Source organism: Methylobacterium sp. ME121, from assembly GCF_000974725.1.
GTDB lineage: Bacteria > Pseudomonadota > Alphaproteobacteria > Rhizobiales > Beijerinckiaceae > Methylobacterium > Methylobacterium radiotolerans.
Genome location: NZ_BBUX01000036.1, coordinates 1 through 54,649, shown reverse-complemented (window position 1 = coordinate 54,649; position 54,649 = coordinate 1). Strand labels below are relative to the sequence as shown.

At 73.0% G+C, this 54,649-nt stretch carries 56 protein-coding genes and 1 riboswitch (1 of these 57 cut by a window edge); of the genes, 23 read left to right on the top strand and 33 right to left on the bottom strand.

Going from position 1 to position 54,649, the window contains the following annotated elements:
• Positions 1-558 carry the 3' portion of a cysteine hydrolase family protein gene (locus ME121_RS20480; protein WP_059409516.1) on the top strand. Its footprint begins 42 nt before the window's first position, so 558 of the gene's 600 nt are visible here — the last part of the coding sequence; the start codon falls outside the window, past its left edge; the stop codon is at positions 556-558.
• Positions 559-606: 48 nt separating this feature from the next.
• Here the strand turns inward: ME121_RS20480 and ME121_RS20475 are convergent, their stop codons facing one another.
• From ME121_RS20475 to fliL, 8 genes are all read right to left on the bottom strand, one after another.
• Positions 607-1,905, bottom strand: a complete 1,299-nt coding sequence (locus tag ME121_RS20475; protein WP_059409515.1) for a leucine-rich repeat-containing protein kinase family protein — start codon at positions 1,903-1,905, stop codon at positions 607-609.
• 3 nt (positions 1,906-1,908) lie between these two features.
• On the bottom strand, positions 1,909-2,100 hold the full coding sequence (locus ME121_RS20470; RefSeq protein WP_059409514.1) for a DUF1192 domain-containing protein: 192 nt from the start codon (positions 2,098-2,100) through the stop codon (positions 1,909-1,911).
• Between the two features lie 12 nt (positions 2,101-2,112).
• Complete coding sequence (locus ME121_RS20465) at positions 2,113-3,333, bottom strand: phosphopentomutase (RefSeq protein ID WP_059409513.1); 1,221 nt, start codon at positions 3,331-3,333, stop codon at positions 2,113-2,115.
• A 2-nt stretch (positions 3,334-3,335) separates the two neighbouring features.
• Entirely contained in the window at positions 3,336-4,973 is a 1,638-nt protein-coding gene (locus ME121_RS20460) for an ABC transporter ATP-binding protein (RefSeq protein WP_053620735.1), read from the bottom strand.
• 148 nt (positions 4,974-5,121) lie between these two features.
• A complete protein-coding gene (locus tag ME121_RS20455) occupies positions 5,122-5,982 on the bottom strand; it encodes a MotE family protein (protein ID WP_245337916.1) in 861 nt (286 codons plus the stop codon).
• Positions 5,979-6,509: a DUF6468 domain-containing protein gene (locus ME121_RS20450; protein ID WP_012317822.1), complete on the bottom strand. Its 531-nt coding sequence runs from the start codon at positions 6,507-6,509 to the stop codon at positions 5,979-5,981. Before ME121_RS20450 ends, ME121_RS20455 begins: the two co-directional genes overlap by 4 nt.
• A gap of 19 nt (positions 6,510-6,528) precedes the next feature.
• Complete coding sequence (gene fliM, locus ME121_RS20445; RefSeq protein ID WP_085985309.1) at positions 6,529-7,746, bottom strand: flagellar motor switch protein FliM; 1,218 nt, start codon at positions 7,744-7,746, stop codon at positions 6,529-6,531.
• A gap of 64 nt (positions 7,747-7,810) precedes the next feature.
• The gene (gene fliL / locus ME121_RS20440; protein WP_012317824.1) at positions 7,811-8,365 is read right to left on the bottom strand and encodes a flagellar basal body-associated protein FliL; all 555 of its coding nucleotides are present in this window, start codon (positions 8,363-8,365) and stop codon (positions 7,811-7,813) included.
• 255 nt (positions 8,366-8,620) lie between these two features.
• On the opposite strand from fliL, the gene flgF reads away from it, so the two are divergent.
• Genes flgF through flgH form a run of 4 tightly spaced genes read left to right on the top strand, consistent with a single transcriptional unit; the run spans position 8,621 to position 12,127 of the window.
• A complete protein-coding gene (gene flgF / locus ME121_RS20435; RefSeq protein ID WP_012317825.1) occupies positions 8,621-9,361 on the top strand; it encodes a flagellar basal-body rod protein FlgF in 741 nt (246 codons plus the stop codon).
• A 13-nt stretch (positions 9,362-9,374) separates the two neighbouring features.
• Complete coding sequence (flgG, locus tag ME121_RS20430; RefSeq protein ID WP_024830946.1) at positions 9,375-10,166, top strand: flagellar basal-body rod protein FlgG; 792 nt, start codon at positions 9,375-9,377, stop codon at positions 10,164-10,166.
• 35 nt (positions 10,167-10,201) lie between these two features.
• Positions 10,202-11,341 (top strand): flagellar basal body P-ring formation chaperone FlgA, encoded by a 1,140-nt coding sequence (flgA, locus tag ME121_RS20425; protein ID WP_206406919.1) that lies wholly within the window; start codon positions 10,202-10,204, stop codon positions 11,339-11,341.
• A gap of 36 nt (positions 11,342-11,377) precedes the next feature.
• Complete coding sequence (gene flgH, locus ME121_RS20420) at positions 11,378-12,127, top strand: flagellar basal body L-ring protein FlgH (protein WP_012317828.1); 750 nt, start codon at positions 11,378-11,380, stop codon at positions 12,125-12,127.
• Between the two features lie 6 nt (positions 12,128-12,133).
• Here flgH and ME121_RS20415 read toward each other — a convergent pair whose 3' ends face one another.
• The 5 genes from ME121_RS20415 to ME121_RS20395 form a co-directional block, all read right to left on the bottom strand.
• On the bottom strand, positions 12,134-13,432 hold the full coding sequence (locus tag ME121_RS20415) for a Gfo/Idh/MocA family protein (protein ID WP_012317829.1): 1,299 nt from the start codon (positions 13,430-13,432) through the stop codon (positions 12,134-12,136).
• Positions 13,433-13,516: 84 nt separating this feature from the next.
• Positions 13,517-13,885, bottom strand: a complete 369-nt coding sequence (locus ME121_RS20410) for a PilZ domain-containing protein (protein WP_024830944.1) — start codon at positions 13,883-13,885, stop codon at positions 13,517-13,519.
• 102 nt (positions 13,886-13,987) lie between these two features.
• A complete protein-coding gene (locus ME121_RS20405; RefSeq protein WP_012317831.1) occupies positions 13,988-14,746 on the bottom strand; it encodes a phosphatase PAP2 family protein in 759 nt (252 codons plus the stop codon).
• Positions 14,747-14,777: 31 nt separating this feature from the next.
• Entirely contained in the window at positions 14,778-15,296 is a 519-nt protein-coding gene (locus ME121_RS20400) for a 2'-5' RNA ligase family protein (RefSeq protein ID WP_012317832.1), read from the bottom strand.
• A gap of 25 nt (positions 15,297-15,321) precedes the next feature.
• A complete protein-coding gene (locus ME121_RS20395) occupies positions 15,322-16,344 on the bottom strand; it encodes an SPL family radical SAM protein (RefSeq protein ID WP_085985332.1) in 1,023 nt (340 codons plus the stop codon).
• A gap of 180 nt (positions 16,345-16,524) precedes the next feature.
• Here ME121_RS20395 and ME121_RS20390 point away from each other — a divergent pair, with 180 nt between their 5' ends.
• Positions 16,525-17,493, top strand: a complete 969-nt coding sequence (locus ME121_RS20390; protein ID WP_024830942.1) for an alginate O-acetyltransferase AlgX-related protein — start codon at positions 16,525-16,527, stop codon at positions 17,491-17,493.
• Here the strand turns inward: ME121_RS20390 and ME121_RS20385 are convergent.
• Positions 17,487-17,711 (bottom strand): hypothetical protein, encoded by a 225-nt coding sequence (locus ME121_RS20385; RefSeq protein ID WP_012317835.1) that lies wholly within the window; start codon positions 17,709-17,711, stop codon positions 17,487-17,489. The two genes, ME121_RS20390 and ME121_RS20385, sit on opposite strands and share 7 nt — an antisense overlap.
• Positions 17,712-17,983: 272 nt before the next feature.
• Between ME121_RS20385 and ME121_RS20380 the strand changes: the two genes are divergently transcribed.
• The 6 genes from ME121_RS20380 to ME121_RS20355 all read left to right on the top strand — a co-directional run bounded on the left by ME121_RS20380 (position 17,984) and on the right by ME121_RS20355 (position 22,472).
• Entirely contained in the window at positions 17,984-18,961 is a 978-nt protein-coding gene (locus tag ME121_RS20380) for a glutathione S-transferase family protein (protein WP_029360915.1), read from the top strand.
• A gap of 220 nt (positions 18,962-19,181) precedes the next feature.
• On the top strand, positions 19,182-19,649 hold the full coding sequence (locus ME121_RS20375; protein ID WP_059409512.1) for a hypothetical protein: 468 nt from the start codon (positions 19,182-19,184) through the stop codon (positions 19,647-19,649).
• 82 nt (positions 19,650-19,731) lie between these two features.
• On the top strand, positions 19,732-20,646 hold the full coding sequence (gene trxA, locus ME121_RS20370; RefSeq protein WP_012317838.1) for a thioredoxin: 915 nt from the start codon (positions 19,732-19,734) through the stop codon (positions 20,644-20,646).
• Between the two features lie 49 nt (positions 20,647-20,695).
• Positions 20,696-21,361 carry an LON peptidase substrate-binding domain-containing protein gene (locus tag ME121_RS20365; protein WP_012317839.1) on the top strand — a complete coding sequence of 222 codons (666 nt, stop codon included), beginning with the start codon at positions 20,696-20,698 and terminating at the stop codon, positions 21,359-21,361.
• A gap of 12 nt (positions 21,362-21,373) precedes the next feature.
• A complete protein-coding gene (locus ME121_RS20360; RefSeq protein ID WP_024830940.1) occupies positions 21,374-21,580 on the top strand; it encodes a Trm112 family protein in 207 nt (68 codons plus the stop codon).
• A 502-nt stretch (positions 21,581-22,082) separates the two neighbouring features.
• The gene (locus ME121_RS20355; protein ID WP_012317841.1) at positions 22,083-22,472 is read left to right on the top strand and encodes a hypothetical protein; all 390 of its coding nucleotides are present in this window, start codon (positions 22,083-22,085) and stop codon (positions 22,470-22,472) included.
• Between the two features lie 6 nt (positions 22,473-22,478).
• Here ME121_RS20355 and ME121_RS20350 read toward each other — a convergent pair whose 3' ends face one another.
• From ME121_RS20350 to ME121_RS20320, 7 genes are all read right to left on the bottom strand, one after another.
• Positions 22,479-22,841, bottom strand: a complete 363-nt coding sequence (locus ME121_RS20350) for a SpoIIAA family protein (protein ID WP_012317842.1) — start codon at positions 22,839-22,841, stop codon at positions 22,479-22,481.
• Between the two features lie 178 nt (positions 22,842-23,019).
• A complete protein-coding gene (locus ME121_RS20345) occupies positions 23,020-25,209 on the bottom strand; it encodes a primosomal protein N' (protein WP_059409511.1) in 2,190 nt (729 codons plus the stop codon).
• A gap of 65 nt (positions 25,210-25,274) precedes the next feature.
• Complete coding sequence (locus ME121_RS20340; protein ID WP_059409510.1) at positions 25,275-26,441, bottom strand: MFS transporter; 1,167 nt, start codon at positions 26,439-26,441, stop codon at positions 25,275-25,277.
• A 180-nt stretch (positions 26,442-26,621) separates the two neighbouring features.
• Positions 26,622-26,879, bottom strand: a complete 258-nt coding sequence (locus tag ME121_RS20335) for a hypothetical protein (protein WP_012317845.1) — start codon at positions 26,877-26,879, stop codon at positions 26,622-26,624.
• 150 nt (positions 26,880-27,029) lie between these two features.
• Positions 27,030-28,142 (bottom strand): alpha/beta hydrolase, encoded by a 1,113-nt coding sequence (locus ME121_RS20330; RefSeq protein WP_029360919.1) that lies wholly within the window; start codon positions 28,140-28,142, stop codon positions 27,030-27,032.
• 125 nt (positions 28,143-28,267) lie between these two features.
• Entirely contained in the window at positions 28,268-29,557 is a 1,290-nt protein-coding gene (locus ME121_RS20325) for an App1 family protein phosphatidate phosphatase (RefSeq protein ID WP_012317847.1), read from the bottom strand.
• Between the two features lie 23 nt (positions 29,558-29,580).
• Positions 29,581-29,979 carry a DUF3775 domain-containing protein gene (locus ME121_RS20320; protein ID WP_012317848.1) on the bottom strand — a complete coding sequence of 133 codons (399 nt, stop codon included), beginning with the start codon at positions 29,977-29,979 and terminating at the stop codon, positions 29,581-29,583.
• Positions 29,980-30,171: 192 nt separating this feature from the next.
• Here ME121_RS20320 and ME121_RS20315 point away from each other — a divergent pair, with 192 nt between their 5' ends.
• Both ME121_RS20315 and ME121_RS20310 read left to right on the top strand, forming a co-directional pair.
• A complete protein-coding gene (locus ME121_RS20315; protein WP_029360921.1) occupies positions 30,172-31,758 on the top strand; it encodes a hypothetical protein in 1,587 nt (528 codons plus the stop codon).
• A 60-nt stretch (positions 31,759-31,818) separates the two neighbouring features.
• Positions 31,819-33,141, top strand: coding sequence for an HlyC/CorC family transporter (locus tag ME121_RS20310; protein ID WP_024830934.1), 1,323 nt, complete (start codon positions 31,819-31,821; stop codon positions 33,139-33,141).
• Between the two features lie 61 nt (positions 33,142-33,202).
• Here ME121_RS20310 and ME121_RS20305 read toward each other — a convergent pair whose 3' ends face one another.
• Positions 33,203-34,591 (bottom strand): aminotransferase, encoded by a 1,389-nt coding sequence (locus tag ME121_RS20305; RefSeq protein ID WP_012317851.1) that lies wholly within the window; start codon positions 34,589-34,591, stop codon positions 33,203-33,205.
• A gap of 146 nt (positions 34,592-34,737) precedes the next feature.
• On the opposite strand from ME121_RS20305, the gene ME121_RS20300 reads away from it, so the two are divergent.
• Positions 34,738-35,271, top strand: coding sequence for a hypothetical protein (locus ME121_RS20300; RefSeq protein WP_012317852.1), 534 nt, complete (start codon positions 34,738-34,740; stop codon positions 35,269-35,271).
• A gap of 44 nt (positions 35,272-35,315) precedes the next feature.
• Here ME121_RS20300 and ME121_RS20295 read toward each other — a convergent pair whose 3' ends face one another.
• Positions 35,316-35,576: a DUF6894 family protein gene (locus tag ME121_RS20295; RefSeq protein WP_012317853.1), complete on the bottom strand. Its 261-nt coding sequence runs from the start codon at positions 35,574-35,576 to the stop codon at positions 35,316-35,318.
• Between the two features lie 198 nt (positions 35,577-35,774).
• On the opposite strand from ME121_RS20295, the gene ME121_RS20290 reads away from it, so the two are divergent.
• Positions 35,775-36,260 (top strand): glutathione peroxidase, encoded by a 486-nt coding sequence (locus ME121_RS20290; protein WP_024830932.1) that lies wholly within the window; start codon positions 35,775-35,777, stop codon positions 36,258-36,260.
• A gap of 12 nt (positions 36,261-36,272) precedes the next feature.
• On the opposite strand, the gene ME121_RS33885 is transcribed toward ME121_RS20290, so the two are convergent.
• The 4 genes from ME121_RS33885 to ME121_RS20275 all read right to left on the bottom strand — a co-directional run bounded on the left by ME121_RS33885 (position 36,273) and on the right by ME121_RS20275 (position 38,673).
• Positions 36,273-36,608: a hypothetical protein gene (locus ME121_RS33885; RefSeq protein WP_143739301.1), complete on the bottom strand. Its 336-nt coding sequence runs from the start codon at positions 36,606-36,608 to the stop codon at positions 36,273-36,275.
• Positions 36,609-36,730: 122 nt separating this feature from the next.
• Positions 36,731-37,522 (bottom strand): ATP12 family chaperone protein, encoded by a 792-nt coding sequence (locus ME121_RS20285; RefSeq protein ID WP_059409509.1) that lies wholly within the window; start codon positions 37,520-37,522, stop codon positions 36,731-36,733.
• 46 nt (positions 37,523-37,568) lie between these two features.
• Complete coding sequence (locus ME121_RS20280; protein ID WP_024830931.1) at positions 37,569-38,234, bottom strand: HAD-IA family hydrolase; 666 nt, start codon at positions 38,232-38,234, stop codon at positions 37,569-37,571.
• A 58-nt stretch (positions 38,235-38,292) separates the two neighbouring features.
• A complete protein-coding gene (locus tag ME121_RS20275; protein ID WP_012317858.1) occupies positions 38,293-38,673 on the bottom strand; it encodes a hypothetical protein in 381 nt (126 codons plus the stop codon).
• 198 nt (positions 38,674-38,871) lie between these two features.
• Between ME121_RS20275 and ME121_RS20270 the strand changes: the two genes are divergently transcribed.
• Positions 38,872-39,585, top strand: coding sequence for an alpha/beta fold hydrolase (locus ME121_RS20270; RefSeq protein WP_053620726.1), 714 nt, complete (start codon positions 38,872-38,874; stop codon positions 39,583-39,585).
• Here ME121_RS20270 and ME121_RS20265 read toward each other — a convergent pair.
• Together ME121_RS20265 and ME121_RS20260 are read right to left on the bottom strand one after the other, a co-directional pair.
• On the bottom strand, positions 39,552-40,967 hold the full coding sequence (locus ME121_RS20265; protein ID WP_012317860.1) for an RluA family pseudouridine synthase: 1,416 nt from the start codon (positions 40,965-40,967) through the stop codon (positions 39,552-39,554). The two genes, ME121_RS20270 and ME121_RS20265, sit on opposite strands and share 34 nt — an antisense overlap.
• A 142-nt stretch (positions 40,968-41,109) precedes the next feature.
• Complete coding sequence (locus tag ME121_RS20260; RefSeq protein WP_012317861.1) at positions 41,110-41,544, bottom strand: NUDIX hydrolase; 435 nt, start codon at positions 41,542-41,544, stop codon at positions 41,110-41,112.
• A 137-nt stretch (positions 41,545-41,681) separates the two neighbouring features.
• Positions 41,682-41,874, top strand: a riboswitch (cobalamin riboswitch).
• Positions 41,875-42,159: 285 nt separating this feature from the next.
• Here ME121_RS20260 and ME121_RS20255 point away from each other — a divergent pair.
• Positions 42,160-44,343 (top strand): TonB-dependent receptor, encoded by a 2,184-nt coding sequence (locus ME121_RS20255; protein ID WP_029360178.1) that lies wholly within the window; start codon positions 42,160-42,162, stop codon positions 44,341-44,343.
• Positions 44,337-45,806, top strand: a complete 1,470-nt coding sequence (locus ME121_RS20250; protein ID WP_059409508.1) for a peptidase — start codon at positions 44,337-44,339, stop codon at positions 45,804-45,806. The genes ME121_RS20255 and ME121_RS20250 overlap by 7 nt, the downstream gene beginning before the upstream one ends.
• Before the next feature lie 24 nt (positions 45,807-45,830).
• Here the strand turns inward: ME121_RS20250 and ME121_RS20245 are convergent, their stop codons facing one another.
• Positions 45,831-47,975 carry a TonB-dependent receptor gene (locus ME121_RS20245; protein ID WP_029360176.1) on the bottom strand — a complete coding sequence of 715 codons (2,145 nt, stop codon included), beginning with the start codon at positions 47,973-47,975 and terminating at the stop codon, positions 45,831-45,833.
• 185 nt (positions 47,976-48,160) lie between these two features.
• Here ME121_RS20245 and zigA point away from each other — a divergent pair, with 185 nt between their 5' ends.
• Positions 48,161-49,381 (top strand): zinc metallochaperone GTPase ZigA, encoded by a 1,221-nt coding sequence (gene zigA / locus ME121_RS20240; RefSeq protein WP_024830925.1) that lies wholly within the window; start codon positions 48,161-48,163, stop codon positions 49,379-49,381.
• Positions 49,382-49,390: 9 nt separating this feature from the next.
• Here the strand turns inward: zigA and ME121_RS20235 are convergent, their stop codons facing one another.
• From ME121_RS20235 to ME121_RS20225, 3 genes are all read right to left on the bottom strand, one after another.
• Positions 49,391-50,017 carry a MarR family winged helix-turn-helix transcriptional regulator gene (locus ME121_RS20235; RefSeq protein WP_012317866.1) on the bottom strand — a complete coding sequence of 209 codons (627 nt, stop codon included), beginning with the start codon at positions 50,015-50,017 and terminating at the stop codon, positions 49,391-49,393.
• Between the two features lie 84 nt (positions 50,018-50,101).
• Positions 50,102-50,491, bottom strand: a complete 390-nt coding sequence (locus ME121_RS20230) for a response regulator (RefSeq protein WP_012317867.1) — start codon at positions 50,489-50,491, stop codon at positions 50,102-50,104.
• Between the two features lie 134 nt (positions 50,492-50,625).
• The gene (locus tag ME121_RS20225; RefSeq protein ID WP_059409507.1) at positions 50,626-51,891 is read right to left on the bottom strand and encodes an adenosylmethionine--8-amino-7-oxononanoate transaminase; all 1,266 of its coding nucleotides are present in this window, start codon (positions 51,889-51,891) and stop codon (positions 50,626-50,628) included.
• 91 nt (positions 51,892-51,982) lie between these two features.
• On the opposite strand from ME121_RS20225, the gene ME121_RS20220 reads away from it, so the two are divergent.
• From ME121_RS20220 to ME121_RS20210, 3 genes are all read left to right on the top strand, one after another.
• Positions 51,983-53,107, top strand: coding sequence for an aminotransferase class I/II-fold pyridoxal phosphate-dependent enzyme (locus ME121_RS20220; RefSeq protein WP_059409506.1), 1,125 nt, complete (start codon positions 51,983-51,985; stop codon positions 53,105-53,107).
• Between the two features lie 116 nt (positions 53,108-53,223).
• Positions 53,224-53,733 (top strand): OsmC family protein, encoded by a 510-nt coding sequence (locus ME121_RS20215; protein ID WP_012317870.1) that lies wholly within the window; start codon positions 53,224-53,226, stop codon positions 53,731-53,733.
• 11 nt (positions 53,734-53,744) lie between these two features.
• A complete protein-coding gene (locus ME121_RS20210; protein ID WP_059409505.1) occupies positions 53,745-54,602 on the top strand; it encodes a class I SAM-dependent methyltransferase in 858 nt (285 codons plus the stop codon).
• The last annotated feature ends 47 nt before the right edge of the window (positions 54,603-54,649 follow it).

Genomic DNA, 54,649 nt, shown 5'->3' with positions numbered 1-54,649 from the left:
CCCGCGCCGGCCCCGCTCAAGGGCTCGGCGCTCGTGATGATCGACCTGCAGCAGACCTACCGGGAGGGCGTGATGCGGCTCGACGGGGTCGAGCCCGCGCTCCGGGAGGCGGCCGCGCTCCTGCGACGGGCCCGCGACGCGGGGATCCCGGTGATCCACGTCCGCCACGATGCCGGGCCGGGCACGCCCTACGACGTGACCGCCCCGATCGGCCAGATCAGCCCGGAAGTGGCGCCGCAGGGCGACGAGCCGGTGATCACCAAGGCCTATCCGAGCTCCTTCGTGGGCACGAACCTCCAGGCGCGGCTCGAGCAGGCCGGCGTGAAGGACGTCGTCCTGGCGGGCTTCATGACGCACATGTGCGTCAACTCCACGGCCCGGAGCGCCTTCAACCTCGGGTTCCGCCCCACCGTCGTGGCCGCCGCCACGGCGACGCGGGACCTGCCCGGACCGGACGGCGGCGTGGTGCCGGCGGCCCAGCTCCAGGCGGCGAGCCTCGCGGCCCTCGGCGACCTGTTCGCGGTGGTCGCGCGCGGGCAGGGCGACATCCCGGACTGAGCCGCGGCGAGGGCGGCGGAAGGGTCCCGGGACCGGTCGACGCCGCGTTCAGGCCTGGAGCCGCCCGATCTCGGCGATCACCGCCCCGAGGTCCGGCCGCCCGTCGACATCCGGCCCCGTGCACGCCTGCGCCAGGGCGCGCAGGGTTTCCGGCGGCGCCGCGCAGCGGTCGAGCAGCTCGCCGATCAGGATGCCGACGGCGCGGACCTCGACCCGCGCCCAAGCCGCGCCGAGCGGCCCGTCCGGCAGGGCCGAGGCCGCCCCGAAATCGCTGAGCACGGCCGCGCCGGTTCCGGCGTCCCAGAGCGTGTTGTGGGCGTAGACGTCGCCGTGCAGCAGGCCCCGCCCATGCAGGTGCGCCACCGCCTCGGCCACGGCGCGGGCGATCCGCAGGGCCGCGTCGCCGTCGAGGCGCAGGTCCGGGTCGTAGACGTCGCGGCTGCAGCTCGCGAGGCTCGGCGGCCCGGCGAGCGGGCGCCAGTGCGCCGGCAGGAGCCGGAGCAGCAGTCCCGTCGCGCCGTCGGGATGGCCGTCGAGCCGGCCGAGCGCGCCCGTGAGGGCCGGGTGCATCCCGGCGGCGAGGCAGGCCTCCATCTCCCGCTCGGGCAGGCCGTCGCTGGTCATCGCGCCCTTGAACAGCTTCAGGGCCACGTCCTCCCCGCCGGCCGGCCCCCGCCAGCGGGCCCGGTGGACCCGCCCCGAGGCGCCCTCGCCGAGCAGCTCGCCGAGGGCGAGGTCGGCCCACGGCACCGCGGGCGCCGCCACCGGCGCCGTCGGCGGCTCGGTGGGGTTGCCGGCGTAGGCGATCCAGGCGAGGCGGGGCAGGCGCGCGAGCCACGGCGGGAGCGCCGCGAGACGGTTGCAGGCGACTCGGATCAGCTCGAGTTCGTCCGCCCCCGACAGGCTGTCGGGCAGCGCGGTGAGCCGGTTGCCCGCCAGCATCAGCTTCCGCAGGCGCGGCCGCTCGCCGAGGGCGGCGGGCAGCTCGGCGATCGCGTTGTCGGTCAGCGTCAGCCAGCGCAGCTCGCGCGGCAGCGACTCCGCCGGAACCTCGCGGATGCCGCAGCCGCGGAAGCCCAGCTGGCTCAGCGCCGGGCAGGCGCCGAGCACCGGCGGCAGGCGCGGGAACGGGTTGCCGGAGCAGAACAGGACGCGCAGGCGGTGGAGGCGGCCGAGATCGTCCGGCAGGTCGACGAGGCTGCCCCGGCCGAGATCCAGCACCTCCAGCGTGTCGGCGAGGGCGAAGACCTCGCGCGGCACCGCCGTCAGCCCGTCGGGCAGCCGCAGCTCCCGCGCGCCGCCGAGTTCGCCGCGCCGCAGGGCGGCGAGGGTTTCGCTCCGGTCCAAGCCTCAGCCCCGCTTGAAGAAGGCGTCGGCCGCGCCCTGCGCCGCCTGCTTGGCGGCCCGCGCCGCCTCGAGCCGGACGATCTCGGCGCGCAGGAGCGCGACGCGCTCGTCGAGATCCCCGAGCGAGAGCGTGTCGAGGGGCTGCCCGATCTCGTGGGCAACGGCCTTGCGCGGCCGGTCGTCGTCGTCCCGCACGTCGTGTCCTCCCTACAGGAACGGTGTTCCGGCCCCGTCCCAGGCGAGGCCGAGATGGGCCGCCACGGTGGCGCCGATATCCGCGAAGGTCTCGCGCCGCCCGATCGGTCGGGCGGCCACGCCGGGGCCGAAGGCCAAGACCGGGACCTGTTCGCGGGTGTGATCGGTCCCGGTCCAGGTCGGGTCGTTGCCGTGGTCGGCCGTGATGACCGCGAGGTCGCCCGGTGCCAGCGCCGCCAGGATCTCGGGGATCCGGGCGTCGAACGCCTCCAGCTCCGCGGCGTAGCCCGGCACGTCGCGGCGGTGGCCGTGCTCCGTGTCGAAATCGACGAGGTTGACGAAGATCAGGCCTCCCTCCGGCAGCGTCGCCAGCGCGTCGAGCCCCGCCGTCACGCAGGCCGCGTTCGGGCCCGGCTTGATCTCGCGGCCTGTGGCGCGGTGGGCGAAGATGTCGCCGATCTTGCCGACGCTCACGACCGCGCGACCGGCCGCCTCGGCGCGGTCGAGCAGCGTGCGCCCGGGCGGGGCGACGGCGAGATCCTTGCGGTTGCCGGTCCGGCGAAAGCCCGCCTCCGGCGAGCCCACGAAGGGCCGGGCGATCACCCGGCAGACGCGGTAGGGGTCGCACAGGCGGCGCGCCACGCGGCACAGGTCGTAGAGCCGCTCCAGCCCGAACGCCTCCTCGTGGGCGGCGATCTGGAACACGCTGTCGGCCGAGGTGTAGCAGATCGGCCGGCCGGTCCGGAGGTGCTCGGCGCCCAGCGCGTCGATGATCGCGACGCCCGGCGCGTGGCAATCGCCGAGGATGCCCGGGAGGTCGCCCTCGGCGACGAGCGCGCGGGTCAGCTCCGGCGGGAAGGCCGGCCGCGTATCGGGAAAATGCCCCCAGGGCTCGGTCAGGGGCAGGCCGGCGATCTCCCAGTGACCGGAGGGCGTGTCCTTGCCGGCGGCCGTCTCCACCGCGTGGCCGTAGACGCCGCGCGGCGGGCCGACCGGGGTGAGGTTCGGCGGGATGCGGCCCGAGGCCCCGGCGGCCGCCAGGCCGAGCCCGAGTTCGGCGAGGTGGGGCAGGCGCAGGGGACCCGCGCGCAGCCCCGCCCGGTCGCCGCGGCCCTTCGCGCAGCGCTCGGCGATGTGCCCCAGCGTGTCGGACCCGGTATCGCCGTAGCGGTCCGCGTCCGGGGCCCCGCCGACGCCCACGGAATCGAGGACGATGATGAGGGCGCGCGCCACGGTCAGGCGGACTCCAGCTCGGCGGCCGCGTCGCTCTCGAGGGCGAAGGCGGCCTTGAACAGGGCGCGGGTGTAGGGGGTCCGGGGATTCGCGAAGATCGTCTCCGCGGCGCCCTCCTCGACCACGTGGCCGTTCTGCATGACGATCACGTAGTTGGCGAGCGCCCGCACCACCTTCAGGTCGTGGCTGATGAACAGGTAGGCGAGTCCCCGCTCGCGCTGGAGGTCGCGCAGCAGGGTCACGATCTGTGCCTGGACCGAGCGGTCGAGGGCCGAGGTCGGCTCGTCGAGGACGACGAAGCGGGGGTTGAGCACCATAGCCCGGGCGATGGCGATGCGCTGGCGCTGGCCACCGGAGAACTCGTGCGGGTAGCGGTCCATGGCGGCCGGATCGAGCCCGACATCGGTCAGTGCCTTGGCGACCACGGCCCGGCGCTCCGCCCGCGAGCGCGCGGCGCCCTGCACCACCAGCCCCTCGGCCACGATGTCGGCCACCGACATGCGAGGCGACAGCGAGCCGTAGGGATCCTGGAAGACCACCTGCATGTCCTTCCGCAGCGGGCGCATCTGCGCCACGCCGTAGCCGTCGATCGCCTGGCCGAGGAAGACGATCGGCCCCTCCGAGCCCGTGAGCCGCAAGAGGGCGAGGCCGAGGGTCGTCTTGCCCGAGCCGGACTCGCCGACGACGCCGATGGTCTCGCCGGTCCGGACCCGCAGGGAGACGCCGTCCACGGCCCTGACATGGCCGGTGACGCGTCGGAGCAGGCCCGACTTCAGCGGGAACCAGACCTTCAGGGGGCCGGCCTCCAGGAGCGGCGCGGCGTCGGCCGGGACGGGGTTGGCCCGGCCCTTGGGCTCGGACGCGATCAGGCGGCGCGTGTACTCGTGCTGCGGGTCCGCGAAGACGGCCTTGGTGGCGCCGGCCTCCACGATCCTGCCCTTCAGCATCACGCAGACGCGGTCGGCGATGCGCTCGACGATGCCGAGATCGTGGGTGATGAACAGCATCGCCATGCCGAGGCGCTTCTGCAGGTCGGCGAGCAGCGCCAGGATCTGCGCCTGCACGGTCACGTCGAGGGCCGTGGTCGGCTCGTCGGCGACCAGGAGGTCGGGCTCGCAGGCGAGCGCCATGGCGATCATCACGCGCTGGCGCTGGCCGCCGGAGAGCTCGTGCGGGTAGGCGCCCATGCGCCGCTCGGCGTCGCGCAGGCCCACGAGTTCCAGAAGTTCCAGGATCCGCCGGCGGGCCGCCTTGCCGGTGAGGCCGCGGTGCAGGCCGAGCACCTCGCCGATCTGCCGCTCGATCGTGTGGAGCGGGTTCAGCGAGGTCATCGGCTCCTGGAACACCATGGTGATGTCGGCGCCGCGCACGTCCCGCATCGCCCGCTCGGGCAGCCGTGCGAGGTCGCGGCCCGCGAACAGGATCCGCCCGTCCTGACGGGCCGCGGGGTCGAGGAGGCGCAGGATCGCCAGCGCCGTCACCGACTTGCCGGACCCCGATTCGCCCACGAGCGCGACGGTCTCGCCCCGGCGGATGGTGAAGGAGACGCCGTCGACCGCCACGGTCTCGCCCTCCCGCGCGCGGAACGCCACGGAGAGGTCCTCGACGGCGAGGAGCGGCTGGGGATCGGCCTCTGACATGAGCCCCTTATAGCGCGCCCGGCCCCGGACCCTAGTCCGCGCGGACGCCGCACGGGGTCGAGCGGGGAGGGCCGCGCGGACAGAGCCGGCCGGACGGATCCGCCGGCAGCCTCGGAAGATCGGCTCGGCGCCCTGCGGCGCCGCGGAGCTACCGCACGGGCGCCCCGGGATCGATCGCCGGCAGCTCGTTCGCCGGGAGCCCCGTTCCCGCCTGGGCCTGCGGCCCTGCGGCGCCGCGGGCGCGGTTCGCGAGGGCCACGGTCAGGCGCTCGGCGGTCTCGGGCTGCATCACCGCCAGCACCTCGGACATCTTCCGGGAGTTCATGGCCAGCACGATCGGGACCAGCACGTCGAGCCCGAGCCGGTCGAACACCCGGGCGGCGTCCTTGGGCTTCATCGCCTCGTACATCGTGACGATGTTCTTCAGGCCCTGCTTCTCGGCCTCCTCCTTGGCCTTCGCGGCGGCGTCGACCTTGTCCTCGGCCTTCTTGAGGTCGCCGAGGCCGGTCTCGAGCTTGCGCTCGGCCTCGCCCAGCATCTTCTCGCGCAGCTCCAGCTCGTCGCTCTTCTGGCGCAGGGCGTCGCGCCGGGCGCCGAGCTTCTCGAGGAGCAGGCGTTCGGTCGGCGAGGCCGGGCTCCCGGCCGCGGGCGGTCCGGGCCGCGGCGGGGGCGGCTCCGGCGCCTTCTCGGTCGCGGCGGCCGGCGCCTCCTTGGCGCCCACCGATCCGGTCGTCACCGGGTCGAAGGGCTCGTAGCCGGTGCGCGCCCGGGCGACCGCGCGCCCGTACTCCGGCAGCGCGGCGCTCTCCGGCAGGCCGGCCTGCAGCAGGCTGAGCAGCTTGAGCACGAGCAGCCCGCCGGCCGCGAGCGCCACGGCGTCGATGAGGCGCAGCCGAAACTGCCGGACGGGCTTCCGGCGCGCGCGCCGCTCCGGCGTCGCGGCGCGGCGTATCCTCTCCTCGGGATCCGGCTTCGGCGGCGGGATCTTCGGGGCCTTGACCCCGGTCACGCGGCGCGCGCCCGGACGCGGGCGAGGGCGCGCTCGCTCATGGCGAGGGCCGCCGCGGCCGCCACGCCGAGGCGCTCCCCGTTCGGACCGGCGTGCTCCGGCCGGCGCTCGGCCGGGATCTCCGGCGCGCGCGTCGGCTCGGGGACGGCCTGCGGCGCGGGCCTCGGCTCCGGCGCGGGCTCGGGACGGACCGGCACGGCGCGCATCTGCGCCACGATGGCGCCGATGCGGGTGATCACGCCCTCGCCGGCCTCGACCTGCAGCCGCAGCTCGCCGGCGCGGATCGTCGCGGTCTCCAGGCTCGCGTTCAGGGTGCGGTCGCCCTCGTCGATCGCCGCCCGCAGGCCCGCGATCGCCCGCTCGGCCGTTCCGGTCGCGACCATCAGGTCCCCGATGGTCTGGCGGAGCGCGGCCTCGTCGCCCTTCATCTGACCGATGCGGCGCGAGAGCCGGAGGGACGTGACGATGGTCGCCGCCAGGAGGACGGCGACCAGGATGTCGGCCGCGAGGGTGACGAAGAGACTCATGACCGGACCCTCATCGGCACTAGCTGTCCGAGCGGTTGTTCATCGAGGCCTCGTAGGCCTGGATCGTCGTGCGGGAGCGGCGCAGCGGCCGGGTGACCTGGACGGCGATATGCCCGTCGACCCGGCCGATCCGCCCCTGGGTGAGCGCCCAGTCGCCGCAGCGCACGGTGATGAGGTCCGAGGGCTTGGCGTCGAACATCAGCGTCTCGCCGACCTTCAGGCTCATGACCTGCTTCAGCGGCAGCATCATCTCGTGCAGCACCGCGTCCATGGTCACGTCGGCCTGCCAGATCTCGGTGGCGAGGTGACCCTCCCAGACGTGGTCGCGGCCGAGCTTCTCGCCCATGAAGCTCTGGGTCAGGAGCTCCCGGATCGGCTCGATCGTCGCGTAGGGGAACAGGATCTGCAGCATGCCGCCGCGCCCGTCGACGTCGAGGCGCAGGCTGATCAGGATCGCGGCGTTGCCCGGCCGCGTGATGGTGGCGAAGCGCGGGTTGGTCTCGATCCGGTCGATGCCGAAGCTCACGGGCGAGAGCGGCTGGAACGACATCTCCAGGTCGCCCAGCACGATCTCCACGAGGCGGCGCACCAGCGTCATCTCGATGGCGGTGAAGGGCCGCCCGTCGAGGCGGCTCGACGAGCCGCCGCGCTTGCCGCCGAGCAGCAGGTCGAAGGTCGCGTAGGCGAGGTTCGAGTCGACCGTGACGAGGCCCGAGTTCTCCCACTGCTCGGCCCGGAACACGCCGAGCAGCGTCGGCAGCGGGATCGCGTTCAGGTAGTCGCCGAAGCGCACCGAGGTGATGTTGTCGAGGGTCACCTCGACGTTGTCCTGGAACAGGTTGCGCAAGGAGGTCGACAGCAACCGGATCATCCGGTCGAAGACGATCTCCAGCATCGGCAGGCGTTCGTACTGGACGACGCCCGAATCGACGATGGCCTGCACGCCCCCGGCCCCGGAGGCCGAGAGCTCGCGCATGGAGAAGCCGAGGACGCCGTCGATCTCGTCCTGGTTCAGCACCCGGTCGTTGCCGGCGAGTTCGGGGAGGTTGTCGCTCTCCCCGTCCTCGATCATCGTCGCCCATTCGGCGGCGACGTCGCCCGCGTTGCGCGTGGTGCCCTGCTCGGCGAGCGCCGCGCCCCATTCCTCGGCCAGCGACGTGTCGCCGCCCTCGGCACCCTGCTCCAGGAGTGCTGCCGACCAGTCGTCCTCGGGGAGTTCGTCCTCGGGTTCCATCAGGCGTGCTCGATCGGGGCCCGGCGCGGCGCGGCGCTCGAGGAGAGGACCGGAATCGCGGGCGCGCTCACTGGACGATCACGTCCTTGAACAGCACCGCGTCGACCTTGGCGGGGTACAGGGCGATGTTGACCCGGCGCAGCAGCTCCTCGCGCAGCCGGAACAGGCCCACCGAGTTCGTGATGTCGCTGGCGCGCAGCTCGCGCATGTAGACCTGCAGCGCGTCCTCGACCCGGGGCATCAGAGGCCGCACCTCCTCTTCGACCTTGGCGTCCTTCAGCTCCAGGGAGATCCGGACCTTCGCGAACCGGCCCTTGTCCTGCGGCAGCTCGGGCGAGAGGTTGAGGAGCATCTCGCGCACGTCGACGAAGACCACGGGCTTCTTGCCCTCCGGGCCGGCGCCCTTGGCGTCGCCGCCGCCGTGCCCCCCGCCGTGGTCGCCGCCCTGCGCGGCTTGCTTGCTGTCGCCGCGGCCCATCATCACGAACGCGCCAGCGCCGGCGCCGCCCACGACCAGGACCGCGACGGCCACCATGATCATGAGCTTCTTCTTGCCCTTCGGGGCGCCCTCGGCTCCGGTCTCGCCTTCCTCGGCGGAGGCCTTCTTCGGCTTCTTGGCCATGGAATAATGCTCTCTCGCGGGAGACTGCGCGCCAGGTACACCTGGATATCGGAGCATCACGGTTAACGTGCCGTTAAGGAGGCAATTCCTGCCGGGTCAGGTTTGCCGCGGCGCAGCCCCGGCGCGGCCGGAAGTCCCCGGCAAAGCTAATCAAGTCTCTGTCACAGCGATAGAATTTGCCGCGATTGAGGTTGGCACAGCGGATGCTGAATGGATCGTTGCCGCCTCCGCGGCCCGCGAGTCCCAGAGTCCACGATGCAGAATGCCCTCTTCGTCGGCGTGTCGAGTCAGATGGCGCTCCAGCGCGAGCTGGACGTGATCGCCAACAACATGGCGAACGTCTCGACCACGGGCTTCAAGGCGCGCAACACCCGCTTCGAGGAGTACCTCATGCCGGTGGCCAGCGCGGACTCGTTCGCCCGGCCCGACCGGCGCCTGTCCTACGTCATCGACCAGGGCACCACCCTCGACCTCGGGCAGGGCCCGATCGAGCAGACCGGCAACCCGCTCAACGTGGCGGTCAAGGGCTCGGCCTTCATCGCCGTGCAGTCCCCCCAGGGCGAGCGCTACACTCGGAACGGCGCCTTCGAACTCGACGCGCAGGGCACGCTCGTCACCAGCGACGGCTACAAGGTCGTGGGCGAGGGGGGGCCGATCAGCATCAACCCGCAGGAGACCGGCCTCGCCATCGGGCCCGACGGCACCGTCTCGACCAATCTCGGCATCCGCGGGCGGATCAAGCTCGTGACCTTCGCCAACCCGCAGCGGCTGACCAACGAGGGGGCCAACCTCTACGCCTCGCCGGAGCCCGCGCGCGCCGCAGGGATCGACGGGCGCCTCGAGCCCGAGTCGCTGGAGCGCTCCAACGTCCGCCCGGTGATCGAGATGACCCGGCTCATGGACGTGAACCGGTCCTACGCCATGGTGTCGAGCATGATCTCGCGCCTCGACGACCTGCGGGGCACGGCGATCCGCCGCCTCGCCGACGTCGCCTGAGGAGGCCTGACCGATGCGCGCCCTCTACTCCGCCGCCACCGGCATGGCGGCTCAGGAACTCAACGTCCAGGTCATCTCCAACAACATCGCGAACCTGCGCACCACCGGCTACAAGCGCCAGCAGGTGCACTTCCAGGATCTGCTCTATCAGAATCTGCGCCGGGCCGGCGCCTCGACCTCGCAGCAGAACACCCAGCTCCCGGCCGGGCTCAGCCTCGGCTCGGGCGTGAAGACCACCTCAACGGCCCGCGTGATGTCGCAGGGGACGCTCTCCTCGACCGAGAAGGATTACGACGTCGCGATCCGCGGCGACGGGTTCTTCCGGGTGACGCTGCCGGACGGCCGCACCGCCTATTCCCGCGACGGCTCCTTCGACCTCTCGGCCCAGGGCCAGCTCGTCACCCGCGACGGCTACCTCCTCGATCCGGCGATCACCGTGCCGCAGAACGCGACGTCCGTGACGATCAGCGCCACGGGCGCCGTGCAGGCGAACATCCCGGGCCAGACGGCGCCGCAGGCGCTGGGCCAGTTCCAGCTGTCGCGCTTCGTCAACAAGGTCGGCCTCGAGTCGATCGGCGACAACCTGTTCGTCGAGACCGCCGCCTCCGGACAGGCGATCAGCGGCCTGCCGGGCGCCGACGGCTTCGGCAACCTCCAGCAGAGCTACCTGGAGGAGGCGAACGTGAACGCCGTCACGGAGATCTCGTCCCTGATCGCCGCGCAGCGCGCCTACGAGATGAACTCGAAGGTCGTCACCGCCGCCGACCAGATGCTCTCCACCACCACGCAGATGTTCCGCAGCTAATCGCGCGACCCGCACCCCGCTTCAGGCCCCTGACCATGTATGCCGGCATGCATCCCGACCCGCTCGATCCCGATTTCGAGACCCTCGACCTGCCCCGCGTCGCCGCGGGGGACGGGGACGACATCAGCCCGATCGTCCGGCGCGTCCCGCCGCGGGTGATGCCCCTCGGCGGCGCCGTCATCCTGCGCGCGGTGCTGGCCTTCCTGACCTTCGCGGTCCTCGGCGCCCTGGCGATCCCCGCCATGGCGCGGGCGGACGTCCTGCGGCTGCGCGGCGACGTCACCGCCCGCGGCGACGTCCTGACTCTGGCCGATCTCGTCGAGGGCGCACCCGATCGCCTCTCCACGCGCCCCCTGTTCCGCGCGCCCGCCCTCGGCGCCACCGGGACGATCCAGACCCGTCGCATCCTCGACGCGGCGTCCGCCCTGGGCCTCACCGGCCTGGAGACCGGCGGTCGGCTGCAGATCGCCGTGCAGCGCGCCGCCCGCCGCCTCGGCCCGCCGGAGATCGAGGCGGCGCTCAAGCGCGGCCTCGAGGTCGGCTACGGGCTCAACGTGCGCAACATCGCGGTCCGCTTCGACGGGGACGGCCCGACCCTGCTGGCGCCGGTGGACCTCGAAGGGCAGGCCGTGGCCCTGGACCTGACCTACGACCCGCGGACGCGCCGCGTTGCGGGCCTCGTCAGCCTCGGCGAGCGGCAGGCGTCGCTGCGCGTCTCCGGCGTGGTCATGGAGCTGCGCGAGGTCGCGGTGCTCACCCGGAACCTCAACCGCGGCGAGCCGGTGAAGGAGGGCGACGTCGCCCTGGAGCAGCGCCCGCGCGACTCCGTCGCGCCCGACGCGCAGGGGAGCGTGACGACCATCCTCGGCGAGGTCGCCCAGAACACGCTGATGGCCGGCACCGTGCTGCGGGTCACCGACACGGCTCCGCCCGAGCTGGTAGCGCGCGGCGAGACCGTGACCATCGTGTACGAGACGCCGAGCATCAGCCTGTCGATGCGCGGCCTGTCGAACGATTCCGGCCGCATGGGCGCCGTCGTCAACGTCGTCAACGTCGCCTCCAAGAAGATCCTGCAGGCCACCGTGATCGGCCCCGGCCGGGTCTCGGTGAGCCCCAGCCCCGCGGCTCAGCAGGCCGCCGCCGCCCCGGTCCAGGCGACCGCGTCCCTGCGCTGACCGCCCGCCCTGCACGCGTCGAAGAGTGATTGCCCGATGGCCCGTCGCACCGTCCTGAACCCGCTCGCCGCCGCTCTGATCGCCGGCGCGCTCGGGGCCTGCAACACCGCCGACCGCCTCTCGCAGGTCGGCGCGACCCCGGCGCTGTCGGCGATCGAGGACCCGACGGCGCAGCCGGGCTACAAGCCGGTGCGGATGCCGATGCCGGACGTGCAGCCGGTCTCCTACGCCCCGAACTCGCTGTGGCGCACGGGCTCCCGCGCGTTCTTCAAGGATCAACGTGCCGCCAAGCTCGGCGACATCCTGACCGTGAAGGTCAAGGTCACCGACCAGGCGAACATCAGCAACGAGACCAAGCGCTCCCGGGCCAACACCGAGAGCTTCGGCCTGCCCAACGCCCTGGGCCTGGAGAACAACACGGTCGGCAAGTCCTTCGGCGTCGGCAGCACCGCGCTGCTCTCCGCCACCTCGGCCACCGCCAATGACGGGGCCGGGTCGGTCCAGCGCACCGAATCCGTCACCACGAACGTCGCCGCGGTGGTGACCCAGGTCCTGCCCAACGGCAACCTCGTGGTCGAGGGCAAGCAGGAGATCCGGGTCAACTTCGAGGTGCGCGAGATGATCGTCGCCGGCGTGGTGCGGCCCGAGGACATCGAGTCCGACAACACCATCGACTCGGCCAAGATCGCCCAGGCCCGCATCGCCTACGGCGGCCGGGGCCAGATCACCGACGTGCAGCAGCCGCGCTACGGCCAGCAGATCGTCGACATCCTGCTGCCGTTCTGAGGCCCCTCAGCCCGGCTCCTCCGGCTCCGGCCCGCGCGTGACGTCGAGGCCGGAACCGGCGCCGGGGGGCGGCCCGACCTTGACGGGCGTGCCGGTCCGGGCCGCCTCGTAGATCGCCTCCATCAGGACCTGGTCCTGCAGCCCCTCCTCGCCGGGCGTGCGCGGCCGCAGGTTCTCCTGGATGCACCGCGCGAAATGGTCCAGCTCCAGGGCGAACTGGTTCTTCGGGCTCAGGACCTTCTCGTCCCGGGCGGCATTCTTGCCGTCGCGGTGGCCGACATAGAGACGCTGGCCCTGGTAGGCGAAGGCGTTCTGGAGATCGACGGAGGCGGTCCCGGTGTGCAGGGTCAGGCTCCGCGCCTCGTAGACCCCGTAGCTCGACAGGCACTGGGCGATCACGCCGGACGGGAAGTGGAGGGTGAAGCTCGCCGTCTCCTCGACCTCGCGGTACTTGGGATCGTCCGGCGGCGAGTGGATCTGGGCCTGGATCAGGTTCGGCTCCTCGCCGAGCACCGCGCGGGCGGTGTTCAGGCAGTAGAGCCCGATATCCGGCAGGGATCCGCCGCCCGCCAGCGCCTTCCGCAGGCGCCACTGCTCCGGCAGTCCCGTGGTCTGGCCGTTGAACGCCTGGATCAGCCGGGGCCGGCCGAACTCGCCCGAGCGGGCGAGCTTGATCACGGCCCGGTTGTGGGGCTCGTACTGGCACCGGTAGGCGATCATCAGCTTGACGCCGGCCTTCGCGCAGGCCGCGATCATCTCCCGGCACTCGTCCGAGTTCACGGCCATCGGCTTCTCGCAGAGGACCTGCTTGCCGGCCGCCGCGGCCGCCACGACGTTGTCCCGGTGCACGCCGTTCGGCGTGACGATGTAGACCGCCTGGACATCGGGGTTGGCCTTCAGGCGGTCCCACGCGTCGTAGCCGTAGACGGCGTCCTCCGGCAGCCCGTACTGCCGCGCCACGAGCTTCGCCTTGTCGGGTGAGCCCGACATCACCGCCGCGAGACGGGCGCGCTTGGTCTCGCCGAAGGCCGGCAGGATCTCGTCGAGGCTCAGGCGCCCGAGACCCACGACGCAGTAGCCGACGCGCTGGGCCGGCGGCTGCGGCGCCGGGCTCGGGGCGGGCGGCCTGTCGCCCGGCCCGCGCCAGTTCGGGAACATCACCCGTCCGCCCTGAACGGCGCCGGTATCGGCGGGAACCGAGGGGCCAGGCGGGGCGGCCTGCGCGCCGCCGCCCACCGCGGCGCCGGCCAGGGCGCCTCCGGCCGCGAGGAGAGTGCGTCGTGAGAGCCGGGTGTCGTCCGCCATGTGCCTCGCCGTGTTGCCGGATCGGGAGGGCCGCGCCCGGGGCGCCGCCCGCGCCGGGAACCGCCGGGTGGCGGGACCGCGCCCTCAGTGAACGCGACCCGGCTCCGGGCTGTTTCCGTCGAGCAGCGCGGCGCGCAGACGCGCCACCTCCGCCTCGCTGGCGGCGAGCCGGCGCGCGATCGCCTCGGGCTCCGTCGCCGCGCGGGTCTCGGCGAAGCCGAGGCCGACCGACTCGCCCGACCGCCAGGCCACGAAGGCGCGCCGGGCCTCGCCGCGACAGGGGATGAACAGCTCGACGCAGTCGGAGAGCACGGCTTCCGCCGGCAGCCGGACTCGCGCCCCGTCGAGGGACACGTCGCGGACCGTGCAGTCGATCTCCGGCAGGAAGGCCGCGACGCGCAGCCGACCGCCCAGGCAGACGCGGCGTCGGGCAGTACGGCGGCGCTCGGGCACGATCGCTTGACCCTGGTGGTTCCGGTTGCGGGGACAACCACCATCCAGCCTGGACGAGCCTCGCCCGTCCACTTTAACCGCGCGTTTACCTTAACGCCGGGCTCAGGCGGGCGGCGGCGGGTCGGGCGCCTCGACCTCGCCGCGGCGCTGCAGCTGCAGGGCGACGAACCAGCACAGGGAGGCCCAGGCGGCGCCGATGCACCAGCCGGCCAGGACATCGCTCGGCCAGTGCACGCCGAGATAGATGCGGCTGATGCCGACGAGGAGCGTCACGCTCACCCCGAGCGCGAGGACCAGCGCCTTGGCGCGGCGGTTGCGCTCGACACGGGCGATCAGCGTCGCCAGGGTCAGGTAGGCGATCGCCGACATCGTGGCGTGGCCGCTCGGGAAGCTCGCCGTGAACACCTCCATGCCGTGGGGCACGAGGTCCGGCCGCGGCCGATGGTAGAAGATCTTCAGCACCGTCGAGACCAGCTCGCCGCTGCCCACCGCGGCGAGGACGTAGAGGCCGATGCGCCGGCGCCCGGACACGCCGAGATAGGCCGCCACCGCGCAGGTCAGGAACAGCACGGTGAAGACGCTGCCGAGCCCGGTGATGTCGCGCATCGATTCCTCGAGCCAGGGCGGCCCGATCGGGTCGGCGAGATCGGCGGGGTTGCGCAGGGCGAGCAGGATCCGCCGATCGAGGGCCGCGGTGGAGCCCTCGCCGACCTCGTGCGCGAGGTAGAAGAAGCCGTAACCGAGGATGCTCAGGCAGAGCAGGGCGACGAGGGGGCCGACCTCGTTCAGGCGCAACCGCAGCCACACTGCCAGGGCGGGCTCGATCAGCCGGTTCTGCCGCAGGTTGCCCGGCGCCCTCATGCTGCCGTCCTCCGGCGCGCGTCGATAACCATCAGGTATTCTCTCCGAAGGGCAGGCGGGCGACGGCGTCCCAGGGGCCGCCGCGGTAGCGCCAGAGCAGGGTGCCGGGCGCGGTGAAGCGGAACGGCGCGAACCCGGCCGAGAGGTCTGCGTGCAGTGCCCGGGCCGTGTCCGGCGACACCTTGTTCTGCACCGTGACGTGCGGGCGCCAGCCCTGCCGATCCTGGGCGGTCAGGTGGGCGGCGAATTCCTGTGCGAGACGGGCCCGGAACCGCGCCAACGCGTCGGAGTCGAGCGCGTAGGCGACGCCGCGGCCGGTGAAGCGCAGGCCGGTCACCGCGACCTCCGGCGGCGGCACCGTGCGGGCAAGGGCGGTGATCGCCTCGATCACGCCCCGCTCCCGATCCCCCGGCAGGTGGTGGAACAGCGTCGCGTGCGCCGGGATGCGGTTCAGGGCTTCGGGGAAGTGGCGCCGCCGCTCGCCGTCGAACCGCGCGAAGGTCGGTTCGTCGAAGGCGAGCGTCAGGATCAGGGGGTCCGCGTCGATCATCGGGGCCAGATGGCGCCCGCGGGTCTCAGGTCCAGTACAGGATCCGCGCTGCCGGCAGGTCGCGGGCGAGGCACGCGGTGAGATGGGCGCGCATGGCCTGCATCAGGGGCTTCGGGAAGACGTGCTTCACCGAGCCGAACTTCGTGCGCTTCTCGACGCGCTCCGCCTCGTCGAGGGGCAGGTCCGAGCCGGGATACCAGCCGCGCAGCACCGCCTTCGAGCCCGGCGTGAACCGGTGGGTGATGAGTTCGGCGGTGAGATCCAGATCGGGCACGCCGGCCAGCGCGTCGGCGGCGGCGCGGATCAGTCCGGCATAGGCGCCCTCCCAGTCCGGGACGGGCAGGATCGGCGCGACGGTGAGGCCGACCGGATAGCCGGCCCGCGCCGCCGCCGCCATGGCGGCGAGCCGCGCGTCGAGGGGATCGGTGCCGCCCTCGTAATGCGCGGCCGCCCGCGGATTGACCGAGAAGCGGATGCGCGTGCGCCGGTTGTGCGGCAGGTCGAGGAGCGGCTCGACCGCGGCGAACTTGGTGGTGAAGCGCAGCTGCACCGGCGCGTCCCAGGCGCCGAAATGCCGGATCGCCGCCGAGAGCGAGCCGGTGAGGTGCTCGATGCCGAGGGGATCGGTGTAGCAGGACGCCTCGAAGGTGGTCCCCTCCTGGGCCCGCTCGGCGGAGGCCGAGGTCACCGCGCCGCGCCCCGCGTAGTCCGCGAGGCTGCCGAGAATCGCCGCCAGATTGGCGTAGGCGCGGGTCACCGGCGGCCCGGACAGCGAGCCCGCGAGGTAGCAGTACTGGCAGTGGGCTGGGCAGCCCTCGGCGAGGTCGAAGCGCCAGTCGGCCGAGGGCGGGATCGGCTGCAGCCGCAGCTTGGTCGGCGGCGCGACCGTGAGCGCGAGGGTCGCCTTGGCGGCCGCGTAGGCCCGGCGAGGATCCGCCTCGCGTGGGCTCGGCAGGCGGTTCGACGGCAGCCGCTCCACCGGCAGGCCCAGCGCCTCGGCGCGGGCCAGCATGGCTCGCCCGTGAGCGTGCTCGAGGGCAGCGGGCATCACCAGCACCCGGCGCGGGCGCCACAGGCGCGCCGGGCGATCGGGCGCCGGGCCCGGGCGCTCCGGGCGATCGCGGGTCTCAACGGCCGGGGCGGGCGAGGGCGGCATGCCTGACGAACGCGCGGTGCCGGCACCGGGTCCGGCCTAGTCGCCCGGTCGCGGTGCGGCTAAAGCACCGTCATGGCTGCAGGCAGGGAGAGCGTACATGTCGGCCGCGACGGCTGGTTATTCCTCACCGGAGGGACCAACCGGGTCATGGACCGGTATCGCGGCGGCCTGCGGCACTGGCTGCTGCTGCGCGGCTGGACGCGGCTGATCAGGGCCCGCGCGCGGCGGGCCGAGGGCCTCGGCATCCGCTGCCTCCACGTGATCGTGCCGGAGAAGCTGTCGGTCTACGACGACAAGACCGACGGCCTGCGCTACGCCCCCGGCAAGGCCTCGACCCGGCGGCTGGCCCGGAGCCTCGCCCGGGACCCGGCCTATCTCGATCTCCTCGCCCCGCTCCGCGCCGCCCGGAACGGACCGGTGCCGCTCTACCTGCGCACCGACACCCACTGGACGGCGCAGGGCTGCCTGCTGGCCTACCGCGAGATCATGCGGGCGCTCGGGGCGATCCCGCCGGCCGATATCGGCGCGCGTCCGGGCATCGTCTCGGACCAGCTGATGGACCTCGGCGAGAAGCTGCCCGATCGGCCGCGCGAGCGCCTGGAGCGGTTCATGCTGCAGCGCGACGCGACGCGGGTGGAGACCGGGCCGCTGCTCGCCGCCTACGAGGCGGAGGGGCGCGACCGGGAGGTGCATGTCGGCGCGCATGTCGTCTACCGGAACGCGTCAGCGACGGCCGACCCGCGCCGGCTCGTCCTGTTCGGCGATTCCTGCGCCCATTTCGACCCGTTCCTGCTGACCGGGCTGCTCGCCGAGAGCTTCAGCGAGGTGCACTTCGTCTGGTCGTCGAGCCTCGACTGGGCCTATATCGAGCGGGTCCGGGCCGACATCCTGCTGTTCGAGCTGGCCGAGCGCTTCCTCGCCAAGCTGCCGAAGGACGATTTCGACGTGGCCGTCGCCGGCCAGCGCGGGACCGGCGGCCGCCTCGCGAAGCTCCGGACCGGCGGCCTCGGCGCCGTCGGACGCGGGGCGCCGCCTCAGTAGATCGCCGGATCCAGACGGGCGAAGTCGGCGACGCTCGCCGCTTGGTACTTCGCGAAGGATTCCGGCGCGCACGCGATGCCGATCATCAGGACGAGGAGCGTCGCGAGGCACGCGAGCGTCGCGGTGACCACGTCGGCGTGGCGCCGCAGGGCGTGGATCACCAGGCACCCGAACGTGAACAGGGCCGCCTCGGCGACGGGCACCAGCGCGAACGACATCACTTCACCTCCATCGATCCCCCACCGGGTCGGGCAGCTGCGGCACGCGCACGGCGACGGGTGGGTGACGCGACAGATGGCCGAGTTTGCTGCACCGCAACAGACGGGCGAGCGCAGGCCTGCCTTGCGTGGCGTTCGCGGGCTACGGGGGACCGCCCGAGGGCGGCGCGACCCCGGATCGACATGGCGCGTCGCGTGCCGCTCCGCACGCGCCTTCACACCGGCCGCGCGAAGCCCATCTGGTCGGATAATTCGAGCAAGCGGAGACGACGATGGGCCTCCTCGTGGACGGCATCTGGTGCGACCAGTGGTACGACACCGCCGCGACGGGCGGCCGCTTCGAGCGCAAGGCCTCCGTCTTTCGCAACTGGGTCACCGCCGACGGGTCGCCCGGTCCATCCGGCGCGGGCGGCTTCCGCGGCGCGCCGGGGCGCTACCACCTCTACGTGTCCCTGGCCTGCCCCTGGGCGCACCGCACGCTGATCGGCCGCGCCCTGAAGGGGCTGGAGGACGCGATCTCGGTCTCGGTGGTCGACCCGCACATGGGCGCGGAGGGCTGGGTCTTCGGCGACACGCCGGGCGCGACGCCGGACCCGATCCACGGCGCCCGGCGCCTCTACGAGGTCTACCTGGCGGCGGATCCGTCCTACAGCGGCCGCGTCACCGTTCCGACCCTCTGGGACCGGGAGCGCGCCACCATCGTGTCGAACGAATCCGCCGAGATCCTGCGGATGCTGAACGACGCCTTCGGAGGGACCGGCCCCGACCTCTATCCGCCGGACCTGCGCGCCGAGATCGACGCCGTGAACGCCCGCGTCTACGACCGCGTGAACAACGGGGTCTACAAGGCGGGCTTCGCGACGAAGCAGGAGGCCTACGCCCAGGCCTTCGAGGCCCTGTTCGCCGAACTCGACGCGCTGGAGGCGCGCCTCGACCGGAGCCGCTACCTCTGCGGGGAGCGGCTGACCGAGGCCGACATCCGGCTGTTCACCACCCTGGTGCGGTTCGACGCCGTTTATGTCGGGCACTTCAAGTGCAACAAGCGCCGGATCACCGACTACCCGAACCTGTCGAACTATCTCCGCGACCTCTACGCGTTGCCCGGCGTCGCGCCGACCGTGAACCTCACCCACATCAAGCGGCACTATTACGAGAGCCATCCGACCATCAATCCGACGGGAATCGTGCCCCTCGGGCCGGAGCTGGACTTCGCCGCGCCGAACGATCGGGCCCTGCGTTTCGCGGGCTAGGGTCGGCCCCGATCGTGCTGCGACGGCCTGCAAGACCGGCCTCTCCGGTCCGGACGGCCGCGACATGCCCCCTCTCCCGTGCGGGAGCGGGGGATCCGCGCGTCGTTCCGCCCGGCGCGCCCCGACTCACCCGCCGTCGAGCCGGTTCTCGGGCGGAGACCCTCGACGGCAGTCGCCGCGCGCCTAGTTCGGCTCTCAACCGGAGGATGCCCGACACGCCATGACTGACCGCCTGCGCCTCGCGCTGCTCTGCGCCCTCGTCAGCCTGCCCTCCGCGGCCCGCGCCCAGGCGGCGCTGCGGCTGGAGGGGACCTGCGAGAAGCTCGTCATCGGCACGCAGGACCTGAGCGGTGCCTGCAGCAACGTCCTGACGAACGCGGTCAGCCGCAACCGCACGAGCTTCGACTTCACCACCGCCGACGGCCAGACCCTCAGCTTCAGCGGCAACGGCGCCCAGCAGGAAGCCACCGAGGAGACCGATCCGCTGCAGCCGATCAACGTCGTCACCACGGGCAAGGACGGTGCCCCGATCCTCGCGATCGGCGCCTGCCGCTTCTCGACACCGGAGCCCGGGCGCACCGCGATCACCTGCGAGGCCAGCACCGCCGACGGGCGCCCCTTCGCCGGCACGTTCGTGACCGCCGCCAAGGCGGCGGCAGGAGCGCCGGCCGCCGCGCCGCCGCGCTGAGGATACCGGTCTATGGGCTGGTCAGATCGGGGCGGAAGCCCCATTTAAGGGGCTCCACGAAAAAGGTTCCGAAGCCAGACCGATGCTCAACGACACCCTCGCCGCGGGCGGTGCCCCGGCCGGCGACACCGGCTCCCTCATCAAGGACACGACCACGGCGAGCTTCCGTCAGGATGTCATCGCCGAGTCGATGCACCGGCCGGTCCTGGTCGACTTCTGGGCGCCCTGGTGCGGGCCGTGCAAGCAGCTCACGCCGGTTCTGGAGAAGGTGGTCCGGGAGGCCGCGGGCGCGGTCGTCCTGGCCAAGATGAACATCGACGAGCATCCCTCGATCGCCGGTCAGCTCGGCATCCAGTCGATCCCGGCGGTGATCGTCTTCCAGAAGGGCCAGCCGGTCGACGGCTTCATGGGCGCGGTTCCGGAGAGCCAGATCAAGGAGCTGATCGGGCGCGTGGCCGGCCCGCAGCAGGATCCGCTGGAGGCGGCCCTCGCCGACGCGGCCGCCCTGATCCAGGAGGGCGACCTCGCCGGCGCCGCCGAGATCTACGCGGCCGTGCTGGAGCAGCAGCCCGACAACGTCACCGCGCTGGCCGGCCTCGCGAAGATGCAGCTCGACGCGGGCGAGATCGAGAACGCCAAGCGCGTGCTGGCGATGGTTCCGGAGGCGAAGGCCGGCGACCCGGCGCTCGTCGGCATCCGCGCCGCCCTGGAACTCGCCGAGCAGGCCGCGTCGCTGGGCGATCTCGCGGGCCTGCAGCGGGAGGTCGAGGCGAACCCCGACGCCCATCAGGCGCGGTTCGACCTCGCGCTCGGGCTCGCCGCCCGGGGTGAGCGCGGCCAGGCCGTCGATCACCTGATCGAGCTGCGCAAGCGCGACAAGGACTGGAACGAGGACGGGGCGCGCAAGCAGCTGCTGCAGTTCTTCGAGGCCTGGGGTGTGATGGACCCGGACACGATCCGCGGCCGCCGCAAGCTCTCGGCGCTTCTATTCTCGTGAGGCACCGGCTCGCACCCCGGCCCACCGATCGGCCCCTCTGGGAGGCGCCATGAGCACCCATGCGAGCTACAAGGGCCCTGCGGACTGCCCTCCCGTCATCCCGGTCTTCCCGCTGTCCGGCGCGCTGCTGCTGCCGCGGGGACAGATGCCGCTGAACATCTTCGAGCCGCGCTACCTCGCGATGGTCGACGATGCCATGCGCACCGACCGGATCATCGGCATGATCCAGCCCGATCCCGAAGGTTCGAGCGGGGCGAACCCGAAGCTCTACCGCGTCGGCTGCGCGGGCCGCGTGACCCAGTACGCCGAGACCGGCGACGGTCGGTACCTGATCTCGCTCACCGGCGTCACCCGGTTCCGGGTCGAGAGCGAGCTGGCCTCGATCGGCCCCTATCGCCGCTGCCACGTCTCCTACGACGAGTTCGCGGTGGACTTCGAGCCGCGGGCGGGCGAGGAGCAGGTTGACCGTGACGGCGTCCTCAAGGCGCTGCGCGATTTCGTGGAGTCGAACGACCTCAAGGTGGACTGGGCCGGGATCGACGAGGCGCCCGACGAGGCGCTGGTCAACGCCCTGTGCATGATGAGCCCGTTCGGGGTGCGCGAGAAGCAGGCGATGCTGGAGGCTCCCGACCTGAAGACCCGGGCCGAGATCCTGATCGCGGTCACGCAGATGGAACTGGTTCGCGGCTCGGGCCCCGAGTCGCCGATGCAATAGGTTGCCTCACCGATGTCCAACGATCTCACCGCCCCCGTCGAGGCGACCCGCGTCGACCCGAAGCTCCTGGAGATCCTCGTCTGCCCGCTGACCAAGGGCACCCTCGAATACGATTCGGCCCGGCAGGAGCTGATCAGCCGCTCGGCGAAGCTCGCCTACCCGATCCGCGACGGGATCCCGATCATGCTGCCCGAGGAAGCCCGTCCGCTGATTGACTGAGCGCCACCGGCCGCTCCGGCCGTCGCGCGGCGGAGCGGCCTGACACGACGCGCGGGACGGGCGGGGGACTGGAATGCTGCCCGCGCCCGCTGGCAGATCCGAACGCGGCCGGCCCGGACCTTCCGATGCTATTTCGCCGAGAGCCTATTCGGCCTCCGGCGCCCGGGGCACGCCCGCGGAGAGGGGATCAGGAACAGTTCGAAGGCGCTCGTCCGCGGGCCCGGCGGCTCTGGTCCTCCCCGTTGAGATGCTGGGCTACCTCCGCGCGTGTCCGTGATGAGCGGAGACCTGGACGGCCCGATCGCCAGATCAGGCGACAGCATCGGCGGCGTCGAGCTTGACCATTCTTCGCGGGCTCCTCAGCCGTAATCTATCTTGAACAGGCGGGAGGCGGCCATACTCTTGCCGCTTCCATCGTTCAGCGTCGGGTCATCCTCGATCGATGATTGTGACCGTGCACGCCGCTCCGGGCGGCGCTCGCTTCGCTGAAAGATTGCATCGCATGATTAAGCTGACCGCGGTCGCGGCTCTCGCCGCCGGCCTGTCCCTCCCGACGTGCCTGCCCGCCAGCGCGGGGCCGAGCACGCATAACGGGCGGTGGTCGGTGGAGCTCGTGACGGAGAGCGGCCTGTGCAGCGCCCGCTACACCTACGCGCTCGCCATCCGCGAGGGGCAGGTGCAGCTCATTTCCGGCAGCGCCGGGGCACAGGTGAACGGCCACGTGCGGCCCGACGGCAGCGTCGGCATCACCGTCAGCAACGGGACGGCGAGCGGCACCGGCACCGGGCGGCTCCAGGCCGGCAGCGGCGCCGGCACCTGGAAGGTCTCGTCCCTGTGCTCCGGTCACTGGACCGCGCGGCGCAGCGACACCCGCACCGCGCAAGCCGATTGAGGTCGCTCAGGCCGCCGCGGCGAGCCAGCTGCGCGCCTCGTCGATGCGGGCGCGCTCGAACACCTTGATCTGTGTCGGCGAGACGAAGTTGAAGGTCTCGGCGAGCGCCTTCAGCCAGGGCGCGTCCGTGACCAGGGCGACGTGGCTGACGCTCTTCATCATCGAGAACCCGAAGCGCGGGTCCTTGAAGAAGGCCGCCGGCTCCATGCCCTCGAAGGCGCGGATATCCTCGAGCAGCTTGATCTTGCCCCCCTTGTCGAGGTCGGCCTTCATCGCGGTCATCGCCGCGTTCATCTCCTCGTCGGTGATCTTCCCGTCGACCACGATCTCGGCGACATTCGAATCCGGCGTCTTGGTGTAGGTCAGCACTGATCGCTCCTCCGGGAACCGCACGCGTCCCGTAGCCGGTCTCCGACCAGGGTCCGCCGCCCGTGACCTGAGCCATACCCGATCGCGGGACGAACCGGTATGGCCCTGGACCCTCGCTCTGACGTGCCTCCCGACGGCGAACCGGCGTTCACAAGGCCGGGGGGGTCCGCGAAGTCTCCTACAAAAAGCTCTGCGGGTCGACATCGATGGCGACCCGCACGTTGCCCCGCACCTTCGGGCCCCGGGCGATCCAGGCGCGCAGGTAGGCCTGGAGATCGACGTTGCGCTCGGTCTTCACGAGCAGCCGGAAGCGGTAGCGGCCGCGCACCAGGGCGAGCGGCGCCTCGGCGGGCCCCAGCACCATCACGCCCTCCGGCGGCTCGGCGGCGCGGGCCAAGGCCTGACCGTGCGCCTCCGCGACCTCGCGCTCGCTCGCCGAGACGATCAGGGCCGCGAGCCGCCCGAACGGCGGCAGGCCGGCCGCCTCGCGGGCCTGGATCTCCTCCGCGTAGAAGCGCTCGGCGTCGCCCGAGAGGAGCGCCGCGATCACCGGGTGGTCCGGCTGGTAGGTCTGGACCAGGGCGCGCCCGGGCTTCTCGCCGCGTCCGGCGCGCCCGGTGACCTGCTGGAGCAGCTGGAAAGTCCGCTCGGCTGCCCGCGGGTCGCCCGATGTCAGGCCGATATCGGCGTCGAGGACGCCGACCAGGGTCAGGTACGGGAAGTTGTGGCCCTTGGCCACGAGCTGCGTGCCGATCACGACGTCGCACTCGCCCGCCGCCACCGCGTCGAGTTCCTGGCGCAGACGCTCGGCGCCGCCGGGGAAGTCGCTCGACAGGACGACGATGCGCCGGTCGGGGAACATCTCGGCGGCCTCTTCGGCAATCCGCTCGACGCCGGGCCCGCACGCGGTGAGATTGTCGAAGGTCCCGCACTCGGTGCAGGCCTCCGGCCGGCGCTCCGCGTAGCCGCACTGGTGGCAGACCAGCGCCCGGCGGAACCGGTGCTCCACGAGCCAGGTCGAGCAGTTCTTGCACTGGTAGCGGTGGCCGCAGGCCCGGCAGAGGGTCAGCGGCGCGTAGCCCCGGCGGTTGAGGAACAGCAGCGCCTGCTCGCCGCGCTCCAGGGTGCTCTTCACGGCGTTGACCAGCGGCGGGCTCAGGAAGCGGCCCCGCTCGGGCTGGTCGAGGCGCATGTCGATGGCGGCGATGTCGGGCAGGCGCCGCCCGCCGAAGCGCTCGGGGAGCAGGACGTGCCGGTAGCGCCCCCGCGCGGCGTTGACGCGGGTCTCGATGGCGGGCGTCGCCGAGGTCAGGACGACCGGGCAGCCCTCGAGGCGTCCGCGCACGACCGCCATGTCGCGGGCGTGGTAATGGACGCCGTCCTCCTGCTTGTAGGCGGTCTCGTGCTCCTCATCGACCACGATCAGGCCGAGCCGCGCGAAGGGCAGGAACAGGGCCGAGCGCGCGCCGACCACAACGAGCGCCTCGCCCTCGGCCACGGCGGCGCGCAGGCGCTCGCGCCGCCTGCCGCCGATCCCCGAATGCCACGCGGCCGGCCGGACCCCGAACCGCGCGGCGAACCGGTCGAGGAACTGCGCCGTCAGGGCGATCTCGGGCATCAGGATCAGTGCTTGGCGCCCGGCGCGGATGCAGGCCGCCACCGCCTCGAAGTAGACCTCGGTCTTGCCCGAGCCGGTGACGCCCTCCAGCAGGACCGGGCGGAGATCGTCGGCTTCCCGCGGCTGCGGCCGGTCCAACGGGAAGGGCGCGACGAGGGCCGACACGGCCTCGGCCTGCGCGGGCGAGAGCGGCGCCCGCGGGAAGTCCGGGTCGGGCCGCGGCGCGACCGGCTCGGGCTCGACCGCCACGGTCTCGAGGACGCCGTCATCGATCAGCCCGTCGACCACCGAGAGCGAGACGCCGGCCTCCTTGGCGAGCGCGCTCTTGCCGCGCAGGGCGCCGTCGGCCGCCGCGGCGAGCACCTTGGTGCGGGCCGGAGTCGGCCGGGACGGGGGCTTGTCCGTGAGGCGCACGGCGACCCGGGCGGTCTCGCCGGCCGCCGCCTCGTCGGGCAGCCGCAGCACCATGGCCAGCGCCGAGCCCTTGGGCGCCAGCGTGTAGCGGGCGATCCAGTCCACGAGGCTGCGCAGCGGGTCCGAGAGGGGCGGGTAGGGCAGGCGGCCGGTCACCGGCCGGAGGTTCGAGCCGCCGGGCGTCTCGGCGACGCCCCAGACGACCCCGACGATCTCGCGCGGGCCGAGCGGCACCTGGACCACGTCGCCCGCGGCGAGGTCGAGCCCGGCCGGCGCCACGTAGCTGTAGGGCGTATCGAGGGCGAGCGGGATCAGGATCTCGGCGACGACGGGCATGCGGGGCTTTTCGGGCGGGTCCGTTCCGGGTCCGTACCATAGGCGCGGGAAAAGAACCCGCCGCTTCAGCGATCCCGCAGCGCCGGCACGAGCGGCAGGGCCGCGAGACTCAGCGCCGCCATGGCCCAGAAGGCCGGTGCGCCGAACGCGCCGTACAGAACCCCGGAGGCCAGGGTCGCCGCGACCCCTGAGAGGCCGAGGCCCAGCGTCCCGTAGAGCGCCAGCGCGGTCGTCCTAAGATCGGCCGGCGTCGACGCCTCGATGAGCCTCAGGCAGGCGAGGTGCAGGAGGGCGAAGCTCAGCCCGTGCAGGGATTCGACGGCGGCCAGCCACGGGATCGCGGTCGTGGATCCCAGCACCGCCCAGCGCAGGGCCCCCGCGCAGGCCGCCACCGCGACGCCGGCCGCGGGGCCGATCCGCGCCAGCAGGGGCGGCCCGACCAGCAGGAACACCAGGACCTCGGCGGCCACCGAGACCGACCAGAGCAGGCCGGCGGTGGTCGCCGCGATCCCGGCGGACCGCCACAGGATCATGGCGAAGCCGTCGTGCATCGCGTGCGCGCCGATCACCAGGCCGGCGACGAGCACCGTGCGGCGGAAGCGCGGCAGGGCGACCAGGGCGGCGAAGCCGTGCCACGGCGCCCCGGCCCGAGCCGCGACGCCCGGGCCGGCGGGCAGGGCCAGGGCCGCCGCGCCGGCGGCCAGGAACAGGCTGCCGCTCGCCACGAGGGCGGCGGCGAGGCCGTAGAGGCCGATCAGCCAGCCGGCCGCGGCTGTGCCGGCGATGAACGCGGCCGAGCCCGCGCCGCGGACCCAGCCGTACTGGAACGCCGCACCGCCCCGTGCGGCGGCCAGCGCGAGCGCGTCGGCGAGGGGCGCCGGGGCCGCGGTGCCCGCCGCGTAGAGGAGCGCCGGACCGATCAATTGCGCCAGCCCGGCGCCGGGCAGGTGCGCCAGGGCGCTGAGCCCGGCCAGCGCGAGACTCGCTGCCAGGACGGATCGGCCGGCCCGGTGGCGGTCGGCGAAGGCGCCGGCCAGGGGCCCGATCCCGAGGCGCAGGGCGCCCGCGGCCGCGAGGAGGAGACCGATCTCGCCGGGTGTCAGACCGCGCGCGGCGAGGAAGCCCGGCAGCACCGGCGACAGGACGCCGTAGGCGCCGTAGAGCGCCGCGTACAGGGCGAGAAACCGGGCGAGCCCGCCGCGCCGTTCCGCGCTGCTCCCCTCGGCCCTCATCGGGATGTTCGCACCGGACGGGTCTTCACCCCGTCATTCCGCGCGGGGGACGGCCTGCCCGGGACGACGGCGCCCGGAGCGAGTCCTCGAGCAAAGTCCCGCACGCCACAGTCTCCCGCCCGGACGGGCGGAGCCTAGCATTGCGGGACGGGCCCGCGTCAGCGGCTCGGCACGGCGTTCTCAGCAGGGCCGGCGGACGGCGTAGCGGTAACGCCGTCCCTGCGCGTCGAGCAGCTCGCTGTCGGGCCCCTCCTGCCACACGACCTCGTCCTCTGGACCCGCCGCGTCGGTGAGGGTCGCCCCGCGGACGATGTCGAGGCTGAGTCCGAACCCGTAATTGGTGGCGGTCGCGTCCGTGATCGCGGCCGAGATGTCGGCCTCGTCGGGCAGGCAGGCGAACAGGACGCCGTCGGCGATGGCGAGGGTGTAGGTTTGCACGGATGGCCTCCAGGAGGCTCGAGGAGCGTGGACCGGCATGCGAGCGCCCGAACCTAGGCATCGCGGCCGCGAAGTGAACCCATCCCACCGAAATGCTGCATTGCACCATTTCGTGAGCGCAAGCTCCGCGCAAGCTCGCCCCGCCGCGCCTCAGCGCCCGAGATGCCCATCGAAGAAGCGCGCCATCTCGCCGAACACCTCCCGGGTCTCGGGCGCGTCCGGCGTGAACAGGTACTGGGCGTGGGACATGCCCTCGAACACCTGCAGCGACGCGTCGATCCCGGCGGCGCGCAGCTTCCGGTGGGTGCGCACCGTGTTCGACAGGAACAGGTCGCGGGTGCCGGTGACCAGGATCGCGGGCGGCAGGCCGGTGAAGTCGCCGTAGATCGGCGAGAGCTGCGGGTCCTTCAGGTCGCGGCCGGCGGCGTAGAGCTTCGCGGCCGGCGTCAGGTAGCCGTGATAGCTGACGAGGACGTTGTCGAGCCACTCGTTGGTCCGGTAGCTGTCGCCGGTCTCGGTCATGTCCGACCAGGGTGTTCCGAGGCCGATCGCCGCCGGCAGCGCCAGACCCTCGGCCTTGGCGCGCAGCATCAGGGCCAGGGTCATGCCGCCGCCCGTGGAAGTGCCGAAGACCGCCATGTTCCCGGGCTTCTGCATGGACAGCATCGCCCGCCACACGGCGGTGGCGTCGTCCATGGCCGCCGGGTAGGGGGCATCCGGCGGCATGCGGTAATCGACCGAGATGACCTTGTAGCCGCCGAGGCCGGCCATCAGGATCGCCTCCAGCGTGCCGGCTTCGCCGGGATTGTAGACGTAGCCGCCGCCGTGGATGTGCAGGAGCAGCCGGTTGCGGTTCGCCTCGGGTATCTGCCGGGGCTGAACCACGAAGGCCTTCACGCCGCCGATCACCGCGGCCTCGCTGGTGACGCCGAGCTTCTCGCGCAGGGCCGGGAGGGTGGCGGCTCCGGCAGCAGCGAGCTTGTCGACCAGCGCCTTCCAGGCCGCGGCGTCCGGCGGGTTCGCGTTCCAGGCCGGCACGCGGTAGGGCGCCGCCACGGCGGTTCGGAACTGCGGGCTCGTCGTGTCGGGCACGGGCACGACCTTGGCCGGGACCGTCCGCGGACCCGGGGCGGCGTTGGCGGCACCCATCTCGGCTTCCAGTTGCTCGAAACCCGGAGCCGGCCTCTCCGCCGGCGCGGCCTGCCCGAAGGCGACCTGGGTGCCGCAGGCGATCATCAGCAGCGCGGACAGGCTCGAACGCATCTCGGTTCCTCCAGCGGCAGCCCGGCCTGCGAACCCGTCCCGGCGGGTGCCCGCTGCGCCGGCTCGGAAACTATGGGACGGGGCCGAGCGCGACAGCGGCCCGGGTTACGATCGTGGCCGCGCGTTCACGCGCCGAGCCGCGGGAGTGCGGCCGGCGTCTCCGGCTCGACCACCAGGGTCGCCGGCACGGTGCCGTCGCCGGCGAGCGCCTCGGCGATCGCCTCGGGCCCGATCGGGTCATCCGTCGCGTCGGCAACGCCCGATGGCTCCGGCGTGATCCGCGCAGTCTCCCGGCGCGGCCCGGTCTCGGCCGCCGCGGCGTGCTCGTCGGCGACGCCGGCCACCGCCCCGGGCGCGATCAGCCCGATGGCGGCGGCGTGCTCGGCCATGGCGACGCTGTCGGCGGCGAGCACGAGGCTCGATCCGGCCCGGGCGACGGCACCGGCGAGCCGGACGATCTCCTCGACCCGCGCGGCGTCGCGGGACACGTTGCGGATGTAGACGGCCAGCACCCGCCCGGGATTCTCCTCGACGATCTGCGCGTAGACCTCCGGGTCGTGCTGGCCGCTGTCGCCGATCAGCACGAAGGGCAGATCGCGGTAGAGGGCAAGCATGTGCCGGATCAGCGCCTGCTTGTGGTCGGTGGCCCGGCGCGGCAGCGGGTGAGTCCAGGACAGGCCCCATTCCCGCAGGAACAGCACCGGCCCGGCCGGGATGCCGTGGCGCTGGAAGAACTCGGACAGCATCTCGTAGAGGCCCCAGGGCGCGCGGGACACGTAGAGCATCGGGTTGCCCTCGTCGCCTCCGGCGCCCGCGTGGAGGGCGCGGTAGAGGGCGGCGACGCCCGGGAAGGCGACCCGGCTCTCGGCATCCTCGACGAACAGGCGCCAGAGCATCTTCAGCTTGTTGGCGACGCCGGTGCGCATCACCGTGTCGTCGATGTCGCTGACCACGACGCAGCGGCAGCGGTCGTGCGGGATGAACACCGCGCCCTCGGCGGGGATCGGCGGATCGGCATCGAGGAGGAGGTCGACCGCGTGCCAGTCACCCGCCTCGGTGGGGGGCGTCCGCGGGTGGAGGTGCACGCGGAAATAGCCGTCCCGGTCGGTCTCGACCCGCACGGCGTCGTCGCCGAACCGGGCGGTCACGCCCGCGCCGGCGATCGTCCGCCGGGCGATGCGGCGGCGCAGGTCGCGCCACTGCGCCCGCAGGGACTCGGGATCCTCGCCGGGGATCCCCGGCGACTGCCGGAAGACGCGGCCGATCAGGAACACCTCGTCGCGGGATCCGTAGCCGCGGTACGGCTCGACCACGAGCCCGCCCCGGCCCTTGCCGCCACGCCCCTGCGCGCGACGGACCGGCCGGGTGAGGACCCGCAGGGCCTTGGTGGCGCCCCTGCGCGCGCGCGAGACCATGGCGATCGGCCGCCGTCAGGCGCTCAGGCCTGCGGCAGTTCGGGGCTGAGCCCCATCGCGTCGAGGCCCTCCTCCAGGAGATCGCCGGCATCGGGGCTGCCGAGCAGTTCCCGCACGGCGCCCTCGCCGGCGGCCTCGCGCTCGCGGGCGAAGCGCACCGCCTCGCTCCACTCTTCCGGTTCCATGTCGCCGCGCCCGACGTAGAGGAGGGCGAGCAGTTCGGCACGGGAATCGTCGTCGAGCCCGGCGATCATGCCCCGGACCTCGGATTCCGTCGCGTCGTCGGTGCCGGAGACCAGGACGTCGGTGGCGCCGTCGTCGATCGGGTTCGAGCCAGAATCCGGGTCGGTGTTGCCCTCTTTCACCTCGACGGCGCGCAGCCGCATGACGATGTCGGTGACGGTTTCGACGGCGATATCCATGCGCTGATCTCCGGACGCTGACGGGGTCGGGCAAGCGGGGCCCTCAAGCCGCGACAACGGGCGAGCGGGCGCCGGGTTCGCCCCGTCCCCATCGAAGGTGGGTTGCGTGGTCCGCGCCACTTTCCGGCTCAGCGCCCCTGGGATAGAGGCTGCGAGACTAATCCGACACCCGGATCGACATCGGCGATAGACGTGATTTCTATTAAGACTGTCAGGACGTCGCCGGCCGATACCGTCATTCCTCCTGCACGCGGCGTCGCGTCCCGGCGGTCGGGCGGCCGCCTGCACCTCGCGGCGCTCGCGGCGCTCTCGGCGCTGGCCGGATCCGCGCTCATCGGGACGCGATCCGCCGAGGCCCGGCCCACCGGCTACGAGGGGAGCGCCCCGAGCTGCTTCCTGACCGGCGGCGGCGCGCTCGAGATCTGCCGCGAGGGCTCGGAGGCCGAGGGCGTCCTGATCGCGCCGGCCCCCTGCGCCTTCGTGCGCGGCGTGCAGATCCTGCGGCTCGCACGCTCCGAGGCGCCCGGCCCGCTCCAGGCCGTGTTCCAGGGCCAGACCCCGGCGGCGTCCCGCCGGGACGAGCCCTGCCCGGAGCGGCGCGCCACGGACAGCCGCGACGGCGGCGCCCTGCGCACCGGCCGCACCTTCGAAGCCCTGGTCACGACGCTGCCGCCCTCGGCCGACCGGTTCTGGGTCGACCTCCCGGAGGAGCGCGCGCGGACGCGGGGCTGGTCCGAACCGACGCCGTCCGCCGAGGGCATCGGCCCGCGCGACCCGATCGCGGTGACGGGCCGGACCTGGGCCGGCGAGGCCTACAGCTACGTCTTCCTGCTCGGGCAGGAGCGCGTGGGCGTCACCGGCGGCGACGGGGCCGACACCGAGCGCCGCGGCCGGCGCCGGCGCCGGCGGACGGAGCGGGACGAGCCTGCCACGGGGCCGGCGGACGTCCGGCGCCGCGTCCAGATCGAGGCGCGCACCCTCGACTTCCAGACCTTCGAGATCCGGACCCGCACCGCCGACGGCTACGGGCTGACCTGGACGCCGTTCGAGGCCGGCGCCGGCCGCGGCCGGCGCGCCGACCCGCCCGTCCCCGCCGCGGTGGTCGACGAGGCGGGCAAGCCCGTCACGTCGGCCTGCGCGGCGCCCGCCTTCGAGACCCACGGCCTCGCCGGCTCGATCAGCGTCGTCGACCGCACCTATCACTACGTCTACACCGACGTGCTGCCCGAGGATTGCGGCCTCGCCCCCGAGAAGCGCCGCACCGGGCTGTTCCTGCGCACGGCGCAGGACCTGTCGGGGCCGAAGGTCTGGTCGACGGCGCGCAAGCTCGCCGGGCCGCTGCCGCCCGGAACCCTGGTGCGGGTGGCCCGGGCCAAGGGCATGCAGCGCTGGGCCGTGTCCTACACGTGCCAGCGGCCCGCCAATGCCCCGGGCGGCCCGGTGGCGGATATCTGCCTGCAGTACACGGCCGACCTGAACCTCGACGGGATCGGCGCCCTCAAGCTCTACGCCGATCCGGTGGAAGCGGGCCGCTCCGCCGCCTATCTCGGGCTGCGCTCGGGGGGCGACGGCAGCGGCCGGTACGACCGCAGCGCGCATTTCTGGATGACCGACGCGGAGGGCAACCTCGACACGCCGGCGATCTACCCGAACAAGGCGGGCTTCCTGACCTGGCTCGACCGGCTCGCCCCGACCGCCTCCGGGCGCGACGCGTCGAGCCTGTACGGGCGGCCCGTCTACTGGGCGACGTGGACGGTGCGCCCGATCGGCGCGCAATAAGTCGCAGGAGGCGCTATATGGGCGGCCGACAAGCCGCGCGAGGCGTGCCTGACGGACCCGATGGAAACCCATATCGACCTGTGGTTCGCCGCGAGCATCGTGGCGATCTCGTTGCTGCTCTCGGCCTTCTTCGCGGGCGCGGAGACCGCCTTCACGGCCGCCTCGCGGGCCCGGATGCACGCCCTCGAGCAGGCGGGCGACCCGCGCGCCGCGATCGTCAACCGCATCCTGGCGATCCGCGAGCGCTTCATCGGCGCGATGCTGATCGGCTACAACATCGTGGCGATCGGCGCCTCGGCCTTCACCACCAGCGTGCTCACCGCGCTGTTCGGCAAGAGCGGCGTCATCTACGCGACGGTCGGCATGTCGGTGCTGGTCATCGTCTTCGCCGAGGTGCTGCCGAAGACGCTGGCGATCTCGAAGCCCGACAAGACCGCGCTGCTCACCGCCCGGCCCGTGGCCTTCGCGGTGGCGCTGATGGGCCCGCTGGCGCTCGCCATCGAGCAGGTCGTGCGGGTGATGCTGAAGCCGTTCGGCGTCACGATCGGCGAGCACCAGTCGATCCTCACCGCCGCCGAGGAGCTGCGCGGCCAGGTGGCGCTGATGCACCGGGAGGGTGGCGTCGCCAAGGCCGAGCGCGACATGCTGGGCGGCCTGCTCGACCTGTCGGACCTGTCGGTCTCCGACGTCATGGTCCACCGCACCAAGATGCGGGCGATCGACGCCGACCAGCCCTCCGAGGACATCGTCCGGGCGGTGCTGTCCTCGCCCTACACCCGCATGCCGCTGTGGCGCGGCACGCCCGAGAACATCGTCGGCGTCCTCCACGCCAAGGACCTGCTGCGGGCGCTCGACGCCGCGGGCGGCGACGCCTCCGGCCTCAAGGTCGAGGCGCTGGCCCTCGAGACGTGGTTCGTGCCGGGCACGACGTCGCTGCGCGCCCAGCTCAAGGCCTTCCTGACCAAGAAGACCCACTTCGCCCTGGTGGTCGACGAGTACGGCGAGGTGATGGGGCTCGTGACCCTGGAGGACATCCTGGAGGAGATCGTCGGCGACATCGCCGACGAGCACGACGTCACCGTCTCGGGCGTGCGCCCGCAGGGGGACGGGTCGGTGAACGTCGACGGCGGCGTGCCCATCCGCGACCTGAACCGGGCCATGGACTGGAACCTGCCCGACGAGGAGGCGACCACGATCGCCGGCCTCGTCATCCACGAGGCCCGGACCATCCCGGATCAGGGAACGGCCTTCAACTTCCACGGCTTCCGCTTCCAGGTGCTGCGGAAGGCCAAGAACCGCATCACCACGCTGCGCATCACGCCGCTGACCTCGGCGGGGATCCAGGCCGCCGCGCTGCCGGACGGGCCGCGCGACGCGGTGTGACGGCGGCGCGCGCCGAGCGCGGCCGGGATGTGCGCCCGCGCCGCCACGCGTGGGGCGGTCCTCAGCCCGGCATCGCCTCCAGCCCCTCGGCGCGGATCCAGTCGCGGGTGCGGTCCAGCGCGCGGCCGAGCCGGTCGAACAGGGCGTCGATCTCGTCCGGCGCGATGATGAGCGGCGGGCAGACGGCGACGCGGTCCCCCGCGAGCGCGCGCACGATCAGCCCCTCGCCCTGCGCGAAGGCGACGCAGCGGGCGGCCACCCCCTTCTTCGGGTCGTACTGCCGCTTGGTGGCCTTGTCGGCGACGATCTCCAGGCCGCCGATCAGCCCGAGCCCGCCCGCCTCGCCCACGATGTCGTGCCCGGCGAGGGCCGCGAGACGGCGCTGGAACTGGGGCGCCTTCTCGGCCGCCCCCTCGATCACCCGCTCGCGGCGGTAGATCTCGATCGCCTTCAGCGCCACCGCGGCGGCCACCGGGTGCCCGGAATAGGTGGTGCCGTGGCCGAAGGTGCCGATCTTCTCGCTCTGTCCGATCAGCGCCTCGTAGAGGGGCTCGTCGATGCTGACGCCGCCGAGCGGCATGTAGGCCGAGGTCAGGGCCTTGGCGAAGGAGATGGAGTCGGGCCGGGCCCCCACCGCCTCGCTGCCGAACCACGTGCCGAGCCGGCCGAAGCCGCAGATCACCTCGTCGGCGATGAAGCGGACGTCGTACTTCGCCAGCACCGCCTGGATCGCCGAGAAGTAGCCCCGCGGCGGCACGATCGCGCCGCCCGCGCCCATCACCGGCTCGGCGATGAAGGCCGCGACGGTGTCGGGGCCCTCGCGCAGGATCGTCTCCTCCAGCTCGGCGGCGAGGCGCGCCGAGTAGGCCTCCTCGCTCTCGCCCGGCTCCGCGCCCCGGTAGTGGTGCGCGGGCGAGACGTGCAGGAAGCCCGGCAGCGGCAGGTCCCAGTCGGCGTGGTTCGCCGCGAGCCCGGTCATCGAGGCGCTGGCTACCGTGACGCCGTGGTAGCCCTTCTGGCGGGCGATGATCTTCTTCTTCTTCGGCCGGCCCAGGGCGTTGTTGTAGTACCAAGTCAGCTTGACCTGCGTGTCGTTGGCCTCCGACCCCGAGGAGGTGAAGAAGATCTTCGAGGTCGGGACCGGCATCAGCTCCTTGAGCGTCTCGGCGAGCTCGATGCCCGGATCGTGGCTGCGGCCGGAGAACAGGTGCGTGAAGGGCAGGCGCGCCATCTGCGCCCGGGCCGCCTCCACGAGCTCCGCGTTCGAGTAGCCGAGGGCCGTGCACCACAGGCCGGACATGCCCTCGATGTAGGAGCGCCCCTCGGTGTCGTAGACGTGCACGCCCTCGCCGCGCTCGAGAACCAGCGGGCCCGTCTGTCGGTGCGCCGACAGGTTGGTGTAGGGATGCAGGAGGGTTTCGACGTCGCGGGTCGCGAGGTTCGAGAGCATGGTTCGCAAGGTCCTCGTGCGCGGGTGACCGCCGCCACACTACCGACCCGATGCCCCGGCAGGTAGCCCACAGGATCCGCGTCCGGCCGTTGCCGCACGCATGCCGTCAGACCGCCCCCAGCACCGCCCCTCGCCGCGCCCGACCGATGCTCAACCCGGAAGCCTACGTCGCACAACCCGCCCCCGGCCGCGCCTGCGGCGCCTGCACGCTGTGCTGCAAGGTCTACGACGTGCCCGCGGTCGAGAGCGTCGCGGGCACGTGGTGCCGGCACACCAGGGCCGGCCAGGGCTGCGCCATCCACGCCACCCGCCCGGACCATTGCCGGGCGTTCCACTGCCTCTGGATGACCGAGGGCTGGCTCGGCCCGGAATGGAAGCCGGATCGCGCCAAGATGGTGCTGAGCCTCGACCCGCTCACCCGCAACATGAACGTGCAGGTCGATCCCGGACAGGCCGGCGCGTGGCGGCGCGAGCCCTATTACGGCCAGCTCAAGCGCTGGGCCGTGGCCTCGGTGCCCCTGCGGCGGCACGTGCTGGTCCACGTCAACAAGAGCACCACCGTCATCCTGCCCGACCGCGACGTCGGCCTCGGGATCGTCGGCGCCGACGAGCGCATCGTCACCACCGACCGGATGACGCCCCAGGGCCCGAGCTTCGACGTCCGGAAAGTGCCGGCCTGAACCGGCCGACGGCCGACCGGCAGGGCTCGGGGATCCGGGCCGGCTCAGCGCTCGGTGCCGGAGTGCCGCCGCATGACCGGGGATTCGACCACCAGGAACGTCATCTGGAACAGGATCAGCCCCGTCTGGTCCGTCACCTCGATCCGCCAATCCTCGCCGAGGGCGACGCGCTGGGCGTCCTGCTTCAGGATGTCGCCGGCGCGCCGGACGGCTTCCAGCCGGGCGGATTGCCAGTCCGGCAGGTCCGTCCCCGCGGTGTCCAGGATCGTGGATCCGTCGTGGATGTGGAAGTGGTAGCGCGGCATCCACACGTCCCGGGCGGGTCCAGGCGGGGGATGACGGTACCCCTCACTCGCGGCCCTGCCGAGTCTCGTCGCCGCGATTGACGGACCTGTTACGCCACGCGCGCCCGATCGACCATATACGGCGTTAGGATCGCGGCCGACGCGATGTCGCGACGCGCGCGCCTTGCGGTTCCGGCCGGTTTGCCCGAGTGATCCGGCATGACGACCGTTCACGATTTCAGCGTCTCCGCGGCCGACGGAACACCGTACCCGCTCGCGCAGCATCGCGGTCAGGTGCTGCTCATCGTGAACACGGCCTCACGCTGCGGCTTCACCCCGCAGTACGAGGGGCTCGAGGCGCTCTGGCGCCGGCACCGGGAAGCGGGCCTGACGGTCCTGGGCTTCCCCTGCAACCAGTTCGGCGCGCAGGAACCGGGCGACGCCGCCGAGATCGCGAGCTTCTGCGCCCTGCGCTACGACGTGAGCTTCCCGGTGCTCGCCAAGATCGCGGTGAACGGGTCGGGAGCCGATCCGCTCTACGCCCATCTAACCCGGGCCCGGACAGGCCTATTCGGCACGCGGGCGGTGAAGTGGAACTTCACCAAATTCCTGGTGGGGCGCGACGGCCGGGTCATCGCCCGGTTCGCCCCCGGGACGAAGCCCGCGGCCCTGGAGGCGAAGATCCAGGCCGCCCTGGCCGCCTGAGCCGCGCCGGCGTCAGACCGCGTCGATATCCGCGGCCGCGGCGGAGGCGACGCGGCGCGCGTCGCCCCGTTCACGCGCGCGCAGCACCGTCCGCAGCGGCGCGATCGGGAACGGACGCACCGACTCGCGCAGGATCCCGGTCAGGAACCGGATCTCGGCGATCTTGCGCAAGGTCATGTCGGGCGCTCCCGCGCTCTGAGCACGGCGCTCAAGATCCGACAGGGCGTCGAAGAGAGCGCACCGCGCGTCGAGATCCCGGGAAGACTGCTTCGTCGCGATCAAACTAGCCAGTTCGCCTTCAAAACTGCATCGGGCAGGCTGATCGGCACGCATCATCGACTCGAACACAATGTGCGTCGACCCTAAAACAGTGTTCGCACTTTGTCAGCAGCCCGCGCGGGGCGGGCGTCGCGAATGCGGGGTTGTTGCCCAATTGCATCTGCGCGACGGCCCCGGCCGGCGGCTCGGTCTCAGTCGCCGGCCCAGACGAACGCGGCGGCCGCCTCGAACTCCGTCCGGCGCGCTTCGAGGCGGGCCTCCGCCTCGGCGTCGCGCCCCCAGACGGCGGCCTGGTAGGTCTCGTCGACATGGGCCGCGGCCCAGGCCTCGGCCGGCGTCAGACGGCCCTTGAGAACCGCCAGGGCGATCAGCAGGGAGCCGGTCAGCGTCGTGAGCGTGTGCAGACCCGCCATCTGGAACGGGTCGGTCACCGCGTTCACCGCCTCGGAGAGGGCCCGGATCGTGTCGGCCGGCTGCGCGACGTGCATGACGCCCTCGCTCAGGATCACCCGCGCACCGAACGCGTCCCGCGCCCAGGCGAGGATGGGATCCCAGGCCTCCGCCTGGGCCGCCACGAGGCGCTCCGGGTCGCCAGCGCGGTAGGCCAGGAGATCGGTACCCGCGTAGGCGCAGAGATCGGCCGCGACCTCGGCCAGGCGGGGCGTCACACCGTCGATCGCCGTGTTGGCGAGCCGGGTCAGGGGCATCCGCGCCGGGTCGATCGCGGTGTCCTGGGCGCCCCATTCCGCCGCGACACGCTCGGCCAGGATCCGGCTGGGGAGTCTCAGCGGGTTGCGGGCCGGCGTGTTGGCCGGACGTCCGTCCAGGGTCAGCCGGTACCCGCCCTGGTCCTCGGCGAAGGCGGCCTCGTCGTAGAACCGCCGGGGCAGGGCCGGCTTGGCGTGGCCGCGGGCTGCCCGCACCGGATCGGGCTTCTCACCGTCGCTCGGCTGCCCGAGCCAGTCTGTCGTCTGATCGCTCATGGAGGCGAGATAGGCGCTTCCGGCCCCGCGCGCGAGCCTCTCGCGATCAGGCGCCCGTCGCGAGCCCCTCCAGAAGCAGCGCCTCCAGCGCCGCGGCGCTCGGAACCACCGTCACGGCCCCGGCCCCGTAGAGCGCGTCCGGAGGATGGTAGCCCCAGGCGACCCCGATCGCGGTGGCGCCGGCCGCCACGCCCATGGCGATGTCGAAGGTGGTGTCGCCGACCATCACGGTGGCCTCGGGCTCGCAGCCGGCCTCGCGGATCGCCTGCTGCAGCATGGTCGGATCCGGCTTCGACGGCGCGTCGTCGGCGCTCTGGGTGGTGGCGAACCAGCCCGCCCAGCCGTGATGCGCGATCAGCCGGTCGACACCGCGCCGCGACTTCCCGGTGGCGAGGCCGATCAGCACGTCGGAGCGCCCGCGCAGCCGGGTGAGCAGGTCGGCCATGCCGGGGAACAGGGGCTCCTCGTGCGCGGGGTCGAGCCGCAGGCGGTTGTAGGCCTGCTTGTAGCTCTCCGAGAGTTCCGCGACCGGGCCGTCCTCGCCGACCAGGCGCCGGAAGGCCTGCGGCAGCGACAGGCCGACCACCGACAGGGCCTCCCGCCGCCCCGGCGCCGGCAGACCGTTCTCCGCGAAAGCCACCTCCTGGGCCGCCACAATCAGGTGCTGGCTGTCGACGAGGGTGCCGTCGACGTCGAAGACGACGAGCCTCATCGCGGCCGGCGCGCCGAGAGCCGCCCCGACGGCGCGGGTGGGTAGATCCTGGTCTCCGTCACGGCTTCCGGCCCGGCTGTGCCGGCGCGGCCGCGGCGGGCTGCCCGCCGGGGACGCGGGTCCGCTCGTAGCCGAGCCGGCAGCGGATCAGGAAGCGCCGGCGCTTGCCGCCGCGCAACCCGCGCTGGTGCGAGGCGCGGTTGCAGGCCGCGTAGGAGCGCCGCCGGCGCTCCGCGCGGGCATTGTTGGCCGTCCGCGGGGCGGCCTGCGCGGGCGCCGCGCCCGGTGCGGGCGAGGCGGCCGGATGCGGGGCCGCCGTCTCGGGCGGGTGAGTGCCGTTCGCCGCCGGCGCCGCCTTGGTCGTCTCGCCCGGTGCGGCATGCGCGATCGGCCCGGTGAGGCACAGGGCGGCGAGGCAGGCCAGCATCGCGAGCTTCATGTGTCAGGGTCTCGAACCGCCGGGAAAACGCCCCGCGGCGGATCGGCGGGGCGCGGGGCAGCATATGAGGCGGCGCGGCCGGTTGCCAAGGCATGCGTCACGCGGGACGCCCGGATCGCGCCCCAATTTCACAAACATGCCGCGGCGCGGCAGGGCGCGCGGGACGGTTATTGCGGTGACGAAAAAGGTGATCCGGTGATGAACCTCGTCCTGCTGCCCGGCTTCATGACCGATACCGACCTCTGGTCGGACATCGTCGCGCGTCTCGCCGAGGTCGGCCCGATCGCGCACGGCGACCTCGCGCGGGACGCCGCCATCGCCGACATGGCGCGCCGCGTCGCCGCGGAGGCGCCCGCGCGCTTCGGGCTCGTTGGCTTCTCCATGGGCGGCTACGTCGCCCGGGCGGTCGCCCGGCTCGTGCCGGACCGGGTGGAGGCGCTCGTCCTCGTCGCCACCTCGTCGCGCGCCGACACGCTCGCCCAGGCGCGCCGGAAGGCCGCCGCCGTCGCCCATATCCGCCAGCAGGGCTACCGGGGCCTCAGCCGCGCGGCGATCCTCCAGTCGGTGCACCCGGACCGGGCCGGCGACGGCGCGCTCCTGACACGGATCCGGCAGATGGGCGACCGGCTCGGCGGGGAGGTCTTCCTGCGCCAGGCCGGGCAGGCGCGGGACTCCGACCGCGACCGCCTCGGCGCGATCGGATGCCCGACCCTGGTCGTGGCGGCGGCCCAGGACGCCCTGCGGAGCCTCGACGAGGCGCGGGAGCTCCGGGACGGCATCCCGGGCGCGACCCTGACGGTGATCGACGGGTCGGGCCACATGCTGCCGCTCGAAGCCCCCGACGCCCTGGCGGACGCGATCGTGCCCTGGCTGCGGGCTCAGGCCTCCGGGGCCTCGACGATCGGGTCGTAACGGGCGGCGTCGAAGCCCAGGAGGTTCCAGCTCTGGGCCATGTGGGGCGGGAGCGGCGCGCTCACGTCGACCGGCTTGCCGGTGCGCGGATGCGGGATGACGATCCGCCGGGCGAGCAGGTGGAGGCGGTTCTGGATTCCGCCCGGCAGCTCCCAGTTCTCCACCGAGAAGTATTTCGGGTCGCCCACGATCGGGTGGCCGATATGGGCCGCGTGGGCGCGCAGCTGGTGCGTGCGGCCGGTGACCGGCTTGAACGACAGCCAGGACAGCTTCTGGGCGGCCTGATCGACCATCGCGTAGTAGGTCAGCGCGTGGCTCGCACCCTCGTCGCCGTGCTTGGCGACCCGCATCCGCGCGTCGGCGTCCGTGGGTTCCTCCTTGGCGAGGTAGGTCGAGACGCGCCCCTGCCGCACCCGGGGAACGCCCGCGGTGAGCGCCCAGTAGATCTTCCGCGCCGCCCGGGACCGGAAGCTCTTGGCCAGCGTCGCGGCGGCGAGTCGGGTCTTGGCGATGATCAGGCAGCCGGCCGTATCCTTGTCCAGCCGGTGGACGAGGCGCGGCTTCTGGCCGTCCGGACCCGTGAGGGCGGCGAGCAGGCCGTCCACGTGGCGGACCGTCCCCGAACCGCCCTGGACCGCGAGGCCGAAGGGCTTGTTGAGGATCATCATGTCGGCGTCCTCGTAGAGGATCAGCGACCGGATGAACGCCGCGTCGTCCTGCTCGCGGGCGGCGCTGCGCGGCCGCTCGGTAGGCTGGTCCAGGCGCAGCGGCGGCACGCGCACGCTCATGCCCGGCTCCAGCCGGTCGTTCGGCTTGGCGCGCTTGCCGTCGACCCGCAATTCGCCCTTGCGCACGATGGTCTGCACGCGGGTGAAGGGCAGGAGCGGGAAGCGGGCGGTGAGGAAGCGGTCGATCCGCATCCCGGCCTCGTCCGGCTCGACCGTCAGGGTCTGCACGCCGGAGGCGAGGGTCGCGGAGGCGGCGGCGCGCTGCTCGCGCCGGGTCGGACCGGGCGCGGGGGCGGCGGCAAGGGCGGGGGAGGGGGCCGCCGAGCGCCTGGCCGGAGGCCGGCTGCCGGGCTTGGCCGCGGCGGCGTCCCGCGGTGCGTCGTCGCGCGGTGCGGCGGCGTCGCGGCGCGGCTTCGGGGGCCGGGCCGGCGCGGAGACCGCAGCGCCCTGCGATCCCCAAGGATCGCGGGTGCCGGCATCCTCGCCGCGGTTGCGGGCCGCGCGCTCGGCGGCGTCGCGGGCGCTGGTGCGCGGGCCCGTGCGGGCGCGGCCGTCGGCCTGGGCCTTGCCGCCCCTGAACTTGCCCGCATCGAACTTGCCGGCCTGGGGCTTGCGCCCCTTCGGCCCGCCGCTTCTGGGAGGTCGTGTCGTCATGCTTCCGCCGGCACCCGTCTTCGCGTCGGACGGAGCGTCCAAGCGCATGGGCCGCGGCGTCGCGGACGTCCGGACCGATGGGATTGCCCGGCTGTAGCATCGCCCGCGCCGAGCGGCAAAGGCGGTGGGCCGGCTCGGTCCGTCAGGGCTCCGCGTCCCACGCGTCGCGGAGCCGGGCCTTCAGGCCTGCGGGGAAGAGATCCGGACCGCCCGGGACGTCGAGCCCGTCCAGATCGCACCACCGGGCCACGCAGGCGGTGCCGGAATCCTCGTGGAAGACGAAGCGCTCCGGCCCGTCGAACAGCCCCGGCGGCAGGGCGACGGGGAACAGGAACAGCACCTCGTGCCCGACCTGCCCCTCGTGCGTGAAGATGTTCTCCATGACGCGGGGGCCGCCGAGCACCGAGACGGTGACGCCGAGTTCCTCCCGGAACTCCCGGATCAGGGCGTCCTCGACCCGCTCGCCGAAGGCGACGCTGCCGCCGAGGGGCCGGACGCCTTTCAGGCGCCCGTCATCCGCGCGGACCTCCGCCACGAGCAGGCTGTTGCCGCGCCGGGGCAGGCCCAGCGCCTTCACGCGAATCTCCGCAGGGGGCCGCCAGACCGTCATCCCGCACCGGCTAGCCCGTCGTCGGCGAGGCCGCAACGGCTCGGTGCCCCGCGCGCCGATCCACGGCAACAACCGGACACGCGGTTGACGCCCGGGCCCGCTACGGCCAAGCTGTGCTCGACGGTTCCCCTCGGGGATCAAAAGGGAACGCGGTGAGGGGTTCGCCCCGAAGCCGCGGCTGCCCCCGCAACTGTGAGCGGCGAGCCCTTCACCACCACGTCACTGGGTCACCCCGGGAAGACGGTGCGAGGGCGGCGACCCGCGAGCCAGGAGACCTGCCGTCAGCCGTGGTCACACGCGAAACGCGCCGGGCGGGGTGTCCTGGCGGGTGTCGAGGCGCCGCCAGTCCCGAGGGGAGGCGGTCGCCGAGGCCTCGTTCGCGGTGACGTGCCACAGCAAGCGCGCCCGCGACGCCGTTTCCCATGCCCGTCTCCGCCGCCTCGAGACCCTCGAGCCCTGTCCCGGGACGCCGTCGCGCGCCCGCACAGGCTGAGCCATCCGGACGGCCGACGCGTTGTAATGTTATTACAATGCGTGTACGACGCGGGGGCCGGCGCGCGCCGTGCACGGACCGCTTCTCCCATGTCATTCTCGACCTATCGCTCCCGCCTCGGCGGGCGGGCCCCGCTCTGCGGCGTTCTCCTCGCGCTCCTCGCCGGCCCGACCGCCGCCCAGGAGGCGGTCACCCTGGATGAGCTGTCCGTCGCGGGCGCGGGCGGCGACCCGAGCCGCCTCCCGCCGAACGGCCTCAACCTGCGCACGCCCGACCGGACCGCGAGTCGCCTCGGCCTGACGCCGCTGGAGACGCCGGCCAGCCTCGACATCGTGTCGGGCGAGACCGCGCGGCTCCGCGGACAGGATACGATCGCCGAGGCCGTGACCCAGGACGCGACCGGCATCACCACCATCGCGGCGCCCGGCAACGGCAACGGCGCGTTCACGTCCCGCGGCTTCGCCGGGCCGAACTCGATCCAGCAGCTCTACGACGGCACGCGCTTCTACGTCGGCGCCAACACCGTGACCTTCCCGTTCGACACGTGGAACGTCGAGCGGATCGAGGTGCTGCGCGGGCCGTCCTCGGTGCTCTACGGCGACGGCGCCATCGGCGGCGTCATCAACGTGGTTCCGAAGAAGCCGGTCTTCGTGCCGGTCAACGCCGCCCGCGCGGTCATCGGCACCGACGGGGTCGCGCGCCTCGCCCTCGATTCCGGCGGCCCGCTGGGCCAGGCGGAGTACGGCGACACCTTCGCGTACCGCCTCAACGTCAGCGGCAACCGCGCCGACGGCTGGATCCGGCCGGAGGGCGATTTCCGCAACCTCGCGGTCTCCGCCGCCCTGCTGTTCCGGCCGAGCGCCGACCTCGCGTTCACGCTGAGCCACGATCTCGGCTACCAGGAGCCCGCCCGCTACTGGGGCACGCCGCTCGTCGCGGGACGGATCCCGGACCTCATACGGTTCAACAACTACAACGTCCGCGACGCGAAGATCACCTGGGCCGACAACTGGACCCAGCTCAAGACCGAGTGGTCCCCCTCGGCCGACATCACGATCCGCAACACCGCTTACCGGCTCACCAGCCGGCGCCACTGGCTCGACGTCGAGCAGTACAGCTACAACCGCGGCACCGGGCTCGTGGACCGGGGCGACTACCTGGAGATCTACCACAGCCAGGAGCAGGTCGGAGACCGCCTCGACGCGACGTTCCGCGGGAGCCTGTTCGGGCTGCCGAACCAGTTCGTGGCCGGGTTCGACGTGAACCACATCGATTTCCGCCACACCAACAACTTCTACTTCGACCAGACCACCAGCGTGCCGCTCACCGGCTACGATCCGGGCCTGTTCCCGCAGAACGGGCGGGCCCGTCCGGCCTACGCCACGCAGACGAGCCAGGCCTCGGTCTTCGCCGAGGACCGGCTGATCCTGTCGGACAAGCTCTCGTTCCTCACCGGCGTGCGCCTCGACGTGCCGACGCTCAATCGGGAAGACCTGCAGACGGGATCGCGGTTCGAGAGGACCTACCGGGCGCTCGGCTACCGGTTCGGCCTCGTCTACAACCCGACGCCGGACAGCGCGCTCTACGCCCAGTACAGCTTCGCCACCGACCCGGTGAACAGCCTGATCACGCTGTCGCAGTCGCTGGCCGGCTTCAAGCTCGCGACCGGCGATCAGGTCGAGATCGGCGCCAAGGGTCTGGCCTTCGACGGCGCCCTGGAATGGACCGTCGCGGGCTACCGGATCGTCAAGGACAACCTGATCTCGGCGATCCCCGGACAGCCGACGCTCTCGACGCAGGTCGGGAGCCAGTCCTCGCAGGGTTTCGAGCTGGCGCTCGGCTGGCGCTTCGCGCCGGGCTGGCGCCTCGACGGCAACCTCGCGCTCCTGCACGCGCAGTACGACCGGTTCGACCAGACGGTGAACGGCGCCACGGTCTCGTATGCCGGCAACCAGCCGATCGACGTGCCGGAGCGCGTGGCCAACCTCTGGCTGACCTGGGACGTCACCCGCGACTGGACCGCGCGGGTCGGGCTGCAGAACGTCGGGCAGGTCTACAGCGACTTCGGCAACACGGCGCGGCGCCCGGCCTACAACCTCGTCAACGCGGTCCTGGACCATCAGGTGACGGCGGATTCGCGCCTGTCCGTGCGGGTCTACAACCTGTTCGACAAGGTCTACGCGATCTCGGGCAACGCGGTGAACGGGGTCGGCACCAACTGGCTGCTCGGGCGCCCGCGCTCGGTCGAGGTCGCCTACACGGTGACGTGGTGAGCCGGCCGCGGCGGTTCGGCAAGGCGGGACGGCGCTGGCTGCTCCTGTTCCACCGCTGGGCCGGGATCGTCGCGGGCCTGTTCTTCGCCCTGTGGATCGGATCCGGGCTGGTGATGCTCTACGTGCCGTTCCCGGCACTCACCGAGGCCGAGCGGCTGTCACGGCTCGCCCCGATCGCCTGGGATCAGGTCACGGTCGCGCCCGAGGCGGCGCTGCGGGCCGGCGGGCTCGGCGGCGCGCCGGCCGCCTTCGCGTTGGAGATGCGGGGCGGCGAGGCGGTCTACCGGATCGCCGACCGCGACGGCGCCCGGGCCACGGTCTCGGCGCGGACCGGTGCGCGGCTCGGCCCGGTGACGCCCGAAGACGCGCTGCGTCTCGCGACCGAGGGGATCCCGGACGGGGCTCCGGATGCTCGGGTCGCGCCGGTCGAGCGCGACCAGTGGACCGTCACGGCCCGGTACGACCCGCTCCGCCCCTTCCTGAAGGTCGCCCTCGGGGACCCGGCAGGGACCGAGCTCTACGTCTCGCAGGTCACCGGCGCGATCGCCCTCGACACGACCCGGTCCGAGCGGGCGTGGAACTGGGTCGGCGCCGTGGTGCACTGGATCTATCTCACGCCGCTGCGCGCCCGGCCCGAGCTGTGGCGGACGGTCCTGCTGTGGCTGTCGGGCTTCGCCACCCTGGGCGCGCTGAGCGGGCTGGCGATCGGGATCTGGCGCCTGCGACTCCGGCGGCGCTACGCGGGCGGGGCGGTCACGCCCTATCGCGGGCTCGCCCGCTTCCACCACCTGTTCGGCCTCGCGGGCGGGATCGGGCTCAGCACCTTCATCCTCAGCGGCTGGATCTCGATGAACCCGAACCGCTGGTTCTCGTCGACCGCGGCGCCCGCCGCCATCCGCGCCGCCTACGCCGGACAGCCGCCGGCCCTCGGCCTCGCCGCCGAGGCCCTGAGCGGCTTCGCCGGGCCCGGGACTCGGGCGCTGCGCTTCGTTGCCATCGGCGGCTTGTGGTGGATCGTCGCCGACGGCCCGGCCGGCGTCCCGGCGCGCCGCGCGGATGACGGCGCCGCCCTCGACGCGGCCGCGATCGCGCGGGCCGCCGGCCCGGCGCTGCCCGGCGGCTTGCGGGCGGTCGCGGGCCTGAGCGCCTACGATCTCTACTGGTACCCGCACGGGTCCGATCCGCGCCCGCTGCCGGTGCTGCGCCTGCGGTTCGGCGACCCGGACGCCACCTGGCTGCACGTCGATCCCCGGGACGGGACCATCCTCCAGCGCCTGGACCGCTCGGGCCGGATCAACCGCTGGCTGTTCGACGCCGCGCACCGCCTCGACCTGCCCGGGCTCACCGGCAGCCGCCCGCTCCACGACGCGGCGCAGTGGCTCCTGAACCTCCTGGCAGCCGGCATCGCCCTGACGGGGCTCGTCGCGGGCTGGCGCAGGCTGCGCCGGACCCTCTCGGCATAGGACCTTCGATGACCGACGCGGCGCTCAGAACCGCGCCGTCAGGAACAGGCGCACGTTCCGTCCCGGCAGCAGGATCTCGTCCTTCTTGAACGAGGTCGAGTTGCGGATGTCGTCGTTCAGCAGGTTGCGGCCCTGGACGCCGAGGGTGATCGCGCTCGCCCCGTAGACCGCGGGATCGACGGCCTTGGTGTAGCTCAGCTCGGCGCGCAGGTCGTCGTAGCCGGGGGTCGGCGTCTCGTACACGGCCGTGGCGTCGTGGCTGAAGGCGTGGAGCAGGTTCACCCGCGCGAACCACCCGTCGGCCCGCAGGTAGACGCCGCCGCCGAGCCGGTAGGGCGGGATGCGCGGCACGTTGGTGCCGTTGTCGAACTGGGCGCGGACGAAGTCGAACTGCGCCTCGACGCCGGCGAAGCCGTTGCCCACCGGCACGAGGTCGTACTGGCCGATGATCTCGGCGCCGTAGAAGGTCGCGTTCTGCTGCTGGTAGACGATCTGCCGGTTGTCGGTGCCGGTGCCGCAGGACGCGAAGTCGTCGTCGCAGGTCAGCCCTGTGTAGTTGCGGTAGATGAAGCCGGTGTAGCGGGTGAAGTAGCCGGTGGCGTCGAGGCGGAACGGCCCCTCGGCCCGCCGGATGCTGGCCTCGATGGTCCGGGCGCGCTCCTTCTTGAGGTTCGGGTTGCCGATCTCGAAGGTCGCGGTGGCGTCGTGCGGGCCCTGCGAGAACAGCTCGTAGCCCGTGGGCCCGCGCTCGACGTAGGAGCCGGTGAGGCTCGCCACGAAGCCGTAGGGCAGGTCCTGCAGGGCGCCGATGCTGGCGCTCTTCGGGGCGAAGCGCCGGGTCCGCGCGTACTGGAACGGCTCCTGCCCGTCGACCGGCACGTAGTCGGCGGGGAACTGCGCCGCCGTGCTCGACAGCCGGTCGACCTCGTAGCGCCCGGCCGCCTGCAGCCGCGTGCCCGGCTGCAGCTCCAGCTCCTCGAACAGGTAGACCGCGTTCGCGCGGGATTCCGTCTTCGGCAGGAACGATTCGAGCTGCGTGTTGATCACGCGCCGATCCGACTGGAAGCCGAGCGCGCCCGTGAGCTTGCCGAACTCGGTGAAGACCGGGACGTGCTGGAGCTCCAGGCGGCCCTCGGCCTCGCGGTTCTTGAAGATCGCCTGGACGCCCTCGATCCCGTCGTCGCCGATCCCGACCTCGTTGTGGCGGTAGACCGAGTAGCCCGCCCAGTAGCGGATCACCTCGAAGGGTCCGTCGAGCGGGCGGTACTCGCCCCGCGACAGGACGCGGTCCTGGTTGGGGGTCAGGCGGGTCCGGTCCTGCTCGGCAACGCCGCCGGGGATCGCGTAGACCGCGTCGTAGTGGCTGAAGGAGATGCCCACGAACCCGCGGTCGCCGATCGCCGAGATGCCGACCGCGCCGCCCTGCGACTCGTTGTAGGAATTGCGCTGGATCCCGCCGGGGATCGCGTAGCTGTCGTTCGCGGTCTTGAAGCCGTCGGCATGGACCGCGATGCCGTCGCCGCCGGCATCCACCGTGGCGGCACCGAGCCGGCCGTTATCCACGCTGGAGAAGCCGCTGGTGACCTGGCCCTGCACCCCGTTCGCCGGGATGAAGGTCGGCACCCGGTTGTTGTCGGCCGAGACGACGCCGCCGATGGCCCCCGAGCCGTAGCGCAGGGTCGCGGGGCCGCGGATCACCTCGATCCGGTCGGCGACCAGCGGGTTGACGGGCACGGCGTGGTCCTCGCCGAGGTCGGATACGCCGCCGTTGACGATGCCGTTCTCCTGGATCCGCACCCGGGCATTGTCGAGGCCGCGGATGATCGGCCGGGACGCCGCCCCCGGCGCGTAGGTCGTGCCCGAGATGCCCGGCCTGTCGAACAGGGCGTCGCCCAGGGTCCGGGGCTGATCGCGCGCGATCTGATCCTGGGTCACCACCGTCACCGGTGAGAACGTGTTGGTCGCCACCGGCAGGACGCCGATCGGCACCGCCGCGTCCGCCGCGACCGCGCCGCGCGACGGCTGGATCGGGCTCGGACTGGTGACGCTGATCTCGTCGAGGGCGACGGCCTGCTGCGCCCGCACGGCGGACGGTGTCAGGAGGCCGGCGCAGACAGTCGAGGACAGGACCGTGCTGGCGAGGAAGCCGAAGCGGCGCGAGGGAGGCATCGAGACTCACACAGTGTTATATCGTTTCATTGTTGCGGCGCGTCGCCCGGGTGCAAGCGTTAATCCCGCGCGCGCCGGACACGGTCGAGAAACGTTACATCGTTGCAACAGCCGCTCGTTCCGTGCGGCAGGTCGGCCCCTTAACCCAGGTTGACTTTGAAACGTTATAACGTTTTGATAGCGTCATGACCCAGCGTGATACCCGCCTTCCCGTCACCGTTCTGTCCGGCTTCCTCGGAGCCGGGAAGACGACGCTCCTCAATCACGTGCTCAACAATCGCGACGGTCGCCGCGTCGCGGTGATCGTCAACGACATGAGCGAGGTGAACATCGATGCCGACCTGGTCCGCGCCGGAGGCGCCGACCTGTCCCGGACCGACGAGACCCTGGTCGAGATGACCAACGGCTGCATCTGCTGCACCCTGCGCGACGACCTGCTCGCCGAGGTCCGGCGGCTGTCGGAGACGGGGCGGTTCGACTACCTGCTGATCGAGGGGACCGGCATCGCCGAGCCGCTGCCGATCGCCTCGACCTTCTCGTTCCGGGATGAGGCCGGCCGCTCCCTCGCGGATCTCGCCCGGCTCGACACGATGGTCACGGTGGTCGACGCGGTGAACCTGCTCAAGGATTACGGCTCGGCCGCCTTCCTGCGCGAGCGCGGCGAGACGGCCGGCGCCGAGGACACGCGCACGCTCGTGGACCTGCTCGTGGAGCAGATTGAGTTCGCCGACGTGGTGGTGATCAACAAGGCGCGCGACGTGTCGGCCGAGCATCTCGCGCTGGTGCGCTCCGTCGTGCGCGGCCTGAACGCCGATGCCCGCATCCTCGAGACCGACCACGGGCGCGCGCCGCTCGCCGATATCCTCGACACCGGCCTGTTCGACGAGGACAGGGCCCAGCAGCACCCGCTCTGGTTCAAGGAACTCTACGGCGCCCACGCGCACGTGCCGGAGACGGAGGAGTACGGCATCGCCTCCTTCGTCTACCGAGCCCGGCGGCCCTTCGACCCGGAGCGCTTCAACGCTTTCGTCAACGCCACCTGGCCGGGCCTGATCCGCGCGAAGGGCCACTTCTGGCTCGCGACCCGGCCCGACTGGGTGGGCGAGTTCTCCCTGGCAGGCGCCGTGGCCCGGGTCTCGGCGATGGGGTTCTGGTGGTCGGCCGTGCCGCGGCGGCGCTGGCCGGAGGCGCCCGAGTTCCGGACGCGGCTCCAGGACGTCTGGAGCGAGGTCTGGGGCGACCGGCGCCAGGAATTGGTGTTCATCGGCGCCGGCATGGACGCGGCGGCCCTCACGGCGGCGCTGGACGCCTGCCTGATCGAGACCGGTGCGGACCGGGAGCCGTTCGATCCCGCGCCCTATCGCGGCCTGCCGGACCCGTTCCCGGCGTGGCGCCGCGCGGCCTGAGGCCGGCGGTCAGGTCGCCAGCGCCTCGGCCTCGTCCTCGGCTTCGATCTCGGCGTCTGCCTCGGTCGTCTGACCGGAGGCGCCGGCCGCCTCGGCGAGGCCGCGGGCCGCCTTCCGCAGAAGCTTCCGGAGGCGGCGGCGATCGGTCTTATCGAGGTGGTCGAGCAGCTCGGCCTCGACCTCCTCCTGGATCCGCTCGATGGCCTCGGCCTTGGCCATGCCGGCCTCCGTGAGCTGGACCCGGACCACGCGGCCGTCGCCCGATTCGGCCCGGCGCTCGACGATGCCGAGGGCGGCGAGCCGCGTGACGGTCTTGGAGGCGGTGGGCGGTCGGACGCGCAGCAGGGCGGCGAGATCGCCCATCGTCATCGTGCCGGCCGCGGCCAGCGCCTGCACCACCTGTTCCTGACCGGCGAACAGGCCGAGCTTGGCTAAGCGGTCGCCGGTCCGCGCCCGGTGCAGGCGCGCCGCCTGGACCAGGGCCCAGCCGACGCTGCGCACGCCGGGTGGCCTCAGCTTCTTCGACGGGAGGCCGAGCACGGCGGCCGCCTCGTCCCGATGATCGCGCTTCTGCTTGTCGCCCACCGGAGCGCCCGAATTAGTGCCGGCGGCCGCCGGACGATCCTGAATCTGCACCGTCCACCCCCATCAAGCGGCCGCCCAGGTCCCTGTGGCGACGACCGGTGACGGTGGGATGACGGGGCCGGCGCGGAGGTCCGCTCAGCAGTGCATGAGACGCTGGAGACGGTCCAGGATGTCCTCGCCGGTGCAGGGCCGGGCGATGAACTCGGCGTGCTTGGGCATGCGGGCCGGGTCGGGGGCCGCGCGCCCGGACACGATCAGGATCGGCAATTGCGGCCGCGCCTCGGCCACGGAACTCGCGAGGTCGAAGCCGTCGGTCTTTCCCGAGAGCTGCACGTCCGTGACCAGCCCGCAGATGTCCGGGCGCGCCTGCAGGATGCTGAGCGCCCGCTCGGCCGAGGCGCACTGGACGGTGTCGTAGCCGCCTTCCTCCAGCACGTCGCCGAGGTCCATGATGGTCAGCGCCTCGTCCTCGACGAGGAGGATTACCGGCCGGTCGCCGCTCGAACCCGTCTGCTCGCTCGCCACTGTGTACTCCCTTCGGCAGCGCCCGGCCGCGCGGGCCGCCGCACGCATCTCCAGCCGTAGGCCCAACGGCAGAAACGGTCCCGGGTTGCAGGCCGGCGCCAGGGCCGGTCACGGGAATGTGGAACGCGCGGGCGTCATGTCGATCCCGGCGCCAGCTCGGTCACCACCCCGGCGACGGCCTCGATCAGCCGGTCGAGATCCGCCGCGTCGATCGTGAGGGCGGGGGTGAGGTAGACGATGTCGCCGAACGGCCGCACCCAGACGCCGCGGGCGAGCAGCTCCGCCTTCAGGACGGCCAGGTCGGGCGCCCGCGCGAACTGCACCGCCCCGATGGCCCCGAGGACGCGGACATCCGCCACGCCGGGCACGCGCCGCAGCGGCGCCAGCCCCGCGGCGAGGCGCTCCGCGATGGCGCGGGCCTGGCTCAGGCGCGGCTCGGTCTCGAACAGGTCGAGGCTGGCGTTGGCCGCCGCGCAGGCGAGGGGATTGGCCATGAAGGTCGGGCCGTGCATCAGCGCCGCCGCCGGATCCTCGGACCAGAACGCCGCGAACACCTCCGTGCGGGCGACCGTGGCGGCCAGCGCCATCGTGCCGCCCGTGAGCGCCTTCGACAGGCACAGGATGTCGGGCACGATCCCCGCCTGCTCGCAGGCGAACAGGGAGCCGGTGCGCCCGAAGCCGGTGAAGATCTCGTCGGCGATCAGCGGCAGGCCGTGGCGGCGCGCCAGCCCGGCGATCGTCGCGAGCACCTCCGGCGGGTGGGTCCGCATCCCGCCGGCCCCCTGCACCAGCGGCTCGACGATCACCGCCGCCAGGGTGTCGCGATAAGCCGCCAGGGCGGCATCGAGCGCCGCGGTCTCGGCCGCGCCCCGCGGCAGGTCGCAGAAGATCTGGCTCGGCAGGTAGGCTCCGAACCGGCGGTGCATGCCCTCCTCGGGGTCGCAGACGGACATCGCCCCCATCGTGTCGCCGTGGTAGCCGCCGCGGAACGCGAGGACCTTCGTCCGACCGCTCACCCCGCGGTTGATCCACATCTGCGCCGCCATCTTGAGCGCGACCTCCACGGCGACCGAGCCCGAATCGCTGAGGAAGACGTGGTCGAGATCGCCCGGCAGCAGGGCGGCGAGCCGCCGGGCCAGTGCCTCCGCCGGCGCGTGGGTGAGGCCGCCGAACATCACGTGGGGCATGCGCGCGAGCTGCTCGGCCACCGCGCCCGCTATGTGCGGGTGATTGTAGCCGTGCACGGCGGTCCACCAGGAAGCGATGCCGTCCACGAGCTCGCGACCGTCGGCGAGGCGGATGCGGGTGCCGTGGGTCGCGACCGCCTCCAGGGGCGCCGCCGCGTGTCGCATCTGGGTGTAGGGCCGCCAGAGATGGCCTGCGGGCGTCGCGAGGGTCATGCCTCCGGCATGGGGGCGCCTCGGACGAGGGTCAAGGGTCCGGCACCCGCCGCTTGACTTTGCCGGCGCGGGACCGCCCATCCCCGTCCCCATGGACAGCCTCGACGCCTTCGCCACCGGGAAACTCGACGCCCTCGAGGCGGGCAGCCTGCGCCGCAAGCTTGTGCCGACGGAGCGCGGCTCCGGCGCCGCGGCGGCGCGGCGGGGGCGGGCGCTCGTCTCCTTCTCGTGCAACGATTACCTCGGCCTCTCGCACCACCCGCGGGTGATCGCGGCGGCTCAGGCGGCCGCGGCGTCCCACGGCGCGGGGGCGGGCGGGTCGCGGCTCGTGACCGGCGACCACCCCTATCTCGGCGCGCTGGAGGACGGCTTGGCGCGCCACAAGGGCGCGGAGGCCGCCCTGGTCTTCGGCAGCGGCTACCTCGCCAATCTCGGCATCACCCCGGCGCTCGCCGGGCGGGGCGACCTCGTCCTGCTGGACGAGCTGTCCCACGCCTGCATGTGGGCCGGCGCGCGGCTCTCGGGCGCCCAGGTCATGACCTTCCGCCACAACGATCCCGGCGAGCTCGCGGCGCGGCTCGCCGAGCACCGGCCCCACCACGGCCGCGCCCTCGTGCTCACCGAGCGGGTGTTCAGCATGGACGGCGACCGGGCGCCGCTCGGCGACATCCTGGGCATCGCCGAATCCTACGACGCCTGGACGCTGGTGGACGATGCCCACGGCATCGGCGTGGTCGAGGACGGACCGCGGGCGCCCCTGGAGATGGGCACCCTGTCGAAGGCGCTCGGCTCGTACGGCGGCTATCTCTGCGCCTCGCGCCCGGTCGTCGACCTGATGACGAGCCGCGCCCGCAGCTTCGTCTACACCACCGGCCTGCCCCCGGCCTCCGCCGCCGCCGCCCTGGAGGCGCTGGCGATCCTGGAGGCGGAGCCCGAGCGCCGGGCCCGGCCGCTCGCCCTGGCCCGGCGCTTCACCGCCCGTCTGGGCCTGCCGGAGGCCGAGAGCGCGGTCGTGCCGGTCCTGGTGGGCGAGGCGCAGGCGGCGCTCGACATCTCGGCCGCGCTGGAGGCCGCCGGCTTCCTAGTGGTGGCGATCCGCCCGCCGACCGTGCCGGCCGGGACCGCGCGGCTGCGGGTGGCCTTCTCGGCCGCCCACGACGAGGCCCAGGTCGACGCCCTGGCGGAGGCGGTGGCCGCCCTCACCGGGCGCGCCTGAGAGCCGCTTCCCGTCCGCGCGGCGCGCACCTATACCGAGGCCCTGACGGAGCCGGAGCGCTCCGGCCGGCCCGCCGCCGAGAAGCGGGACGGCCCCGGGATCGAGAGGACGACGCCATGGACGCCACCGCGCTGCGAGCCCTCCAGGCTCCGATCAAGGACAAGTACCGCACCGCGCCGGACGCGGCGGTCATCACCTTGAAGGCCAGGGGCACGCTGGACGACACCAAGATCGCCTGCAAGGTCGAGACGGGCCGCGCCATCGCGGAGGCTGGGCTGCATCCGGCCACGGGCGGCTCGGGCGCGGAGCTCTGCTCGGGCGACATGCTGCTGGAAGCGCTCGTCGCCTGCGCGGGCGTTACGCTCAAGGCGGTGGCGACCGCCCTCGAGATCCCGCTGCGCGCCGGCACGGTCAGCGCCGAGGGCGACCTCGATTTCCGCGGCACCCTCGGGGTCGACAAGGAGGCGCCGGTGGGCTTCCGCAGCATCCGCCTGTTCTTCGAACTCGACACCGACGCGCCGGAGGACAAGCTCGCGCAGCTCCTGAAGCTGACCGAGCGCTACTGCGTGGTCTTCCAGACCCTCAACCACAAGCCGGAACTGTCGGTCGCTGCGACGACGGCCTGACGGGGGTCACCATGGCGGGCGGCGTCACCCAGGCCGAGTACTGGAACGGCGAGGTCGGCACGCGCTGGGCGCGCAATCAGGCCGTCCTCGACGCGATGTTCGTGCCGCTGACGGAGGCGCTCTTCGCCCGCGCGCGGTTCGCCGCCGGAGAGACGGTGCTCGACATCGGCTGCGGCGCGGGGGCCACGACCCTGGAGGCGGCGCGCCGGGTCGGGCCCGGCGGCGGCGTGACCGGCGCCGACATCTCGGTGCCGCTCCTCGCCGTGGGGCGGGACCGCGCCGGGGCGGAGCCGCCGGGGGCCGCCCCGATCCGCTTCGTCGAGGCCGATGTCGAGACGGCCGATCTCGGCCGGTACGACCGGATCGTGTCGCGGTTCGGCGTGATGTTCTTCGCGGATTCCGCACGCGCCTTCGCCAACGTGCGCCGGATGCTCGGGCCGGGGGGCCGGATGACCTTCCTGTGCTGGCGGGCCCTGTCCGAGAACCCGTGGGTGGGCGTGCCGCGCGACGCGGTGCTGCCGCTCCTCCCGGAAGTGCCGCCACCGCCGCAGCCCGACACGCCGGGGCCGTTCCGCTTCGCCGAGGCCGACCCGCTCGTCGCGCTCCTGCGCGGTGCCGGGTTCGACGCCGTGACCTGCGACGCCCTCGACCGCGACATCGTCGTCGGGGAGGGCGAGACCGACGCGGCGGCGGCCGCGGCGGCCACCCACGTCTCCCTGAACCTCGGCCCGAGCTCCCACCTCGTGCGCGAGGCCGCACCGGATCTCAGAGGGCGCGCCGAGGCGGCCGTGGCGGAGGCCCTCGCGCGGCACGCGGCGGGCGGCGCCGTGCGCCTGCGCGCCGCGTGCTGGCTCGTGCAGGCGGGCTGAGCCGGCGTCCCGCGCCGCCGGGCGGGCGGCGCGTCCTCTCAGAGCCC

What these genes read in the sequence shown, in the direction of transcription:
- ME121_RS20460 (WP_053620735.1), bottom strand. Translation starts at nt 4,973, where the DNA reads ATGTCAGAGGCCGATCCCCAGCCGCTCCTCGCCGTCGAGGACCTCTCC.
- ME121_RS20450 (WP_012317822.1), bottom strand. Translation starts at nt 6,509, where the DNA reads ATGAGTCTCTTCGTCACCCTCGCGGCCGACATCCTGGTCGCCGTCCTC.
- fliL (WP_012317824.1), bottom strand. Translation starts at nt 8,365, where the DNA reads ATGGCCAAGAAGCCGAAGAAGGCCTCCGCCGAGGAAGGCGAGACCGGA.
- flgF (WP_012317825.1), top strand. Translation starts at nt 8,621, where the DNA reads ATGCAGAATGCCCTCTTCGTCGGCGTGTCGAGTCAGATGGCGCTCCAG.
- flgG (WP_024830946.1), top strand. Translation starts at nt 9,375, where the DNA reads ATGCGCGCCCTCTACTCCGCCGCCACCGGCATGGCGGCTCAGGAACTC.
- flgA (WP_206406919.1), top strand. Translation starts at nt 10,202, where the DNA reads ATGTATGCCGGCATGCATCCCGACCCGCTCGATCCCGATTTCGAGACC.
- flgH (WP_012317828.1), top strand. Translation starts at nt 11,378, where the DNA reads ATGGCCCGTCGCACCGTCCTGAACCCGCTCGCCGCCGCTCTGATCGCC.
- ME121_RS20415 (WP_012317829.1), bottom strand. Translation starts at nt 13,432, where the DNA reads ATGGCGGACGACACCCGGCTCTCACGACGCACTCTCCTCGCGGCCGGA.
- ME121_RS20405 (WP_012317831.1), bottom strand. Translation starts at nt 14,746, where the DNA reads ATGAGGGCGCCGGGCAACCTGCGGCAGAACCGGCTGATCGAGCCCGCC.
- ME121_RS20400 (WP_012317832.1), bottom strand. Translation starts at nt 15,296, where the DNA reads ATGATCGACGCGGACCCCCTGATCCTGACGCTCGCCTTCGACGAACCG.
- ME121_RS20395 (WP_085985332.1), bottom strand. Translation starts at nt 16,344, where the DNA reads ATGCCCGCTGCCCTCGAGCACGCTCACGGGCGAGCCATGCTGGCCCGC.
- ME121_RS20390 (WP_024830942.1), top strand. Translation starts at nt 16,525, where the DNA reads ATGGCTGCAGGCAGGGAGAGCGTACATGTCGGCCGCGACGGCTGGTTA.
- ME121_RS20385 (WP_012317835.1), bottom strand. Translation starts at nt 17,711, where the DNA reads ATGTCGTTCGCGCTGGTGCCCGTCGCCGAGGCGGCCCTGTTCACGTTC.
- ME121_RS20380 (WP_029360915.1), top strand. Translation starts at nt 17,984, where the DNA reads ATGGGCCTCCTCGTGGACGGCATCTGGTGCGACCAGTGGTACGACACC.
- ME121_RS20375 (WP_059409512.1), top strand. Translation starts at nt 19,182, where the DNA reads ATGACTGACCGCCTGCGCCTCGCGCTGCTCTGCGCCCTCGTCAGCCTG.
- trxA (WP_012317838.1), top strand. Translation starts at nt 19,732, where the DNA reads ATGCTCAACGACACCCTCGCCGCGGGCGGTGCCCCGGCCGGCGACACC.
- ME121_RS20365 (WP_012317839.1), top strand. Translation starts at nt 20,696, where the DNA reads ATGAGCACCCATGCGAGCTACAAGGGCCCTGCGGACTGCCCTCCCGTC.
- ME121_RS20360 (WP_024830940.1), top strand. Translation starts at nt 21,374, where the DNA reads ATGTCCAACGATCTCACCGCCCCCGTCGAGGCGACCCGCGTCGACCCG.
- ME121_RS20355 (WP_012317841.1), top strand. Translation starts at nt 22,083, where the DNA reads ATGATTAAGCTGACCGCGGTCGCGGCTCTCGCCGCCGGCCTGTCCCTC.
- ME121_RS20345 (WP_059409511.1), bottom strand. Translation starts at nt 25,209, where the DNA reads ATGCCCGTCGTCGCCGAGATCCTGATCCCGCTCGCCCTCGATACGCCC.
- ME121_RS20340 (WP_059409510.1), bottom strand. Translation starts at nt 26,441, where the DNA reads ATGAGGGCCGAGGGGAGCAGCGCGGAACGGCGCGGCGGGCTCGCCCGG.
- ME121_RS20330 (WP_029360919.1), bottom strand. Translation starts at nt 28,142, where the DNA reads ATGCGTTCGAGCCTGTCCGCGCTGCTGATGATCGCCTGCGGCACCCAG.
- ME121_RS20325 (WP_012317847.1), bottom strand. Translation starts at nt 29,557, where the DNA reads ATGGTCTCGCGCGCGCGCAGGGGCGCCACCAAGGCCCTGCGGGTCCTC.
- ME121_RS20320 (WP_012317848.1), bottom strand. Translation starts at nt 29,979, where the DNA reads ATGGATATCGCCGTCGAAACCGTCACCGACATCGTCATGCGGCTGCGC.
- ME121_RS20310 (WP_024830934.1), top strand. Translation starts at nt 31,819, where the DNA reads ATGGAAACCCATATCGACCTGTGGTTCGCCGCGAGCATCGTGGCGATC.
- ME121_RS20305 (WP_012317851.1), bottom strand. Translation starts at nt 34,591, where the DNA reads ATGCTCTCGAACCTCGCGACCCGCGACGTCGAAACCCTCCTGCATCCC.
- ME121_RS20300 (WP_012317852.1), top strand. Translation starts at nt 34,738, where the DNA reads ATGCTCAACCCGGAAGCCTACGTCGCACAACCCGCCCCCGGCCGCGCC.
- ME121_RS20295 (WP_012317853.1), bottom strand. Translation starts at nt 35,576, where the DNA reads ATGCCGCGCTACCACTTCCACATCCACGACGGATCCACGATCCTGGAC.
- ME121_RS20290 (WP_024830932.1), top strand. Translation starts at nt 35,775, where the DNA reads ATGACGACCGTTCACGATTTCAGCGTCTCCGCGGCCGACGGAACACCG.
- ME121_RS20285 (WP_059409509.1), bottom strand. Translation starts at nt 37,522, where the DNA reads ATGAGCGATCAGACGACAGACTGGCTCGGGCAGCCGAGCGACGGTGAG.
- ME121_RS20280 (WP_024830931.1), bottom strand. Translation starts at nt 38,234, where the DNA reads ATGAGGCTCGTCGTCTTCGACGTCGACGGCACCCTCGTCGACAGCCAG.
- ME121_RS20275 (WP_012317858.1), bottom strand. Translation starts at nt 38,673, where the DNA reads ATGAAGCTCGCGATGCTGGCCTGCCTCGCCGCCCTGTGCCTCACCGGG.
- ME121_RS20270 (WP_053620726.1), top strand. Translation starts at nt 38,872, where the DNA reads ATGAACCTCGTCCTGCTGCCCGGCTTCATGACCGATACCGACCTCTGG.
- ME121_RS20265 (WP_012317860.1), bottom strand. Translation starts at nt 40,967, where the DNA reads ATGACGACACGACCTCCCAGAAGCGGCGGGCCGAAGGGGCGCAAGCCC.
- ME121_RS20255 (WP_029360178.1), top strand. Translation starts at nt 42,160, where the DNA reads ATGTCATTCTCGACCTATCGCTCCCGCCTCGGCGGGCGGGCCCCGCTC.
- ME121_RS20245 (WP_029360176.1), bottom strand. Translation starts at nt 47,975, where the DNA reads ATGCCTCCCTCGCGCCGCTTCGGCTTCCTCGCCAGCACGGTCCTGTCC.
- zigA (WP_024830925.1), top strand. Translation starts at nt 48,161, where the DNA reads ATGACCCAGCGTGATACCCGCCTTCCCGTCACCGTTCTGTCCGGCTTC.
- ME121_RS20225 (WP_059409507.1), bottom strand. Translation starts at nt 51,891, where the DNA reads ATGACCCTCGCGACGCCCGCAGGCCATCTCTGGCGGCCCTACACCCAG.
- ME121_RS20220 (WP_059409506.1), top strand. Translation starts at nt 51,983, where the DNA reads ATGGACAGCCTCGACGCCTTCGCCACCGGGAAACTCGACGCCCTCGAG.
- ME121_RS20215 (WP_012317870.1), top strand. Translation starts at nt 53,224, where the DNA reads ATGGACGCCACCGCGCTGCGAGCCCTCCAGGCTCCGATCAAGGACAAG.
- ME121_RS20210 (WP_059409505.1), top strand. Translation starts at nt 53,745, where the DNA reads ATGGCGGGCGGCGTCACCCAGGCCGAGTACTGGAACGGCGAGGTCGGC.